Origin of the sequence: uncultured Williamsia sp. (assembly GCF_947494875.1) — a bacterium.
Lineage (GTDB): Bacteria > Actinomycetota > Actinomycetes > Mycobacteriales > Mycobacteriaceae > Williamsia_A.
In genome coordinates this window covers 229,952-272,638 of the sequence record NZ_CANLWM010000009.1, presented here as the reverse complement: position 1 = coordinate 272,638, position 42,687 = coordinate 229,952, and the positions used below count along the sequence as shown (strand labels likewise).

At 70.6% G+C, this 42,687-nt stretch carries 39 protein-coding genes and 1 tRNA gene (1 of these 40 running past the window's edge); 21 read left to right on the top strand and 19 right to left on the bottom strand.

What is annotated here, in order from left to right; all coding sequences use genetic code 11:
* The 5 genes from Q1A98_RS20820 to Q1A98_RS20800 form a co-directional block, all read left to right on the top strand.
* On the top strand, positions 1-106 hold a 106-nt coding region (locus tag Q1A98_RS20820; RefSeq protein ID WP_299577069.1), incomplete at its 5' end, for an integrase core domain-containing protein.
* A 248-nt stretch (positions 107-354) separates the two neighbouring features.
* Positions 355-1,296, top strand: a complete 942-nt coding sequence (locus Q1A98_RS20815; RefSeq protein ID WP_299577034.1) for a hypothetical protein — start codon at positions 355-357, stop codon at positions 1,294-1,296.
* Positions 1,293-2,486 (top strand): lipase family protein, encoded by a 1,194-nt coding sequence (locus Q1A98_RS20810; protein ID WP_299577032.1) that lies wholly within the window; start codon positions 1,293-1,295, stop codon positions 2,484-2,486. Before Q1A98_RS20815 ends, Q1A98_RS20810 begins: the two co-directional genes overlap by 4 nt.
* Positions 2,483-3,076 (top strand): TetR/AcrR family transcriptional regulator, encoded by a 594-nt coding sequence (locus Q1A98_RS20805; protein WP_299577030.1) that lies wholly within the window; start codon positions 2,483-2,485, stop codon positions 3,074-3,076. The genes Q1A98_RS20810 and Q1A98_RS20805 overlap by 4 nt, the downstream gene beginning before the upstream one ends.
* Positions 3,077-3,149: 73 nt before the next feature.
* Positions 3,150-4,676, top strand: a complete 1,527-nt coding sequence (locus Q1A98_RS20800; RefSeq protein WP_299577028.1) for a sugar transferase — start codon at positions 3,150-3,152, stop codon at positions 4,674-4,676.
* A gap of 24 nt (positions 4,677-4,700) precedes the next feature.
* Here Q1A98_RS20800 and Q1A98_RS20795 read toward each other — a convergent pair whose 3' ends face one another.
* Positions 4,701-6,800 carry an Rv1355c family protein gene (locus Q1A98_RS20795; protein WP_299577026.1) on the bottom strand — a complete coding sequence of 700 codons (2,100 nt, stop codon included), beginning with the start codon at positions 6,798-6,800 and terminating at the stop codon, positions 4,701-4,703.
* 181 nt (positions 6,801-6,981) lie between these two features.
* Between Q1A98_RS20795 and Q1A98_RS20790 the strand changes: the two genes are divergently transcribed.
* Complete coding sequence (locus Q1A98_RS20790) at positions 6,982-7,740, top strand: hypothetical protein (protein ID WP_299577024.1); 759 nt, start codon at positions 6,982-6,984, stop codon at positions 7,738-7,740.
* Between the two features lie 7 nt (positions 7,741-7,747).
* Here the strand turns inward: Q1A98_RS20790 and Q1A98_RS20785 are convergent, their stop codons facing one another.
* Positions 7,748-8,980 (bottom strand): diguanylate cyclase, encoded by a 1,233-nt coding sequence (locus Q1A98_RS20785; protein ID WP_299577022.1) that lies wholly within the window; start codon positions 8,978-8,980, stop codon positions 7,748-7,750.
* Between the two features lie 369 nt (positions 8,981-9,349).
* Here Q1A98_RS20785 and Q1A98_RS20780 point away from each other — a divergent pair, with 369 nt between their 5' ends.
* The 3 genes from Q1A98_RS20780 (at position 9,350) to Q1A98_RS20770 (ending at position 12,018) form a co-directional block, all read left to right on the top strand.
* Positions 9,350-10,480: an NDMA-dependent alcohol dehydrogenase gene (locus Q1A98_RS20780; RefSeq protein ID WP_299577020.1), complete on the top strand. Its 1,131-nt coding sequence runs from the start codon at positions 9,350-9,352 to the stop codon at positions 10,478-10,480.
* A 70-nt stretch (positions 10,481-10,550) separates the two neighbouring features.
* Positions 10,551-11,366, top strand: coding sequence for a serine hydrolase (locus Q1A98_RS20775; RefSeq protein ID WP_299577018.1), 816 nt, complete (start codon positions 10,551-10,553; stop codon positions 11,364-11,366).
* Between the two features lie 133 nt (positions 11,367-11,499).
* A complete protein-coding gene (locus Q1A98_RS20770) occupies positions 11,500-12,018 on the top strand; it encodes a DUF3145 domain-containing protein (protein WP_299577016.1) in 519 nt (172 codons plus the stop codon).
* A gap of 76 nt (positions 12,019-12,094) precedes the next feature.
* On the opposite strand, the gene Q1A98_RS20765 is transcribed toward Q1A98_RS20770, so the two are convergent.
* The 6 genes from Q1A98_RS20765 to aceE all read right to left on the bottom strand — a co-directional run bounded on the left by Q1A98_RS20765 (position 12,095) and on the right by aceE (position 20,544).
* Complete coding sequence (locus tag Q1A98_RS20765) at positions 12,095-13,546, bottom strand: carboxyl transferase domain-containing protein (protein WP_299577014.1); 1,452 nt, start codon at positions 13,544-13,546, stop codon at positions 12,095-12,097.
* 49 nt (positions 13,547-13,595) lie between these two features.
* A complete protein-coding gene (locus Q1A98_RS20760; protein ID WP_299577012.1) occupies positions 13,596-14,861 on the bottom strand; it encodes a KasA/KasB family beta-ketoacyl-ACP synthase in 1,266 nt (421 codons plus the stop codon).
* A 5-nt stretch (positions 14,862-14,866) separates the two neighbouring features.
* Complete coding sequence (gene acpM / locus Q1A98_RS20755; protein WP_299577010.1) at positions 14,867-15,172, bottom strand: meromycolate extension acyl carrier protein AcpM; 306 nt, start codon at positions 15,170-15,172, stop codon at positions 14,867-14,869.
* 115 nt (positions 15,173-15,287) lie between these two features.
* On the bottom strand, positions 15,288-16,196 hold the full coding sequence (locus Q1A98_RS20750) for an ACP S-malonyltransferase (RefSeq protein ID WP_299577008.1): 909 nt from the start codon (positions 16,194-16,196) through the stop codon (positions 15,288-15,290).
* 202 nt (positions 16,197-16,398) lie between these two features.
* Positions 16,399-17,664: a helix-turn-helix domain-containing protein gene (locus tag Q1A98_RS20745; RefSeq protein ID WP_299577006.1), complete on the bottom strand. Its 1,266-nt coding sequence runs from the start codon at positions 17,662-17,664 to the stop codon at positions 16,399-16,401.
* Positions 17,665-17,766: 102 nt separating this feature from the next.
* Positions 17,767-20,544: a pyruvate dehydrogenase (acetyl-transferring), homodimeric type gene (aceE, locus tag Q1A98_RS20740; protein ID WP_299577004.1), complete on the bottom strand. Its 2,778-nt coding sequence runs from the start codon at positions 20,542-20,544 to the stop codon at positions 17,767-17,769.
* A gap of 231 nt (positions 20,545-20,775) precedes the next feature.
* Here aceE and Q1A98_RS20735 point away from each other — a divergent pair, with 231 nt between their 5' ends.
* The 4 genes from Q1A98_RS20735 to Q1A98_RS20720 all read left to right on the top strand — a co-directional run bounded on the left by Q1A98_RS20735 (position 20,776) and on the right by Q1A98_RS20720 (position 22,620).
* A complete protein-coding gene (locus Q1A98_RS20735; protein WP_299577002.1) occupies positions 20,776-21,378 on the top strand; it encodes a hypothetical protein in 603 nt (200 codons plus the stop codon).
* A 151-nt stretch (positions 21,379-21,529) separates the two neighbouring features.
* A complete protein-coding gene (locus Q1A98_RS20730) occupies positions 21,530-21,946 on the top strand; it encodes a DUF3052 domain-containing protein (protein WP_299577000.1) in 417 nt (138 codons plus the stop codon).
* On the top strand, positions 21,943-22,464 hold the full coding sequence (locus Q1A98_RS20725) for a peroxiredoxin (protein WP_299576998.1): 522 nt from the start codon (positions 21,943-21,945) through the stop codon (positions 22,462-22,464). The genes Q1A98_RS20730 and Q1A98_RS20725 overlap by 4 nt, the downstream gene beginning before the upstream one ends.
* 83 nt (positions 22,465-22,547) lie before the next feature.
* A tRNA-Val gene (locus tag Q1A98_RS20720) sits at positions 22,548-22,620 on the top strand.
* Positions 22,621-22,622: 2 nt separating this feature from the next.
* On the opposite strand, the gene Q1A98_RS20715 is transcribed toward Q1A98_RS20720, so the two are convergent.
* The gene (locus Q1A98_RS20715; RefSeq protein WP_299576996.1) at positions 22,623-23,612 is read right to left on the bottom strand and encodes a YafY family protein; all 990 of its coding nucleotides are present in this window, start codon (positions 23,610-23,612) and stop codon (positions 22,623-22,625) included.
* A gap of 196 nt (positions 23,613-23,808) precedes the next feature.
* On the opposite strand from Q1A98_RS20715, the gene Q1A98_RS20710 reads away from it, so the two are divergent.
* Positions 23,809-24,699, top strand: coding sequence for a YdcF family protein (locus Q1A98_RS20710; RefSeq protein WP_299576994.1), 891 nt, complete (start codon positions 23,809-23,811; stop codon positions 24,697-24,699).
* 13 nt (positions 24,700-24,712) lie between these two features.
* Here the strand turns inward: Q1A98_RS20710 and Q1A98_RS20705 are convergent, their stop codons facing one another.
* Positions 24,713-25,477, bottom strand: coding sequence for a DUF429 domain-containing protein (locus Q1A98_RS20705; protein WP_299576992.1), 765 nt, complete (start codon positions 25,475-25,477; stop codon positions 24,713-24,715).
* 70 nt (positions 25,478-25,547) lie between these two features.
* Between Q1A98_RS20705 and Q1A98_RS20700 the strand changes: the two genes are divergently transcribed.
* Complete coding sequence (locus tag Q1A98_RS20700; protein WP_299576990.1) at positions 25,548-26,993, top strand: acyl-CoA synthetase; 1,446 nt, start codon at positions 25,548-25,550, stop codon at positions 26,991-26,993.
* A gap of 9 nt (positions 26,994-27,002) precedes the next feature.
* On the opposite strand, the gene Q1A98_RS20695 is transcribed toward Q1A98_RS20700, so the two are convergent.
* Positions 27,003-27,878 carry a spermidine synthase gene (locus Q1A98_RS20695; protein WP_299576989.1) on the bottom strand — a complete coding sequence of 292 codons (876 nt, stop codon included), beginning with the start codon at positions 27,876-27,878 and terminating at the stop codon, positions 27,003-27,005.
* Positions 27,879-27,946: 68 nt separating this feature from the next.
* Here Q1A98_RS20695 and Q1A98_RS20690 point away from each other — a divergent pair, with 68 nt between their 5' ends.
* Positions 27,947-28,873, top strand: a complete 927-nt coding sequence (locus Q1A98_RS20690; RefSeq protein ID WP_299577067.1) for a cobalamin biosynthesis protein — start codon at positions 27,947-27,949, stop codon at positions 28,871-28,873.
* Here the strand turns inward: Q1A98_RS20690 and Q1A98_RS20685 are convergent.
* Positions 28,851-29,810 carry an SURF1 family protein gene (locus tag Q1A98_RS20685; protein ID WP_299576987.1) on the bottom strand — a complete coding sequence of 320 codons (960 nt, stop codon included), beginning with the start codon at positions 29,808-29,810 and terminating at the stop codon, positions 28,851-28,853. The two genes, Q1A98_RS20690 and Q1A98_RS20685, sit on opposite strands and share 23 nt — an antisense overlap.
* 182 nt (positions 29,811-29,992) lie before the next feature.
* Here Q1A98_RS20685 and Q1A98_RS20680 point away from each other — a divergent pair, with 182 nt between their 5' ends.
* Complete coding sequence (locus Q1A98_RS20680) at positions 29,993-31,009, top strand: putative zinc-binding metallopeptidase (RefSeq protein WP_299576985.1); 1,017 nt, start codon at positions 29,993-29,995, stop codon at positions 31,007-31,009.
* Here Q1A98_RS20680 and Q1A98_RS20675 read toward each other — a convergent pair.
* Entirely contained in the window at positions 30,981-31,475 is a 495-nt protein-coding gene (locus Q1A98_RS20675; RefSeq protein ID WP_299576982.1) for a low molecular weight protein-tyrosine-phosphatase, read from the bottom strand. The genes Q1A98_RS20680 and Q1A98_RS20675 overlap by 29 nt on opposite strands.
* On the bottom strand, positions 31,472-32,167 hold the full coding sequence (locus Q1A98_RS20670) for an HAD hydrolase-like protein (RefSeq protein WP_299576980.1): 696 nt from the start codon (positions 32,165-32,167) through the stop codon (positions 31,472-31,474). The genes Q1A98_RS20675 and Q1A98_RS20670 overlap by 4 nt, the downstream gene beginning before the upstream one ends.
* Positions 32,168-32,197: 30 nt before the next feature.
* Here Q1A98_RS20670 and cobC point away from each other — a divergent pair, with 30 nt between their 5' ends.
* From cobC to Q1A98_RS20650, 4 genes are read left to right on the top strand one after another with little or no spacing between them, the layout of a single operon-like run.
* Positions 32,198-33,286 carry an Rv2231c family pyridoxal phosphate-dependent protein CobC gene (gene cobC, locus Q1A98_RS20665; RefSeq protein WP_299576978.1) on the top strand — a complete coding sequence of 363 codons (1,089 nt, stop codon included), beginning with the start codon at positions 32,198-32,200 and terminating at the stop codon, positions 33,284-33,286.
* A 55-nt stretch (positions 33,287-33,341) separates the two neighbouring features.
* Positions 33,342-34,481 carry a Nif3-like dinuclear metal center hexameric protein gene (locus Q1A98_RS20660; RefSeq protein ID WP_299576976.1) on the top strand — a complete coding sequence of 380 codons (1,140 nt, stop codon included), beginning with the start codon at positions 33,342-33,344 and terminating at the stop codon, positions 34,479-34,481.
* Between the two features lie 49 nt (positions 34,482-34,530).
* The gene (locus tag Q1A98_RS20655) at positions 34,531-35,268 is read left to right on the top strand and encodes a C4-type zinc ribbon domain-containing protein (protein ID WP_299576974.1); all 738 of its coding nucleotides are present in this window, start codon (positions 34,531-34,533) and stop codon (positions 35,266-35,268) included.
* Between the two features lie 2 nt (positions 35,269-35,270).
* Positions 35,271-36,425 (top strand): bifunctional RNase H/acid phosphatase, encoded by a 1,155-nt coding sequence (locus Q1A98_RS20650; protein ID WP_299576972.1) that lies wholly within the window; start codon positions 35,271-35,273, stop codon positions 36,423-36,425.
* A gap of 140 nt (positions 36,426-36,565) precedes the next feature.
* Here the strand turns inward: Q1A98_RS20650 and Q1A98_RS20645 are convergent, their stop codons facing one another.
* From Q1A98_RS20645 to Q1A98_RS20625, 5 genes are all read right to left on the bottom strand, one after another.
* A complete protein-coding gene (locus Q1A98_RS20645) occupies positions 36,566-38,884 on the bottom strand; it encodes a pyruvate dehydrogenase (protein WP_299577065.1) in 2,319 nt (772 codons plus the stop codon).
* Positions 38,885-38,886: 2 nt separating this feature from the next.
* The gene (locus Q1A98_RS20640; RefSeq protein WP_299576970.1) at positions 38,887-40,719 is read right to left on the bottom strand and encodes an FAD-dependent monooxygenase; all 1,833 of its coding nucleotides are present in this window, start codon (positions 40,717-40,719) and stop codon (positions 38,887-38,889) included.
* A complete protein-coding gene (locus Q1A98_RS20635) occupies positions 40,719-41,345 on the bottom strand; it encodes a VOC family protein (protein ID WP_299576968.1) in 627 nt (208 codons plus the stop codon). The genes Q1A98_RS20640 and Q1A98_RS20635 overlap by 1 nt, the downstream gene beginning before the upstream one ends.
* The gene (locus Q1A98_RS20630; RefSeq protein ID WP_299576966.1) at positions 41,342-42,319 is read right to left on the bottom strand and encodes a fumarylacetoacetate hydrolase family protein; all 978 of its coding nucleotides are present in this window, start codon (positions 42,317-42,319) and stop codon (positions 41,342-41,344) included. Before Q1A98_RS20630 ends, Q1A98_RS20635 begins: the two co-directional genes overlap by 4 nt.
* A gap of 212 nt (positions 42,320-42,531) precedes the next feature.
* A protein-coding gene (locus Q1A98_RS20625) for a helix-turn-helix domain-containing protein (protein ID WP_299576964.1) crosses the window boundary here: on the bottom strand, positions 42,532-42,687 show its final stretch. Its footprint extends 495 nt past the window's final position; the window shows 156 of its 651 coding nt (coding positions 496-651); its start codon lies beyond the right edge, outside the window; the stop codon is at positions 42,532-42,534.

Below are 42,687 nucleotides of genomic sequence, written 5' to 3'. Positions count from 1 at the left end.
CCGGAACCGAACACGCGGCCTTGACCGCTTCCTCGTCCGCTACAACACTCAACGAGGCCACTCCGCCCTCGGCGGACGCCCACCCATCAGCCGACTCGCTGCCTGACAACAACGTGTCAGGTCACTACAGCTAGCCGACCGGGCCCGATCGCCGAGCGGCCCGCGTCGGCGGCGCGGTTCGGCGAGTTCGCCGCCGACGCCGCACGGCACCTCGCCGGTCGCGTCGACACCTTCGAGATCTGGAACGAGCCCAACGGCGGCTACTACTTCCGGCCCGGGCCCGACCCCCGCGCTTACACGGCGCTGCTGCGGGCCGCCTACCGGGGACTGAAGTCGGTCGACCGGGACATCACCGTGGTCGGCGGGGCGATCGCGACCGCCGTCGACAGCGACACCACCATGAACGGTCTGCGTTTCCTGAAGGGCATGTACGCCGCGGGCGCGCGCGGGTACTTCGACGCGCTGTCGGTGCACCCGTACTCGTATCCCGCGTCCTTCAACTCCGATCCGCACGACCCGGACTCGGCGATGCGCATGGTCGCCGACATGTACGACGTCATGCGGGCGCACGGGGACGGCGCGAAGAAGATGTGGGCCAGCGAGATCGGCTATCCCACGACCGGTGACCTGCCGACCGACCCGCAGGCGCAGGCACAGGTCGTCGTGCAGTCGGTGGCGCAGTGGTCGCAGCTGTCGTACGCCGGACCGGTGATCGTCCACGAACTGCGCGACCGGCGGTCGGGCAGCGCCGACAAGGAGGACACCTTCGGGATCCTGCACACCGACTTCTCCCCGAAGCCCGCCTACGACCGGCTGCAGACCCTGATCCGGGGCGGTGTCGTCGACGACGAGGTCCACCAGCGGGTGGTCGCCGCCGCCGACACCGGCGACGCACGGGTCGGCGGTGCCGTGACGCCCTGGTACCGGGAGATGTCCCCCCGCGGGATCCCCGTGGTGCGGCAGGAGTACGCCGACGGGACGGTGACCTGCGCGCGAGACGACTGCTACGCGTCGCCGGCGCCCGTCGTCGACTACCTCGCCGACCAGCGTGCCGTCCCGGACGGGCCGTTCGTCGACGGTCGACAGGCTGCTCGCGGCATCCGGCCGATGACGGTCTTCTGGTCGCCGGCGACCGGTGTGCACGGTCTGGCCGGTGACATGCTGGAGGCATGGCGACCGGAGTACGGATTCCCCACGACCGACGAGTACGTCGACGGCGACACCCGCGTGGTGCGATGCGCGGACGCCGTGATGCGTAAGCCGTTCGGGGAGTCGGTGCGGGTGCAGGTCTCGTGACCCGCGCGCTCCGATGGGCGCTCGCGGCGGTCGCGGTGCTCGTCGTCGCCGTCGTCGCGGTGGGCGCCGTCGTGCTCTGGCCCGTCTTCTTCCCCGACGAACCCGACCTGAGGGTGCCCGGTGGGTCGACGCCGGGATCGGTGGTCGCGGCCACCGACTACGGCGACCTCACCGTGCCGATGAAGTTGGCGCAGGCCAAGGGCGCCTCCATCACCTACGTCTCGACCGACCCCGACGGCAGGCCGATCCGGGTCACCGGTACCTCGTTCGTGCCCGGCGGCACGCCCCCGGCCAGGGGATGGCCGGTGGTCGCGCTGGCTCACGGCACGACGGGGATCGACGAGGCGTGCGCCCCGTCGCGGTCCCCCGAACTCGGGGGCCTGCTCACCATCGCGCAGTCCCTCGTCGGGGCGGGCTATGCGGTCGCGGTGCCCGACTACCAGGGACTCGGCGCTCCGGGGGTGCATCCCTACCTCGATTCGCCCACCGCGGGACGCGACGTCCTCGACGCCATCCGCGCGACGCGCACCGTCTTCGGGTCGGTCTCACCGCGGTGGGCCGGCTACGGGTCGTCGCAGGGCGGTGGCGCGATCTGGGCCGCGAACGAGGAGAGCTCGTCCTATGCGCCCGACCTGCAACCGCTCGGCGTGGTCGCCGCCGCGCCCGCGGCCGACGTGACCGGTCTCGTCGCCAAGTCCCTGGCCGGCACCCTGACCTCGGACCAGGGGCCGTCGTTGCAGCTGTTCATCGAAGCGGCCGCACGGTCGCATCCCGACATCGTCCGCGACGACTACCGCTCGCCGCGAGCGGCGCAGCTGTGGGACACGCTGTCGTCGTGCAGCGGAGCCGCGGCGGCGCGGCGACCGGCCGCCATCGCCGCGCTGCGCCCGGGCGACATCATGCCCCGGTCGACGGAGGCGGCGACGCGACTGCGCGACCTGTTCGAGTCGTATGCGCTGCCCAAGCGCACCGCCTCGGCGCCGATGCTGGTCCTGTTCGGTGACGCCGACACCTTCATCGACCCCGCCTGGACGCGCGACGCGGTGCGACGCGCCTGCGCACTCGGCGACACGCTCGAGTCGTCGGAACAGCCGGGCAAGGGCCACGGCGACGTCGACATCAGCTCCGCGCTGCCGTGGCTGAGGGACCGCTTCGCCGGCACACCCGCCCCGTCGAACTGCGTCCGGTGACCACCACCTCCGGTCCCGGCGGCACCACCCGCAGTGCGGCGAAGGCCGAGCGTCGCCGGGACCTGCTCACCGCGGCCGCCTCCCTGATGGCGCGGCGGGGATACGCATCGGTCCGGCTCGAGGACATCGGTGCGGCCGTCGGTGTCAGCGGCCCCGCGATGTACCGCCACTTCGCCAACAAGCAGGACCTATTGGCGCAGATGCTCACCGAGATCTCCGAGCGGCTCCTCGACGGCGGGACCGCGGTGGTGGCTCGCACCGGCGACCCCACACGACGCCTCGCCGAGCTCGTCGACGTCCACGTCCGGTTCGCCCTCACCGAACCGGACCTCATCACCGTGCAGTTCCGCGACCTCGCGGCCCTCGACGAGGGGCCGCGTGCGACGGTCCGCCGCCTGCAGCGCCGCTACGTCGACCTGTGGGCCGACACCGTCGTCGACGTGACCGGGGTGGACCGTCGGGTCGGTCTCGCGCGCGCCCATGCCGTGTTCGGTCTCATCAACGCCGCACCCCGGATGCCCGATCTGGGGGCCGAGGTGGCGGCCGTCGAACTCGCCGCCATGGCGCGGGCAGCCCTCACCGCGGGGTAACGCAGTGGCGGGGCGCAACGATCAACACCCCGAGCCGCCTGACGCGGCCACGTCGGCACGGGGGGAGAGTTCGATGACACGGCCCGGCCGCGCGACAACCAGCCGCCGGCTGCGGGGCGTGTCGCGCCGCGAGATGACCGCCGTCGCACGCGCGGAGTTCGTGCAGCCACGTTCGCAGAACTGGATCTACCAGTACGCCGCGCGCGTCCGCATCCTCGACTTCGTCGTCGTGGTCACCGCGGTGATGGTCGCACTGGTCGCACGCTTCGGCTACGACCTCGTCCACACCCTCGGCCGCTACCGCTGGCCCGCCGTCGCCATCGCCCTGCTCATCGCGATCGGCTGGTTCGTGATGCTGCGGGTGACGCAGAGCTCCGATCGCCGCGTCCTGGGCAGCGGGCCCACCGAGTACAGCCGTGTGCTCACCGCGACGCTCACCACCTTCGGTGTCCTCGCCATCGTCGATCAGCTGCTGGTGCTCAGCGTGGCCCGCGGCTTCCTCGCCGTCGCCTTCCCGCTCGGTGCCGTCCTGCTCGTGCTGTCCCGCTGGCTGCTGCGCCGCCATGTCGCACGCATGCGCCGTGCCGGCCGGTACCTCGAGCGGGTCCTGGTGATGGGGGGCATGCGATCAGCGCAACTGCTCATCGAGCGCCTCGACGCCAACCCCGAGCTGGGCTACGAGGTCGTCGGCATGTGCCTGCCGGTCGAGAAGCCGACCGACCCGGAGATCGTGCAGTCGGGTGCCCGGGTCATCCCGGTGTTCGGCGACTTCTCCGACGCCCGGACCGCGGTCGCGCTCTCGGGTGCGACGACGGTCGCCGTGACCTCCGCCGAGGTGCTCGGCCACTCCGCGATGCGGGAACTGTCCTGGGATCTCGAGGGCATGGACGTCGACATGCTGGTGTCGCCGGGCGTCACCGACGTGGCCGGTCCGCGCATGATGGTCCGTCCGGTCGCCGGACTGCCGCTGCTGCACATCGACAAGCCCGCCTACGAAGGCGCCAACCGATTCCTGAAGTCCGCCTTCGACCGCACGGTCACCGCTGTCCTGCTGGTGCTGCTGTCACCGGTCATGCTCGCCTGTGCGATCGCGGTGAAGGTGTCGTCGCCGGGACCGGTGTTCTACCGCGGCGAGCGGATCGGCCTGGGCAACGTTCCGTTCCCGATGTGGAAGTTCCGGTCGATGGTGGTCGGGGCCGATCTGCTGCGCGCCGAGCTGACCGCCGACGACCGCGGCAACGACGTGCTGTTCAAGATGGCCGACGACCCCCGGGTCACCCGGGTCGGGCGGATCCTGCGTCGGTACAGCCTCGACGAGCTCCCGCAGCTCTTCAACGTGATGGGCGGCTCGATGAGCCTCGTCGGGCCGCGACCGCCGTTGCGGGAGGAGGTGGAGACCTACGACCACATCGTCACCCGACGCATGCTGGTCAAGCCCGGCATCACCGGGTTGTGGCAGGTCTCCGGCCGGTCCGACCTCTCGTGGGAGGAGTCGGTCCGTCTCGACCTGACCTACGTCGAGAACTGGTCGATCATGCAGGACATCATCATCCTGTGGCGCACGGCGAAGGCCGTCGTGTCCCGCGACGGCGCCTACTGAGCCGCCGTCGCGTCGTCCGCGTCGTCAGAGCGGGCGCCGGCGGCTGAGCGGCCCGGGGTCGGTGCCCCGCACCACCCGCAGGACGAGCGCGACGGCGTCGTCGTCCACGCCGATCGCCGAGCGGAAGTCGCGGTCCACCGCGGCGAGCTGGTCCTCCCAGCCCGGGGCGATCGCACGCCGCTCCGCGTCGTCACGGGCGTAGACGGCGATCGGCTGGGTGACGCAGGCGCCGTGTCCCGACGCCGTGAGCGCGATCCAGACCGCCTCGGCCACGTCCCCGGCGCGGGCGAGGTCGTCGGCGGACCACCCGGCGGCCGTCACGACGACGAGTGCCGACGCCGATGCGACGGCAGCCGTGGTCGGCATCCCGAGCCCCCGCCCGGCGTCCCAGTCCGTCAGGTGCGCCATCACCTCGGCGCGATGCATCAGGGGGAGCAGTGCGCCGGCGGCCGTCGGCAGTCCGAGCGCCTGCGCGGCGACGCCCGTGGGTGACGGGTCGTCGGCCTGACGTGCGGTCGTGACCATCTCGGTGTGCACGTCCGGGGCGAGGTGACGGATGCGGCTGTCCTCGCCGAGGACGGCCGCGACGCGGTCGATCCGTTCGCGGTCGGCAACCACGCGCACGGCGGCCGATTCGGTCGACATCGACTGCAGCGCATCGACATCGGCCACCGACAGCGGCGTGCCGTCGCCGGGTGCCCGGGTGCTGCGGCGGGCGATCATCGCCGCCGCGGCGTCGATCGCATCGTGCGTCGGATCGCGACGGTCGCGGGGCAGGGTGATCCGTGCGGTCTGCCCGTCGAGCACGACGGTCGACGACCGTCCCCGGGCGGCCGCGGCGACGGCCATGTTGCGGGCGGCGGCCCCCAGCGCGACCGCCGACGCCCGTCCGGCGACGTCGCCTCGGGTGCCCTGTGCAGCGGGCGCGCGAGCGATCTCCACGGTGTCCCCGTCACGCCGGATGGTCCAGGGCTGAAGGTTGTACGGCGACGGCGCGCGACCGGCCGCGTGCGCGACCGCATCCACGTCGGAGAGCGCCCGTGCCTCGACGGCCGGGTCCGGGGCGGCCGGTGCCGCCGGACGGGCGGGGGTCGCCAGCGGGTCGACGATGTCGTCGAGGCGCCGGTCGAGATCGACCCGGATCCGACCGGACGGCAACGGTTCTCGTCGTAGCAGGCGGCGGAGCGCTGCCGCGACGGTGGCGCCGCCGAGGGCGACGTCGCCGCCGAGTTGCGGCCACGTCGAGAGTGTCCGGCCGACCTCGAACACCGACGCCCCCATCCGTGGCGTCACATGTCGCGCATCGAGAAGTGTTGCCGCCGCGGCGATCAGCGTCGGTGGATCCAGAACGCCACCGATGTCGAGGCCGTCGAGGAGTCCGTGGAACAGCGCGCGCCCGGGGTCGTCGTCGAAACGTTCGACGTCGAGGACACCGCCGTCACTGGTCTCGCAGAGCACGGGTACCCGGCGGTCGCGGGCATGCTCGCGGACGAGCACCTTCGCGGCGAACGAGTCGCATTCCTCCACGACGACGTCGAGACCGTCGAGGAACTCCGCCACGGTCGCCGAGTCCACGGCGGCGGTGAGGATCTCGACGCGGACATAGGGGTCGATCTCGGCGATCCGGCGTGCCGCGACCACGGCCTTGTTGACGCCGATGTCGAGCACGGTCGCAGGCACACGGTTCAGGTTGCCCAGGTCCAGCTCGTCGAGATCGGCCAGGCGCAGGGTCCCGGCCAGGCCCTCCAGCGCGATCGTGTGGGCGACGGCGTGGCCGACGCTCAGCCCCACCACGCCGACGGTCGTCGTCGCCGCCCTGTCCTGCTCCTGCAGGGTGATCTTGTTGCGGTTGCGGTCGAGACGGACACGGCGGAACCCGCGCGGTCCCAGGACGTGTACGACCGTTCGCCGCCATGGCATGTGTACCCAGCGGGAGGTCTCCTCCAGGACCGTGTCGTCCGGACGGGGCAGGCACGCGAGCAGTGCCTCCCGCTGGCGCTCCAGGGTGTCGACGACGAGGGTCGTGGGATCCGCACGCAGTGCTGACAACCGCTGCGCATCCGCGGGACCCGACTCGTCGAGGATCTCGGCGACGGGAGAGGTCGAGAAGTCTTCCTGAGTCATGAGATTGCCTCTTCCGTCCACACTTCGTTAAATGGTGGAGGGGGTGTCCGGCAAGCACTTCGCGTTGTCCAATCTCGATCGCGATCGTGAATTCCATTTGCGATCAATGACTTTCAGTATGCGATCGCCGATTCCCGTCCATCTGGCAGCAATTGTGACGATAGACGAACAGAGGTGTGTCATGGCGACGTCCACGGTGCAGTCATCGGCGTCACTCACCGGACTCGATCCTGATCTCGGACCGCGACTCGCGTCCGCCGGGCGCGTGGACATCGACGACCCGATCACCGGGACCCGGGTCGCGATCGCCACGCCCTCGGGGGACGTCGAGCTGTGGCGCCGGTATCTCGACGGGGCGCGATCGGTGTACGACGCCCACGGGGTCGGTGCGGCCCTCGACCACGACGCCGTGATCGACGGTGCGGACACCACGGTGTTCTTCGCGATCGTGGACGAGGCGGGCGTGTGTCGCGGCGGGCTGCGTGTGCAGGGCCCCTACGGCCGCGTCGACGAGACCCACGCCCTGCACGAGTGGGCGGGCTCGCCGGGGTGCACCGATCTCGTCCGGGCCATCGGTCGCCGCCTCGACGACGGCATCGTCGAGACGAAGACGGCATGGGTCGACCCCGCCGTCGACGATCCCGCCGCGATCGCCGACCTGCTCGCCCGGATGGCGCTGCCCATCCTCGCCGTCACCGGCGCGCGGCACCTGATGGCGACCTCCGCCGACCACTCGCTGCGCCGCTGGACCTCCAGTGGCGGCCGGATCGACGAGTCGGTCCCGGCCACGCCGTACCCCGACGAGCGCTACCGCACCCGCCTCATGTGGTGGGACCGCGAGAACCTCGACCGCACCGCGGGACCGCGCGTGGTCGCCGCGATGCGTCGCGGGGTGGAGCAGATGGTTGCGCGCGTCGGGACGGCAGCACTGGCGGCGTGAGCGCCGCTCAGCGGACCGCCGGGGCGAACATGCGCGGCGGCTCGGCATCACCGGCGACGTAATGGATCGGCGACGTCGACAGGCACACGACGCGGTCGCGGCCGGCGCTCTTCGCGACGTAGACCCATCGGTCGGCGAGGTGTGTGAGGTGGTCGACGACGTCGGAGATGTTCGACGTCCCCGTCCGTGACACCGACAGCGGCGCGGCCACGCCGCCCAGGCTGACCGTGACCGCGGTCGTCGCCGACACGGTCGTCCGGATGGTCTCGGCGGCGTGGGACAGCTCGACCTGCCCCGGGATCGAGCACAGCACGACGAACTCCTCGCCGCCGAAGCGGCCGATGAGGCTGTCGCGGGGGGCGGACCGCAGGATGGCGTGCACGGTGTCGACGAGGACGGCGTCACCGGCCGCGTGCCCGAGGCGGTCGTTGATGTCCTTGAAGTGGTCGACGTCGATCAGCAGGAACCCGATCTGCTGTCCGGCCTCGGCGACGTCGCCGAGGAAGTCGCCGCTGCGCGCCAGGAACCCGCGCCGGTTGAGCAGTCCGGTCAGCGGGTCGGTGTCGCCGAGAACGGCGTACCGCTGCATAGACACCTCCAGCGAACTGCGTAGCGCGGAGACGATGAACACGGGGATGACGACGTTCGCGAGCCCGGACCCGCATCGCACCAGCAACCCCACCGTCGTGGACGGCGTCAGGAAGGCGATCACCACCGCGCACGTGATCGCGACCAGCGCGAACACGATGACCACCCGCCGCGACGAGGACATGGCCGCGATGGCGGGGATCGCCCCCAACAGGGTCATGACCACACCGGACGTGGCCGGGTCGACGACGGCCCACGCGCCCACGGCGATACCGACCATGCCGATCAGGCCGAACACCGTGAACAGCCGATCGCCGAGACGGCCGACCACGGCGGTCGTGGTGAAGACCACGACGGTGAAGACCCAGACGGCGACGAGTGCGCCGAGCCCGCCCTCGCGGGTCAGGCTCGGGTCCAGGATGGCGAACAGCGGGAGCGGGAGCGACCCCGCCGTCGAGAGCAGGACCGCGGCGGAACGACCGTCGAACCGCCGCCACAGACGCTGACCGGTCCGGCGGCCACGCCCTAGGCGGGACGGGTCGCCGCCACCCGCGGGTCGCCGGAGGCGGTTGCGCGCCGGGATCAGTACCGGGGGGACGACGTCGGACGACGCGCGCGATGAGCGCGGCGGGTCGGTCCGAGCGGGGTGCACCTCGACATCATGCCCGGTCGGAGGGGTGATCGGTGAGGGGCCACGGGTACTCGCAGTGATGCATCACAATGCTGCACCGCGTACAGATCCAGATCCGCTGCGGTGGATCGCATCGGTTGTCCCATCCGACGAGCATCCGACGCGCCCCGAGACGGTGTCCGCGGGGGCAGTGGGAGGGGAATCGTTCGATCAGCGGACCCATGACACACCTCGCGACTCGGCCCGCGACGAGTGCGTCCGAGTCTACGGATGCGCCCGACACCGACGGACGAAGCCAGGTAGAACACGTTCCATTTTTGGCCGATCGTGACTACTGTCACCCTCAGGCGCAGATGTGGACAGACGCGCGCGAGAGTGATGGAGGAAGCGATGAGGACCAAGGCCGCGCTGCTGCGGGAGTCCAACACCCCGTGGCAGATCGAGGAGGTCGAACTCGGCGATCCGAAGGCGCACGAGATCAAGATCCGGATGGAGGCGGCCGGCATGTGCCACTCCGACCACCACCTGGTGACCGGGGGCATCCCGATGGCCGGCTTCCCGATCCTCGGCGGGCACGAGGGCGCGGGCATCGTCGAGGAGTTGGGCGAGGGGGTCACCGACTTCGAGGTCGGCGACCACGTCGTGCTCTCGTTCATCCCGTCCTGCGGCAAGTGCCCGTCGTGCAAGGCCGGTCTGGCGAACCTGTGCGACTTCGGCGCGATGCTTCTCCAGGGGGAGGCCGTGTCGGACAACACCTTCCGCATCCAGACCCCGGCGGGCGAGAACGTCTACCCGATGACCCTGCTGGGCACCTTCTCGCCGTACATGGTCGTCCACGAGGCGTCGGCGGTGAAGATCGACAAGGACATCCCGTTCGAGGTCGCCGCACTCGTCGGCTGCGGCATCCCCACGGGATACGGCTCGTCGACGCGCAGCGGTGACGTCCGTCCCGGCGAGGACGTGGCGATCGTGGGCGTCGGCGGCGTCGGCACGGCGGCCCTCCAGGGCGCGATCATCGCCGGCGCCCGCAACGTGTTCGCCATCGACCCGGTGGAGTGGAAGCGTGAGCAGGCCATGAAGTTCGGCGCCACGCACACCTTCGCCTCCGTCGAGGAGGCGGCGATGACGATCGCCGAGGTGACCGAGGGCCACATGGCGCACAAGGTGATCGTGACCGTCGGCGAGGTGCAGGGCAAGGACGTCGATCTCTGGATGGGCATCACCGCCAAGGCCGGCACCTGTGTCCTCACCGGCATGGGGAACATGATGGAAACCGAGGTGACGCTCAACCTCGCGATGCTCACCCTGCTGCAGAAGAGGTTGCAGGGCACCATCTTCGGCGGCGCGAACCCCAAGCTCGACATCCCGCAGCTGCTGTCGATGTACAAGATGGGCAAGCTCAACATCGATGACATGATCACCCGGCAGTACCGCCTCGACCAGATCAACGAGGGCTACCAGGACATGCTCGAGGGCCGCAACATCCGCGGCGTCATCCGCTTCACGGACGAGGACCACTGATCCGCCTCCGGCGAAGGACCACTGATCCACCTCCGGCGAAGGACCACTGGGCTCGTGATCTGATGGGGGCGTGAGCGCCCTCGACTCCCTGGACGACTGGCCCGTCGACTCCGTCGCAGCGGCGGTGGTGACCGGCGACGGGTCGGTCGTGTCCACACACGGCGACCTCGACGCCCGCTTCGGCCTCGCGTCGGTGACGAAGCTCCTGTCGGCATACGCCGTCGCGGTGGCGGTGGAGGAGGAGGCCGTCGCGCTGTCGGACCCGGCCGGACCAGCGGGTGCCACGGTGGAACACCTGCTCGCGCACGCCTCGGGTCTGGCGTTCGACGACGAGACGGTCGAGGCCGGGGTGGGGGAGAAGCGCATCTACTCCAACGCCGGGTACGCCGTGCTCGCACGCCATCTCGAGGACGCGACGGGGATCCCGTTCCCGGACTACCTGCGTGACGCCGTCTGTGCGCCGCTGTCGATGGCGGCGACCTCGCTGGACGGCCCCGCCGGACACGGCGCCACCTCGACGGTCGCGGATCTCGCGCGGCTCGCGGCGGAGTTGCTCGCGCCGCGTCTCGTCGCACCGTCGACGCACGAGGCGATGACCACGGTGCACTTCCCCGGGCTCGACGGCTTCGTCCCGGGGTACGGACGTCATCGTCCCAACGACTGGGGGCTCGGGCCCGAGATCCGGGGCGAGAAGAGCCCGCACTGGACGGGGTCGCAGAACTCGCCGCGCACGGTGGGCCACTTCGGCCAGTCGGGGACGTTCCTGTGGGTCGACCCCGACCTCGACGCGGGATGCGTCGTGCTGACCGACCGCGCGTTCGGCGCGTGGGCCAAGCCGCTGTGGTCGGAGTTCGCCGACGCGGTGGTCGGTGAACTGCGCGCATAGCACATCGGACCCACAGACCACTGGCGCAACACCCGCCCCCTGAGGCACAATGACATCGCACGGGTGACGCCGCGTGGGACGCCAGGACGTTGGGGAAGACGATCCTCGTCGAATCCACGGAGGGTGGGAACCGGTGCGCAGACTCGAACAGTTCGCGGACGTGACGACGGGCGTGGTGTACATCCACTCGTCGCCCACCGCACTCTGCCCGCATGTCGAATGGGCGTTGTCGTCCACCCTCGACGCCCGGGCGAATCTGAAGTGGTCGGCCCAGGAGGCCGGTCGCGGGCTCCAGCGCGCCACGGTCGACTGGACCGGACCCGTCGGCACGGGCGCGCGCCTGGCCTCGGCCCTGCGCGAGTGGCCGGTGCTGCGCTTCGAGGTGACCGAGAACCCCAGCGAGGGCGTGGACGGCGAACGCTTCTGCCATGTGCCCGGTCTCGGCCTGTGGCGTGGGTCCATGAGCGCCAACGGTGACGTCGTCGTCGGCGAGATGCAGCTGCGCTCCATGATCGACGCCGCGCCCGACGCGATCGGTCTCGCCGGCCGGCTCGACGCCGCCCTGGGCACCGCCTGGGACGAGGCCCTGGAGTCCTACCGCCTGGGCGGTGCCGGCGCCGAGGTCACCTGGTTGCACCAGCGCGTCGGCTGACCCACACCCGAGAACCTGCCCCACGAAGAAGGGCCCCGGACCAGCGGTCCGGGGCCCTTCTCACGTGCTCATGCGGTCACAGCGGGATGTTCTTGTGCCGTCCACGCCGTGCCGGGGCCGAGGCGAGTGCCTCGGCGATGATGCTGCGGGTCTTCGCCGGGTCGATGATCTCGTCGACCACGCCGATCGACTGCGCGCGCCCCACGCCACCGGCGATGGCCTCGTGCTCGACCGCGAGACGCTCGTGCAGGGCCTCCCGCTCGTCGTCGGCCGCGGCGGCCAGCGCCTTCTTGTGGAGGATGCCGACGGCCGCCTTCGCGCCCATCACCGCGACCTCCGACCCGGGCCACGCGAACACCGCCGTCGCGCCCAGTGCGCGCGAGTTCATGGCGATGTAGGCGCCGCCGTAGATCTTGCGGGTCACCAGCGTCACCCGCGGGACGGTGCACTCGGCGAACGCGTGGAGCAGCTTCGCGCCACGGCGGACGACGCCTCCCCACTCCTGGCCGACACCCGGCAGGTAGCCCGGGACGTCGGTCAGGACGATCAGCGGGATCCCGAACGCGTCGCAGAGACGCACGAAGCGCGACGCCTTCTCGGCGCTCTCGGAGTTGAGGCATCCGCCCATGCGCAGCGGGTTGTTGGCGATCACGCCGACGCTGCGACCGGACAGCCGGCCGAACCCGACGACGATGTTCGGCGCCCACTTCGCCTGCAGTTCCTCGAAGGAGGAGATCTCCGTCTCCCCGTCGGCCGCCATCTCGGTGTCGAGGAGGGCGGCGACGACCGGGTGCACGTCGTAGGCACGACGGTTCGACTCCGGCAGCAGCGCCTTGAGGTCGGTGTCACCGGCCTCGGCGCGCTGACGGCTGAAATGGCCCTGCTGGCTGAACGTCGCGACGAGGCGACGGGCACGCCACAGGGCGTCGGGTTCGGAGTCGGCGGTGATGTGGCTGACGCCCGACTTCTTGCCGTGCGTCAGCGGACCGCCGAGCGACTCCATGTCGACCTGCTCACCGGTGACGCTCTTGACGACGTCGGGACCGGTCACGAACACGCGGCCCGCCGGCGCCATGATGACGACGTCGGTGAGGGCCGGCCCGTAGGCGGCGCCGCCGGCGGCGAAGCCGACGACGACGGAGATCTGCGGGACGTAGCCCGACGCGCGGACCATCGCCTCGAAGACCTGGCCGACGGCGTGGAGTGCCTCCACGCCCTCGGCGAGGCGCGCTCCGCCGGAATGCCAGATGCCGACGACCGGTGCCTGCTCGGCGATGGCGGTGTCGATCGCGTTGACGATGTGCGCACACCCGACCACACCCATGGCGCCGCCCATGACGGTGCCGTCGGTGCAGTACGAGATGGTGCGGACGCCGTTGACGCGCCCGACGGCCGCCTGCACACCCGACTTGTCGCGGGGGTGCAGCAACGACATCGAGCCCTCGTCGAAGAAGTTGGTCAGGCGCAGGATGGGATCACGAGGATCCACGGTCTCCTCCGTCGAGGTGATCGGTGCCATTGTGGTCATCAGGTCTCCTAGCAGTTCCGGCGGAGTCGCCCCCGCACCCAGGTCGTGGTCAGTACCGACCGAAGGCGAGCGCGACGTTGTGCCCACCGAATCCGAACGAGTTGTTGATGGCGTGCTCGATGTGCCCGTACCGCGGCTCACCGGCGACGATGTCGATGTTGCACTCGGGGTCCTGGTTGTCGAGGTTCAGCGTGGGCGGGATGACGCCCTCCTCGACGGACTTGACGGTCAGGACCGATTCCAACGCGCCCACCGCACCGATGGAGTGCCCGAGCGCCGACTTCGGCGCGTACACGGAGACGTGGTCCCCGAGCGCCGAGTTGATCGCCAGCGCCTCGGCGGTGTCACCGATGGACGTCGACGTCGCGTGTGCGTTGACATGCGTGACGTCCGACTTCGAGATGCCGGCCGTCTCCATCGCACGTGTCATCGCACGTGCCGCGCCGGTCCCCTCGGGGTGCGGTGCGACCAGGTGATACCCGTCGGACGTGATGCCCGCGCCGAGCAGACGCGCGTGGATGTGCGCGCCCCGGGCACGTGCATGGTCCTCGCGCTCGATGACGAGAAGCGCTGCGGCCTCTCCGAACACGAAGCCGTCCCGGTCCTTGTCGAACGGACGCGACGCGGCCGCCGGATCGTCGTTGCGTGTGCTCATCGCCCGCATCATCGCGAAGCTGGCGATCGGCACCGCGTCGATGAAGCCCTCGACACCACCGGTGACGACCATGTCCGCGTCACCGAGGACGATGTGTCGCCACGCGTGGGCGATGGCCTCCGAGCCGGACGAACACGCCGAGACCGGCGTCATGACGCCCGCCTGGGCACCCACGTTGAGACCGATGACCGCGGCGGGTCCGTTCGGCATCGTCATGGGCACGGCGAGCGGCGAGACCTTGCGGTAGTTCTTCGTGCCGGTCATGGCGTCATGCGCCGCGATGAGGGCGTCGCCACCGCCGAGACCGGTGCCGAGGACGACCGCGAGGCGGTCCTTCTCGACATCGGGCTCGCCGGCCTGCTCCCACAGTCGCTTGCTCATGACGTGCGCCATGCGCTCGACGTAGCTCATGCGCCGGGCCTCGACGCGCGACACCTCTTCGGTCGGATCCTTCACCAGCTTCCCGCCGATACGGACCGGGAGGTCGTACTCGGTGATGAAGTCGTCGGTCAGGGCCTTGATGCCGGTCTCACCGGCGAGCAGACCCTTCCAGGTGGAGTCGAGGTCCTCGCCGACGGACGTCGTGGCGACCATGGAGGTCACCACGACGTTGGGGAAGTTCCCCGCCGCGGTCGAGTATTCGCGAAGAGAGGTGGTCAATTACGTCACTCAGCCTTCTTGCTGGCGTCGACCTGTGCCTTGATGGCCGCGGCTGCCTCGGGGTTCTCGGCCTCGAGCTTCTGGATGTAGGCCACCGCGTCGCCGACCGTGCGGAGTCCGGCCAGGTCTTCGTCGGGGATCTTCACGCCGTACTTGTCCTCGGTCTGGACCGCGATCTCGACCATCGACAGCGAGTCGATGTCGAGGTCGTCCACGAAGGACTTGTCGATCGTGACCTCAGAGGGCTCAATACCGGTGACCTCTTCGATGATCTCCGCGATCCCGGCGATGAGTTCTTCCTGAGTCGCCACTGCGTGGCTCCCTTCATTGTTCGTCGTCTTCGAGCTGTGAGTTCCGGAGCGATGCGCTGCATCGTTTGGACGGGCGTGTCACGCCTCCCGGGGGTCCCCGCAGGTGCGGGGACCGCTATCCAAGTCCTGTGGCCCCGTCCAGATCGTCGGGGGTCTTGCAGGCCCGCGTGGGCACACCCTTGAGCTCACGCTTGGCGATGCCGACAAGCGTCCCGGCCGGCGGGAGTTCCACCACGGCGGTGACGCCCATCTCGCGCATGGTCGCCGAGCACAGGTCCCATCGGACCGGGTTGGTCACCTGCGCGACGATGCGATCGAGCGCCTCACGGCCGGACGACACCGGCCGACCGTCGTAGTTGGAGAGGAGCACGGCGGTGGGCTCCTGCGGGCTGATCGTCGCAGCGGCGGCCGCCACGGCATCCTGTGCCGGCGACATGAAGTGCGTGTGGAAGGCCCCCGCCACGGACAGTTTACGGGTACGGGCCTTCTCCGGCGGGTCGGCCAGCAGTGCGTCGATCGCGTCCACCCGACCGGCGGCGACGATCTGGCCGACGGCGTTGCGGTTGGCCGGGACGAGATCGAGTTCGGCCAGACGCGCGAGCACCTGCTCCTCGTCGCCGCCGAGTACCGCGGCCATGGTGGTCGGCTCGAGCGCGCAGGCCTTCGCCATCTCCCGCCCGCGGATCGCGGCGAGCGAGACGGCCTCGTCGCGGGTGATCACACCGGCGATGGCCGCGGCGGCGAGTTCACCCACCGAGTGGCCGGCGACGACCATGTCCGAGGGGAGCGTGGACCGCTTCGCGAGTTCGTCGTGGGCGAGAAGTGCGGACACGACGACGAGCGGCTGGGTGACCGCGGTGTCGGTGATCTCGTCGGCGGTCGCAGTGGTGCCGAGACGGGTCAGGTCCAGTCCGGTCGTCTTGGACCACGTGGCGAGCTGGTCGGCCGCACCGGGCAGGTCGAGCCAGGGCTCGAGCATTCCCGGGGTCTGCGAGCCCTGTCCGGGCGCGAGCAACGTGAGCACGTGACAACAGAACACCCTGAACCCGTGTCATGTGGGTGTCGAAGCGAATGAACCTTCGTGCCCCAATTTGTGGGGATCTGACAAACGACTGTCGGCGCGTGTCTGGTTCGTCATCGACTTGCAACTCGTGATAAAGAACAGTCCCGATCTCGGATGCGTATGAAAAACTCCACCAAATTGTGACTCATGTTACTCGTGGTGTTCAAGTCAACGTTCTGTGTCGGTCCCGTGCTAGCCGACCGACCGTCGCGGCCACTCGGAGGACGTACGCGTCGCGGGGGTTGGTCGGGTCCCGACCGGTCACCTCGGCGATGCGTTTTAGTCGATATCTGACAGTATTCGGGTGAACGAACAGTTCCCGCGCGCACGACTCCACGGACCCCCCGGAGTCCAGGTAGGCGTCCAGGGTGCTGGTGAGTGTGTCGCCCCCCTTGCCCAGTGGTGTTACCAGGAAATCGTTCAGGGTCCGGACTGCGGCCGCGTCCCCGAGAAGCGCCCGCTCGGGGAGCAGTTCCCAGCTGTGCACCGGCCGGGGCGCCCCGGGCCATCCCGCGACCGCCTCCATCCCGGCGAGGGCCTCCGCCGCCGAGCCGTGCGCGGTTCCCAGGTTCGGGGTCGTGTGACCGATGACGACGGGACCCTCGGCGAAGTGCGTCAGCAGATCCTGGACGAAGGCGTCACCCGATGACATGTCCCCGCTCAGGATCGCGACCAGCAGCGTCCCCTGCACCACCGAGAGCGCGGCCCGGTCGTGTCTACGGGCAGTCGTGTGGATCGCCAGCGGCACCGACACGTTCTGTTCGGGGGGCGGGTAGCCGACGACGACGGTCGCGGTCGCGTCGGCGTCCCAGTTGAGGGCGGCCGCGCGGGACAGCAGCGTCGGGCCGGTGTCGCCACGGACGACAGCGTCGACGACGAGTGCCTCGAGCCGCGAGTCCCACGCACCGCGCGACTCGGCGGCCGAGGCATAGATGGCGGCGGCGGCGAAACCGATCTCGCGGCCGTACCGGAGCACCGCCTCGGTCAGCGCCCGCAGTTGCGCGTCGTTGCGGGCGAGCAGCGGCAGCCACTTCTCGAAGAACTCCATCGCGACGCGCACCATCTCGACCGACTGGAGCAGGGTGATCCGGCGGGCGAGGTCCTGCGGTACCGCCTGGAACGCCTGGACGGTGAACTTGAGGTTGCCCTCCGGGTCCTGCAGCCACTCGACGAAGTTGACCACCGCGGTCTGCACGACCAGCTGCACCGACGCCCGCTGCTGCGCCTCGAGATCCCCGAAGTACGGCAGCTGGTCGGTCATCGAGTGCACGGCCTCGGTGGCCAGCCGACCGCTGTACTGCTTCACCCGCTTGAGCAGCGTGTCCGGCAGCGCCGCGTGCACGTCCGCCGGTGCCGGGACCCGGGCGCCCTGGGCGCTGAGCGGATCGCCCGGTGGATGATCGGTCGACGCCGACGAGGTCTCGCTCACCAGGACACACTAGATGCCGGTCCCGGTGGCGAGACGTTGTTCACGCTGGACACGACGAGGTTCGTGATCACGAACCAGGTGCGTGCTCGGTGCGAGCGGTCCTCACGCCACGCCGGGATCGCTCGTCTGCTCCGGCGCCGCGAGAACGTCGGTGATGGCGTACTTCTCGGCCGCCTTCGCCGCGACGGAGTGGTCGATGTGTCCCTCGCGGGCCAGCGCCAACAGCGTCGCGACGACGATCGACTCGCCGTCGACGTTGAAGAACCGTCGCGCCGCCGGTCGGGTGTCGGAGAACCCGAAGCCGTCCGTGCCCAGGGTCAGGTAGGTGCCCGGCACCCACGCGCGGATCTGCTCGGGCACCGCGCGCATGAAGTCGCTGACGGCGACGAACGGCCCCAGCGACTGCGCGAGCGCCTGCGTCACGTACGGGTCGCCGTGCTCCCCGTCGGGATCACGCAGCACCGCGCGCTCGTGGTCGACACCCTCACGCGCGAGCTCGTTCCACGACGTCACCGACCACACGTCGGCCGCGACGTCCCACTCGTCGGCCAGCATCTCCTGCGCCCTCACGGCGTCGGACATCGTGACGCCCGAGACCAGGATGTTGGCGGGGTACTGCTTCTCACCGGCAGCCGGATGGCAGCGGTAGATGCCCTTGAGCACACCCTCGACGTCGAGGTCGTCGGGCTGCGGCGGCTGCACGATCGGCTCGTTGTAGACGGTGATGTAGTAGTAGACGTTCTCCGGGTCCTCGCCGTACATCCGACGCAGTCCGTCGACGACGATGTGGGCCATCTCGTAGGCGTAGGCCGGGTCGTACGCCACCACGGCGGGGTTGGACGCCGCGAGCAGCAGCGAGTGCCCGTCGGCGTGCTGGAGACCCTCACCGGTCAGGGTGGTGCGCCCGGCGGTCGCGCCGAGCACGAAGCCGCGGGCCATCTGGTCGGCGGCGGCCCACAGGCCGTCACCGGTCCGCTGGAACCCGAACATCGAGTAGAAGATGTAGAGCGGGATCATCGGCTCGTCGTGGGTCGCATAGGACGTGCCCACCGCGGTGAACGATGCCGTCGAGCCCGCCTCGTTGATGCCCTCGTGCAGGATCTGACCGCTCTCGCTCTCCTTGTAGGCGAGCATCAGGTCGGCGTCGACGGAGGTGTAGAGCTGCCCGTTGCGGTTGTAGATCTTCAGCGACGGGAACCACGAGTCCATGCCGAACGTGCGTGCCTCGTCGGGGATGATCGGCACCACGCGCTTCCCGATCTCCTTGTCGCGCATCAGCTCCTTGAAGATGCGGACCAGCGCCATCGTCGTCGCGACCTGCTGCTTGCCGGAGCCCTTCGCCGCGGTCTTGATGATCGGCTTGGGGTCCACCGTGAGCGTCTTGCTGGTGGTGCGGCGACGGGGGAGGAACCCGCCGAGCGTCTTGCGCCGGTCGAGCATGTACTGGATCTCCGGCGCGTCCATCCCGGGGTGGTAGTACGGCGGGAGGTACGGGTCCTTCTCCAGCTCCTTGTCGCTGATGGGGATACGGGTCGAGTCGCGGAAGTCCTTGAGGTCCTCCAGCGTCAGCTTCTTCATCTGGTGCGTGGCGTTGCGGCCCTCGAAGTGCTTGCCCAGCGTGTAGCCCTTGATGGTGTGGGCCAGGATCACCGTCGGCTGGCCCTTGTGCGACATCGCCGACGCGTACGCCGCGTGCACCTTGCGGTAGTCGTGCCCGCCCCGCTTGAGGTTCCAGATCTGCGCGTCGTCGAGGTTCTTGACCAGCTCCTTGGTCCGCGGATCGCGACCGAAGAAGTGCTCGCGGACGAACGCGCCGTCGTTGGCCTTGTAGGTCTGGAAGTCGCCGTCGGGGGTGGTGTTCATCAGGTTGACCAGCGCGCCGTCACGGTCGGCGTGCAGCAGGGCGTCCCATTCGCGGCCCCACACCACCTTGATGACGTTCCAGCCCGCGCCCCGGAAGAACGACTCGAGCTCCTGGATGATCTTGCCGTTGCCCCGCACCGGCCCGTCGAGACGCTGCAGGTTGCAGTTGATGACGAAGGTGAGGTTGTCGAGACCTTCCGTCGCGGCCACGTGCGCGAGACCGCGCGATTCCGGCTCGTCCATCTCGCCGTCGCCGAGGAACGCCCACACGTGCTGCTCGGAGGTGTCCTTGATGCCGCGGTCGTGCAGGTAGTGGTTGAAGCGCGCCTGGTAGATCGCGTTCATCGGGCCGAGGCCCATCGAGACGGTCGGGAACTGCCAGAAGTCGGGCATCAGGCGGGGGTGCGGGTAGGACGGCAGACCGCCGCCCTCGCCGGCGTGGCTGTGCTCCTGGCGGAACCCGTCCATCCGGGCCTCGTCGATCCGGCCCTCGAGGAACGCGCGCGCGTAGATGCCGGGAGAGGCGTGGCCCTGGATGTAGATCTGGTCGCCGCCACCGGAGTGGTCCTGGCCGCGGAAGAAGTGGTTGAAGCCGACCTCGTACAACGCGGCCGAGGACGCATAGGTGGAGATGTGCCCGCCGACGCCCACACCGGGGCGCTGCGCGCGGTGGACCATGATCGCGGCGTTCCACCGGATGAACGCGCGGAACCGGCGTTCGACCTCCTCGTCACCGGGGAACCAGGGCTCGCTCTCGGTGGGGATGGTGTTGACGTAGTCGGTCGAGGTGAGCGCCGGGATGGACACGCGGCGCTCGCTCGCGCGCTCGAGCATCCGCAGCAGCAGGTAGCGCGCGCGGCCCGGGCCGGCGTTCTCCAGCAACCCGTCGAACGAGGCGAGCCACTCGTCGGTCTCCTGCGGGTCGATGTCCGGGAGGTAGGACGCGACCCCCTCCCGGATGACCCGGACCCGGTCGCTGCCGGAGGTCGACGATGCCGGGCTGATCTGCTGTGTCACTGGTGGTGGGCTCCTCGTGTCCTCACGGCGGTGGTGTGCCGGTCGTGGTGCGTGTGGGCCGGCAGGGGTGTGCCGACCTCCGTCGACCCCGCGCTCGACCGGTGGGTCGGAGCGAGGTACGTCACCAATCGTGCCGCATGTGACGCGGCCCGGCACACATTCCCCCCGGTCCGCGGACGTGGCATCCGCCATGTTGTCGCGTGCCGCGGCGCTGCGGCAGGATGCGCACCTGTGTCGACAGCCGCCCATCGCCGCACCACCGCGCGACTCGCCGCGGTGTCGGTGCTCGCGATGGTGACCGTCGCCGTCGTGGGGTGCTCTGATGCGGTGACCGGTTCCGCACGGGTGGACCCGTCCGACGTCGGGGCCTACCGGGCCGCCGAGTCGTCGTCGGCCGCGGCGTCGGCGGAGAAGGAACGGACCGACGCCGACTACGCGGTGTGCTCGACGTCGACCACCGCGGCCGGGCAGATGCTGTCGGCCTACAACGTGTTCGTCACCGCGCTGAACGCCACCCAGAACTATGGCGCGCTGCAGGGCAAGGACCTGGTGGCCGTGGCCGCACTCGACCGTGGCGTCGCGGAGATCCGCAGGGCGCTCAGCCCGGCGACGAGCGACGCGGTCCGCGCGGCCGCGACGACGCTCGCCGACCGATCCGGGGCGCTGGCCGGCGTGGTCCGCGCGAAGGGCCGTGGCGAGCTGAACGCCGCGTCGGGTGGTTTCCTGCAGGCCCGCGACGGGCTGCTGGGCACGTGCAGGCCGTTCTCGGCCGGTGCCGCGGCGGGCTCGTCCGGATCCGCGACGCCCACCCCGTCGGGCGCCGCGCCGCGCTGAACCCCCGACCCGGCGAGAAACGTCGCAGCACACGCCCACGTCGGCACCGTGCCCCGGCTTGCATGTTGGCCGGACACACTGTTGTCTGGTCACAACCGTCGGACCTGTCCGGCGGCCGCACGACGTGTGCCGACAGAGGAGGTCTCCCGCGGTGGTTGCCGCGCACGACAATCGGGCCGAGGCGCTCGGGTTCAGCTCGGGCATGGTGGTTCAGGAACTCGGGTGGGACGAGGACACCGACGACGACCTGCGCGCGGACATCGAGGAGCTCATCGGCGGCGATCTGCTCGACGAGGACTCCGACGAGGTGATGGACGTCGTCATCCTCTGGTGGCGCGAGTCCGACGGCGACCTGGTCGACGCTCTGATGGACGCGATCGGTCCGCTGGCCGACGACGGGTACGTCTGGGTGTTCTCGCCGAAGACCGGTACCGACGGATACGTCGATCCCGCGGAGATCGCCGAGGCCGCACCGACGGCCGGCCTCACCCAGACCTCGGCGATGAACCTCGGGGACTGGTCGGGTTCCCGGCTGGTGCAGCCCAAGGCTCGCGCGCCGCGTAAATGACGCTCGACTCTCCCTTGCCGGCGTCGACCGAACAGACCAATCCGTCCCCGGCGGGTCCCCTCGAGCCGGGCACTCTCGCCCCCGACTTCGCGTTGCGGGACCAGAACAACCAGCGTGTCTGCCTCAGTTCGTTCCGAGGCGAGAAGCGCGCGGTCCTCGTGTTCTTCCCGCTCGCCTTCACCGGGACCTGCGAAGGCGAACTCGGTTATCTCCGCGACCATCTGCCCGAGTTCGAGAACGACCGGTCGGTGCTGCTGGCGGTGTCCGTCGGACCGCCGCCCACGCACAAGGTGTGGTCGTCGCTGCAGGGGTTCCTGTTCCCGATCCTGTCCGACTTCTGGCCGCACGGTGCGACGGCCATGGAGTACGGGGTGTTCAACCCCCGTAGCGGCTACGCCAACCGCGGCACCTTCGTGGTCGACCTCGAGGGCACCATCACGTACTCGCAGATGGTGGGTCCGGGCGAGATGCGCGACGACACCGTGTGGACGCGCGTGCTCGCCGAGCTGAGCGACTGAGTCCTCCTCGGCGAGGATTTCCCGTCACGACGCCCACGGCACTACATTCGTTCCTCGGCGTGCGGTCGCGACCCACGCCGCCTGCGCGTATAGCTCAGCGGTCAGAGCTCTGGTCTTACACACCAGCGGTCGGGGGTTCAAATCCCTCTGCGCGCACCTCAGGCGTCGAGTGGTCTGCTCGCGGTGCGATAGCGCTCGGCGATGTGGTCGTGTGCGCGGGCCTGGTCGAGACACAACGCGCGCAGGGGTTCGGGTGCCAGGACGGTGAAGTCGGCGTCGAACCGGTGCAACCACCACGCGATGGAATCCAGTGACGAGCCGAACAACGCGATCTCGCAACTGTTCTCGTCGCCGGCCTCGATGACGCCCCATTCCGGGTAGACCATCGACTCGACGTCCTGCACGGGTGCGTGGATGCGCACCCGCGCGGTGACCGACCGCATCGCCGACCCGATGCTCGCCGCGACGAACGCCGCGGCGCCGCCATCGGGAAGTTCTCGCGCCGCGAAGCGCGGGCCGGTCGGCGTCTTCGGGGTCATGCGGTCGACGCGGAAGGTGCGCCAGTCGTCGCGGCCGATGTCCCAGGCGAGCAGGTACCAGCGGGTCCCGTTGCGTACGAGCCGGTAGGGCTCGCACTCACGCCGGGACTCCTCGCCGGTGCGGCTGCTGTAGTCGAAGCGCAGTCGCTCGGTGCGATGGCACGCGAGGGCGATGTCGGACAGAGTGGCCGCGTCCACCGACGACCGGGGGACGGGGCCCTCGACGGTCTCGACGGTCAACGCGTCCAGGCGGTGTCGAAGCCGGGACGGCATCACCTGGCGCAGCTTCGACAACGCACCCGTTGCGGCGTCGTCGAGCCCGGTCACCGATCGCGTCGCCCCGGACTGGAGAGCGACCGCGACGGCGAGGACCTCGGCGTCGTCGAGGAGCAGCGGCGGCATCTCCGCGCCCGCGCCGAGCCGGTAGCCACCCCCGACGCCGACTGTCGCATCGACGGGGTAGCCGAGCGTCCGCAACCGGTCCACGTCACGGCGGACGGTGCGGGGCGTCACCGCCAGTCGGTGGGCGAGATCGGCGCCCGACCACTCCTGGCGCATCTGCAGCAGCGACAGCAGCGAGAGGAGTCGTGCGGACGATTCGATCGGCATGCGGTCATCCTGGCATCCAACGCGGTCAGTTCCGGTCCGCAATGCCGCGGAGGTGCAGACGATGGCCGGTGTGTGCAGATGGCGCGACACGCCGTGGGGTGATCGTGCTGAGACGGTCTCGTGTCCCATCTGTGCTCATCGGCCGCACGAGCATCGTTAGTCTCGCTGTGTCTCATGAGTCTCACGAGGGGTCGGCATGGTGTTCCTGCGGTTTCGACGGGCCATCGCGGCGGCGACCACTGTCGTCGCCCTCGGCGCCGGTGTGGGCGCCCTTCAGGCGACGGTGGCCGCGCCGGCGAGCGCAGCGCCACCGACCACGACGCTGTTCAACTCGGCGCAGGGAAAGTTCACCGCTGGGGACGTGCCGGGCGGTCTGGGCGACCTCGCGGCGCTCCTGCGGGTGGCCCCGAACGACGCGCAGGCCCTCGCCTTGCAGGCGGTGTGGTCGGACTTCACCCTCGACCTGATCACCCGACAGAACGCCCTCAACCGTCTCGGCGCGGTGTCCCCGGCGATGGCGGGGACCGTCGGGCGCATGTTCGGTGCGATCGGCGCCGGCATCGGCACGATCCCGAACCCGTTGCCGGGCATCATCGGACCGCAGACGGCGATCGTCGTGCTCGGCTACGGACTGATGCCCGACGGGTCGCTGCGCGACGAGCTGGTGTCGCGGCTGGGTGCTGCGTGGCTGCAGGCCGTCGCGGCGCCGTGGTCGACGATCATCGTCAGCGGTGGCGCGCCACACGCGGGCACCACCGAGGCCGCCGCGATGCGGGACTGGTTGGTGGGGCGCGGGATCCCCGCGTCGCGGATCGTCGTCGAGGACCGCTCGGGGTCGACGGTGCAGAACGCGCTGAACTCCGCCGCGATCGCCCGCTCCCGGGGGCTCGGCAACGCGGTACTGGTGTCCAGCGCCGACCACGTGCGTCGCGCCGCGGCCGACTTCACGATGGCGGGCCTGCCGGTCGTGGGGGCCACCACGCAGCTCGACGGCTGGCTGCCGCAGCTCATCCCGCCGCTGCGTCCGGCGCAGCGGGGCATCTACCTCGACGTCACACGGACGGCGGGCATCCCGGCGCGTCGCTGACGCGTCGCGGCCGTCACCCGACCACGAGTCCCTCCAGATCCGCCGAGGGCAGGTGGATCCAGCCCTCGCGCCGCGCGAGCACGGCGTCGTCGCCCTCGGGCAGGTGGGTTCGCCCCAGCGCCGCGGCGCGCGCGATGCAGGCCGCGACGACCGCGTCGAAGACGTCGTCGCTGGCGCGGATCGCGGCCTCCGAGACTCCGAGGTCCAACCACGGGGCCCGCACGCGCACCTCGTCGACCAGTGCGTCGAGGACCGCGGCCTTGGCCGGACCCTTGTACCCGCGGTGGTCGAGTCCCCAGACGCGCAGTGCGGCCGCGGGATAGGCCTCGACCACAGGCCCGTCGACCCGGTCCATCACGTCCAGGGCCCGCAGCAGTCCGACGCACCGCATCGCCACGTGCGCGATGAGATCGGCCGAGACGCTCAGCGGGATCAGGCGCGTCCGCTCCCGGACCCTGTCGTCGGTCATGCGACGGACGAGACCCGCCCGGGCGTCCCGGGTGTCCGAGGCCGCGGGCGGGACGCGGTCGGCACCGGTGACCGCCGTGTCCGGGTCGCCCAGGGCGTGGTGTGCCGTCACGAACCGGACGAACTGGTCGGGCCAGCCGAACGGCGCGTCGATCCCGACCCGATCGCACCCCGCGGCGGCCGCGACGATGTCGGAGTCCGTGGCGCCGAGCGTGATCCGCTCCACCTCCGCGCGCCCCGACCGCCACCGCAGCACCGCGAGCGCGGACTTGGTCGGCTCGGCCGCGAGGTCGACTCCCAGGGTGCGCACGTCCACGACCGTAGCGCCGCCCACATCTGTGCCCCGCGGTGACCGCCGCCGTCTGTGCGACAGTGGGCGGGTGCTGTTCCCGCTGCTGACACCGTCCGCGGTCGCCGCGGCGTCCGACGTCCCCGACACGGTCGCCGTCGACGGTCTGTCCTTCTCACGAGCCGACGTGGCGGGCGCGGCGATCGCGGCCGCCGAACGTCTCGGGGGCGTCCGCGTGGTCGCGGTGGAGGCGACGCCGTCGATGGCCACGGTGATCGCCGTGGTGGGAGCGTTGATGGCGGGCGTGGTCGTCGTCCCCGTCCCACCGGACTCCGGCATCGCCGAACGCCGCCACGTCCTCGACGACTCCGGCGCGCAGGGCTGGCTGGGTCCTGAACCGGCCGAGGCGTGTGGTCTCCCGCATCTGCCGGTGCGTCTCTACGCCCGGTCGTGGCACTCGCATCCGCGCCCGCCGGCGGACCATCCGGCGATGATCCTCTACACCTCGGGCACCACGGGCGCGCCGAAAGGTGTTGTCAGCACGCACGGCTCGATCGCGGCGGGTCTCGACGCGCTCGCCGCGGCCTGGCGGTGGACTGCGTCCGACGTCCTGGTGCACGGCCTGCCGCTGTTCCACGTGCACGGACTCGTGCTCGGTGTGCTCGGGCCGCTGCGACTCGGGGGTCGGCTGGTCCACACCGGGCGCCCGACGCCGGAGGCGTACGCCCGGACGGACGGGACGATGTACTTCGGCGTCCCCACGGTGTGGTCGCGGATCGCCGCCGACGAGGACAGTGCGCGCAGCCTCGCCGGTGCGCGCCTGCTGGTCTCCGGCAGTGCGCCGCTGCCGGAGTCGGTGTTCCGGCGCATCGCCGATCTGACCGGCCACGAGATCGTGGAACGGTACGGCAGCACCGAGACCCTCATCACCCTCAGTGCGCGTGTCGACGGTGAACGCCGCGCCGGCTGGGTCGGCCTGCCGCTCGACGGGGTCGAGACGATGCTCCGTCCGGACCCGGAGTCCGGGGGCACCGGCGGTGACGATCTGCCGCACGACGGCGAGACGATCGGGGAGTTGCTGGTCCGGGGTCCGATGCTGGGCGTCGGCTACCACGGGAGGCCGGAGGCGACGGCCGAGTCATGGCTTCCCGGTGGGTGGTTCGCGACCGGTGACGCCGCCGTGATCGACGCCGACGGGATGCACCGGATCGTCGGTCGTCTGTCGACCGACCTCATCAAGACGGGCGGTTTCCGCGTCGGTGCCGGCGAGATCGAGAGCTGTCTGCTCGACCACGACGCCGTCGCCGAGGTCGCCGTGGTCGGTGTGCCCGACGACGATCTCGGACAGCGCATCGTCGCGGCGGTCGTCACCGCATCGGGGTACGACGCCGGCGACGACCTCGCCGAGTCGCTCATCGGTCATGTGGCCGAACAGCTCTCCGACCACAAGCGTCCGCGGGTGGTCCGCTTCGTCGACGACCTGCCCCGCAACGCGATGGGCAAGGTCACCAAGAAGGCGCTGCTCGACGAGTCGTGACGGGTGACGTCACACGGGGATCAGGGGCGTGCCCCGGTCGGTCGGCGGATCGGCGTCGGTGTACGGCCGGGCGCCCGCGATGAAGGCGTGCACGGCCGCGCCCTCCCGGACCGACGCCGGTACGGCGTCGACGAGCAGGTCTCGCACCAACGCGGGCGAGGCGGGCAGGGGCTCGTCCGAGGCGGCGACGACGACGTTGCCGTAGCGGCGGCCCTTGAGCATCGCCGGGTCGGCGACGAGCATCAGGTGCTCGAAACGGTCGGCGACCGTGGCGATCTGACGTCGTGCGTAGGCGAGGTCGCGGGTGTCGGCGATGTTCATCACGACCAGCCCGCCGGGTCGTAGCACGCGGTGGACCGCGTCGACGAACTCGACCGTCGTCAGGTGGGCCGGTGTCCGGGCACCGGCGAAGACGTCGACGACGACGAGGTCGCGGCTGTCCGGGGTGAGACCCTCGGTGACCGTCCGGGCGTCGCCCACACGCAGGCGCACGATCGGCGCCCGCGGGATGTCGAACCGGGCCCGCACGAGGTCGGCCAGAGCAGCGTCGATCTCCACCGCGACATGCCGCGACGCCGGCGCGACCGCGGCGAGGTGGCGGGGGAGTGCGCACCCGGCCGCGCCGAGGTGCAGGGCCCGCAGGGGCTCGTCGAGATCGAGTCGGTCGGCGACGACCGCTGCGATCCACCGCATGTACTCGAAGTCCAGGCGTGTCGGATCGGCGGCGACGTGCGAGCTCTGCACTCCGTTCACCTCGAGCAGCCAGCCCTGCCCGTCGATGTCGGTGGTGATGACCGCGGTGCCCGTGTCTATCGGGTACGTCCCGGCGATGTCGTCGGGGGCGCCACCCACCGCGGGTCGGCGCCGCGATCGCTGTCGGGCCACGTCCCGACCCTGTCACGGTGCGCGCGCCGGCGCCGTGCGCGGCCCCGCCTGGCAGGGTGGTCGACGTGATCCGACGACCCGCCGCACGCGCCGTGGGCATCGCGCTCGGTGTCGTCGCCGACCGGGCCCTCGGCGACCCGCGTCGACTGCACCCCGTCGCCGGGATGGGCACCGTAGCGGCGGCGCTGGAACGACGCATCTACGCCGACAGCCGCGCCGCCGGTGTGGTGCACGCCGCGGTCCTCGTCGGTGGTGCCGTGGCCGCGGGCGCGCTCGTCGACCGCGGTGGCCCACGGCTGACCATCGTGACCACCGCTGCGGCGACGTGGGCGACCCTCGGCGGGACCACGCTCACCCGGGTGGTCGCCGATCTCGGGACACTCGTCGACGCCGACGACCTGGACGGCGCGCGCGACCTGATCCCCAGCCTGTGCGGCCGGGACCCGCGCTCACTCGACGCGGACGGGATGGTGCGCGCGGCGGTGGAGTCGTTGGCGGAGAACACCTCCGACGCGGCGGTGGGCCCGCTGGTGTGGGCGGCGGTCGCCGGTGCCCCCGGCGCGCTCGGCTACCGGATGGCCAACACCCTCGACGCGATGGTCGGCTATCGGTCCGAACGCCACCAGCGGTTCGGGTGGGCATCGGCCCGTCTCGACGACCTCGTCAACATCGTCCCGGCACGGGTGACGGGACTCGCCGTCGTCGCGCTCGGTCCGGACCGGAGGGGAGCGGTCGCCGCGTGGCGTCGGGACGCCGGCCGTCACCCGAGTCCGAATGCGGGTGTCGTCGAGGCCGCTTTCGCCGGCGCACTGGGTACGGGGCTCGGCGGGCTCACGGTCTATCCGCACGGGGTGGAGGACAGGCCGCGTCTGGGTGACGGACCACCGCCGACGGTGCAGGACCTGCATCGGTCGGTGGTGTTGTCGCGCAGAGTGCAGACCCTCGTGGCCGTGGTCGCGTGCGGTGTGGCGGTCAGTCGCCGTAGCGGTCGGTGAGCTTCTCGCGAGCCGACGCGGAGGTCTCCTCGCGGCGCGGCCCGAACCCGATGCCACTGCGGACACGCGTGCTGCCGAGACCCGACGACGAGGCCGACACGAGGTCCTCACGACGCTGCCGGGCACGGGCGGCGACACCGCCCGCGGGTGTCGGCGGTGCGGCGCCCGTCTCGGTGCCACCGCCCTTGGTGGCCGCGGCCGCGGCACGGCGATGACGGACCTCGGCCACGATGAAGTACCCGAGTCCCAGTGGGGCCATGACGCCGAACGCGATCCACTGCAGCCCGTAGGACAGGTACGGCCCGGAGTCGAGCTGGGGTATGGGGAGTTCGCCGAGACTGCCCGGCTGATCGGGTGAGAGCTGCAGGTAGGCGGGCATGGTGTCGAGCCCGACCGTCCGCCCGAGCACGGCGGGATCGATCGTGTAGACCTGTAGCGCCCCGCCCTCGACGCGCGGCCCGCGACCCGGTGCGGTCCCCTCACCGACACGCAGACGGGCAGTGACGGTCGTCGAACCGGCGGGGGCCGGGGACACCGACGGCAGCGCGGTGCCCTGCTCCGGCCGGACGTACCCGCGGTTCACCACGAAGACGCGACCGTCGTCGAGCCGGAACGGTGTGAGCACCTCGTAGGCAGGAGCGTCGGAGACCGACCGCAGCCGCACGACGGCCTGGTCGTCGGGGAGGTATCGACCCGTGGCGGTCACCTCGCGCCACTCGGAGTCCTTCGGCAGCGGACCGCGACCGGGCCACACCGAGTCGATCGGGGCGGCGGACCGCGACACAGCGCTCTTGATCAGCGAGTTCTGGTGCTCGGTGCGGGAGTTCTTGCCGAGCTGCCATGGGGCCAGCACGTAGAAGCACGCCGCGGCGAACGCGACCACCACGATGGCGAGCGCCACCCACCCCGGGCGAGCGAAGGTGCGCAGGATCCGCATGTCACAACGGTACTAGGGCCGGGGTGGTGGGTGCCGTGGCCTGCCGCGACGACGACCCATCAGGACCGACGCATGGGTCGACTACGCTCATCGCGACACCCGTCGCACCTCGACGGCGGACGCCCGCTCGAGACGACGGCGGCGTTCCGGGTCCCGCGACCACCCCGAAACGGAGCGTCACCGTGCGTGATTTCACCTGCCGCAACTGCGGCCAGCAACTCTCCTTCGAGAACACCCTCTGCCTGAAGTGCGACCACGCGCTCGGTTTCCACCTGCCGACGCGGATCATCCACATCGTCGGCGAGGACGGCGTCGGCGACGTCGACGGCACCGCGGTGCAGCGCTGCGCCAACAACGTCGTCGCCAAGTGCAACTGGCTCGTCGACGACACCGCCCCGAACGGACTGTGCGAGTCGTGCCGTCTGACGCGCACCCGCCCCGCCGACGACGACGCCGTGGCGCTGCCCGAGTTCGCCGAGGCCGAGAAGGCCAAGCGTCGGGTGATCCTCGAACTCGACGAGCTGGGCCTGCCGATCCGGGGGCGTGACGAGGACCCCCAGACCGGCCTCGCCTTCGACCTGCTCTCCAGCGAGGCGCAGAACGTGATCACCGGGCACGCGAACGGCGTGATCACCCTCGACCTCGCCGAGGGCGACGACGTCCACCGCGAGCAGCTGCGCGTGTCGATGGACGAGCCCTACCGCACGCTGATCGGTCACTTCCGTCACGAGATCGGGCACTACTACCAGATGGTCCTGGTCGGCGACGGCGAGCACCGACCGCGCTTCGAGGAACTGTTCGGAAACCCCGACGACGACTACCAGGCCGCACTCGACCGCCACTACAACCAGGGTCCGCCGGACGACTGGAAGTCCGACTTCGTGTCGTCGTACGCGACCATGCACCCCGCGGAGGACTGGGCCGAGACGTTCGCCCACTACCTGCACATCCGCGACACCCTCGACACCGCGGCCGCGTTCGCGATGGCGCCGTCGGGGGCGACCCTGGAATCAGACCTGCCGGGCGAGGTGGGTTTCGAGAAGATCATCGAGCTCTGGCTGCCGCTGTCGTGGTCGCTGAACCAGATCAACCGCTCGATGGGCCACCAGGACCTCTACCCGTTCGTGCTGCCCCCGAAGGTGCTCGAGAAGATGTCGTTCCTGCACCAGCTCATCGCTCCGGGTTTCGACGGCGTCTGACCTCGTCGCGGATCCAGTCGACGATCCCGGGCGTCGCCGCCTCCACCTGCTCGCGGACGGTGACGAAGTCGTCGGCGTCGCCGTAGTACGGGTCGGCGACGTCGAGGTCGGCGGGATCGGCCGACGGGTCGAACTCACGCAGCAGCCGGGTACGGTCGCCGTCGCCCCGGCGGGCCAGCGCCCGGCGGTGACCGTCGTCGAGCGCGACGAAGAGGTCGGCGTCGTCGTGCTCGGGGCCGAGGACCGCCGCGGTGTGGGTGTCGTCGTATCCGGCCCGACGCAGTTCGGCCCGTGCGCGGTCGTCGGCGGGTTCCCCGACGTGCCAGGCGCCGGTGCCGGCGCTGTCGATCCGCACGGCGTCGGACAGTCCGGCGCGGTCCACCGCGGCGGCCACGATCCGCTCGGCCATGGGGGACCGGCAGATGTTGCCGCTGCAGACGAAGGTCACGTGCACGGGGTCGCTCATGCCGACGCTCCCGCCGTCGCGAGACCGAGCAGCGACCGCAGGTCGTCGACGGTGCGCACAGACCACGCCGCGTCGTCGACCTCGCCGGGCAGCGAATAGCCCCACTCGACGAACACGGCCGGGATCCCGAACTCACCCGCACCGTGTACGTCGTGCGAGCGATCGCCCACGATGACGACGTCGGTGATCTCGCCCGCCGTGTCGATGCCGAGCGCTGTCAGCGCGTGGGCGACCACGTCGCTCTTGCTGCGGCGTGTGCCGTCGTCGCTGGCCCCGGCGATCACGTCGAAGCAGTCGGCGAGCCCGAAGTGCTCGAGGATGCGCTGCGCGGTCGTCTCGTTCTTCGACGTCGACACGGCCATGCGCCGGCCCGAGGCGCGCAGGTCGCGGACCACCGTCTCCATCCCGGGGAAGACGGCGTTCTCGCGCCACCCGACGGTCGTGTACCGATCCCGGTAGGCCGACATGGCGGCCTCGACGGCGGTGTCGTCGAGGCCGAGGGTGCGGAACGTGTCGACCATCGGTGGTCCGGCGATCCCCGCCACCACGGCGGCGTCGGGGTCGGGCGCGCCGATCTCGGTCAGCGCGTGACGGAAACTCGCTGCGATGCCGTCGAAGGAGTCGGTGATGGTGCCGTCGAGGTCGAACAGCACGACGGTGGACGGGGCGGCCGGGTCGGCGGGTGCGGGCACGGTCCCATTGTCCCCGTAGGCTGATCGGTCGTGACGCCCGGAGTGACGCGCATCGGCGATCCCGGGTACCCGTGCGCCACGACACCGCCGGATCCGCTGTCGCATCACGGTGATCGCGACGTGGTCCCCGGCATGCTCGACTTCGCCGTCAACGTCCGCGGTACGACCCCCGAGTGGCTGCGCGACGTGCTGCGTGCTCGTGTCGACGACCTCTCGACCTACCCGTCACCCGCCGACGAACAGGCCGCCGTCGCCGCGATCGCGGGCGCCCACGGTCGTGACGAGTCGGAGATCGCGGTGTTGTCGGGTGCGGCAGAGGGATTCGCTCTCGCCGCCGCGCTGCGGCCCCGTCACGCCGTCGTGATCGCGCCGTCGTTCACCGAACCCGAGCGGGTGCTGCGTGCCGCCGGGGTGCGGGTCACCCGCGTCGTCCTGCCCCCACCCTGGCACCTCGCCGGCGCCGCGATCCCCGACGACGCCGATCTGCTGGTCGTCGGAAACCCCACCAACCCGACCTCGGTGCTGCACCCGGCCGACGCGCTCGTCGCGCTGTGCCGACCCGGCCGCGTGGTCCTCGTCGACGAGGCGTTCGCCGACGTCACCCTGGCCGAGGTCGGCGGGGAACTCGTCGACGAGCCGCAGTCGGTGGCCGGGCGTCGGCTGCCGGGGCTCGTGGTGCTGCGGTCGGTGACGAAGACGTTCGCGGTGCCGGGCCTGCGCGCGGGGTATCTCGTCGGTGACCCCGACGTGGTCGCGCGCATGGTCGTCGCTCGGCCGCACTGGCCGGTGGGGACTCTGCAACTCGCGGCGGTTCAGGCGGCTCTCGGCCCGACCGGTCGCGACCACGCACGCACCCAGGCACGTGCGGTGCGCGACGAACGAACGGCGATGTGTCGCATGCTCACCGACGCCGGAGTCACCGTGTGCGGTGATCCGCAGGCGTCGTTCGTCCTCGTCCACGACGCGGAGGCGATGTGGCGACGCGAGCACCTGGCCGACGCGGGGGTGGCGGTCCGACGGTGTGACACGTTCCCGGGCCTCGACGCCGAGCATCTGCGCCTCGCCGTGCGCGGCAGCGAGGACGTCGCGATGCTGCTGCGGGCGTGGCCGACGGTCTGACACCTGCCGCACGACACGCACCCACGACGGACGACAGCACAGAAGGGCGGATCCCATGGCCGCGGTCGCAGACATCGTCGACCTGATCGAGGAGCACTACCCGCCACACCTCGCCGAGAGCTGGGACAGCGTCGGGCTGGTGTGCGGTGACCCCCTCGACACGGTCACCGCCGTGCTCGTCTGCATCGACGTGACGGACGCCGTCGTCGACCACGCCATCGCGCACGGCGTGGAGCTCATCGTCGCGCACCACCCGTTGCTGCTGCGCGGGGTCGACACCGTCGGTGCGCACACGCCGAAGGGCCGGATCGTGCACCGACTCGTCCGGGCCGGATGTGCGCTGGTCACCGCCCACACCAACGCCGACATCGCCCGTCCCGGGGTGTCCGACGCCCTGGCCGACGCCCTCGGTGTGCTCGACACCCGCCCGCTGCAGCCGACCACCGCACCCGCGCTCGACAAGTGGGTGGTGTTCGTCCCCGTCGAGAACACCGACGACGTCGCCGACGCGATGTTCCGCGCCGGGGCGGGCGCGATCGGCGACTACAGCCGGTGCCGCTGGCAGGTGACCGGGACCGGGCAGTTCCTGCCCGGCGACGGCGCGACGCCGCACATCGGGACGCTCGGCGAGATCGAGTCGGTCACCGAGGACCGTCTCGAGATGGTCGCCCCCCGCAGTCGCCGCAGCGCCGTCCTCACGGCGGTGCGCGAGGCGCACCCCTACGAGGAACCCGCGTTCGACGTGCTCGCGCAGGCCTCGCTCGACGAGGACCGCGGCCTGGGCCGGGTGGGTCGACTGGCCGACCCCATGACGCTGTCCGGCTTCGCCGAGCACGTCGCCTCCGCGTTGCGCCTCGCCCCGTGGGGTCTCCGCGTCGCCGGCGATCCTGATGCCGAGGTCACCACCGTCGCCGTCTGCGGCGGGGCGGGCGACTCGTTGCTCGACGCCGCGACCGCCGCCGGCGCGCACGTCTACGTCACCGCCGACCTGCGTCACCACCCCGCCGACGAGCACCTGCGCACCGGCGGACCCGCCCTCGTCGACGCGGGCCACTGGGCCACCGAGTTCCCTTGGTGCGCGCAGGTGGCCGGCATCGTGTCGACGTGGGACCCCGCGCTCGTCGTCGATGTCTTCGACACCCCGACCGACCCGTTCACCGTCCACGCCGCCGGTGACCGCGGCTCCGGCGAGTAGGGTCGCGAGTCTGCCGTGACGCCGAACACCGAGAGGACCACTGCCGTCGATGAGGGCTGATCCCGCCGCCCAGCGCCTGCTCCTGGAGTTGGCCGACGCCGACGCCGAGGTGGCACGCGCCGCCCACCGCCGCTCGCACGCGCCGGAGGTCGCCGCGGTCGACGAACTCACCGAGGCGCTGCGTCACCACCGCGACGCCGCGGTCGCCGCGCAGATCGCGGCCGAGGACCAGGAGCGCGAGGTACGCCGGCTGGAGAACGAGATCGCGGTGCTCACCACCCGCGAGCAGAAGGACACCGCCCTGCGCGACGGCGGCACCCTCGTCGGCAAGGGGCTCGTCGAGATCGACCACGAGTTGCGCGGCCTTGCCCGCCGACGGGGTCTCCTCGAGGAGGAACTGCTCGAGGTCATGGAGCAGCAGGAGGCGACCGCCGCCGAGGAGCTGCGCTGCGGTGCGCTGGTGAGCCACACCGAGGAGCAGCTCGCGCAGGCGACGGAGAAGGCCGACGGAGCCGTCGGGGACATCGACGTGCAGGCGACGTCGGCCGCGCGGCACCGCGACGAGATCCGCGGCCGCGTCGATCCGGCCCTGCTGGCCGTCTACGACCAGCAGGTCGCCCGTGGCCGTGTCGGTGCAGGCCTGCTCCGCCAGGCGCGGTGCGGCGCATGCCGGATGGAGATCGACCGCGGCACCCTCGCCCGCTATGGCAAGGCCGACCCCGATGAGGTCCTGCGGTGTGAGGAGTGCGGCGCGGTGATCGTCCGGACCCACGAGTCCGGGGTCTGAGCGTGCTGGTCATCGTCGAGGCCGACGGGGGATCGCGCGGCAATCCCGGTGTCGCCGGGTACGGCTCTGTCGTGTTCGACGCAGACCACGACGCGGTGCTCGCCGAGCGCAAGGAGTACATCGGCCGCGCGACCAACAACGTCGCCGAATACCGCGGCCTCATAGCGGGACTGAAGGCCGCGCGGGAACTGGGTGCCGACGAGGTGTCCGTCCGGATGGACTCCAAACTCGTCGTCGAGCAGATGTCGGGACGGTGGAAGGTCAAGCACCCGGACATGATCCCGCTCGCCCAGCAGGCCAGGGATCTCGTCGCCGGATTCTCCCGCGTCGACTTCGCCTGGATCCCACGCAAGCAGAACTCCCACGCCGACCGCCTCGCCAACGAGGCGATGGACGCACAGGCCGAGGGTCAGGTCGCCACCACCCCTGAGGCCGCGCCCCCGGCCGAGAAGCCTTTTGACACAGCACCTTCCGACACAGCGCCTTCTGCCCCTGCGTTGTCGAAGAAGGACGAGACCGGGCCCGGGTGGACCGGCGCGATGGGTAAACCGACCCGCCTGCTGCTGGTGCGCCACGGCCAGACCGCACTGTCGGTGGATCGCCGCTACAGCGGGCGTGGCAACCCGGAACTCACCGCGCTCGGCGTACAGCAGGCCGATCGAGTCGCGCACCGCATCGCCTCGAGGGGTGGCATCGCAGCAATCGTGTCGAGTCCGCTGTCGCGGGCCCGCGCAACCGCCGGTGCCATCGCCCGACGCGTCGGACTGCCGGTGCACGAGGTGGAGGGCTTCACCGAGACCGACTTCGGCGAGTGGGAGGGCCTGACGTTTTCCGAGGCCTCACAACGGTATCCGGAACTGCACCGCGCCTGGATGTCCGACACGTCGGTCGCGCCCCCCGGTGGTGAGAGTTTCGACGCGGTCACCGAGCGCGTCCGCGCCGCCACCGACCAGGTGGTGTCGGAGTACGGTCCCGGCAACGTCGTGGTGGTCAGCCACGTGACGCCGATCAAAACCGTTCTGCGCCACGCCCTCGACGTCGGGCCGTCGATCCTCTTCAAGCTCCACCTCGACCTGGCGTCCCTGTCGATGGCCGAGTTCTACGCCGACGGCGGCTCGTCGGTTCGCCTCGTCAACGACACGAATCACCTGTCGTAGATGCCGAGTGTGACGAAGGTCGAGCCGAGTGTGCTGATCGATCGTCGCGAGACGACGACGGATCGTCGCACACTCGGCGACGAGTTTCGGCACACTCGGCGGCCGTGGAAGTCGGCCCGCCCACCGACCGCCGCGGTCGGTCAGGCGAGGACGTCCAGCGTCGCGCGGACGATGCTGTCGGCGTCGATCTCGTGGTGTCGGTAGGTGTCTTCGAGCGATCCGGCCTGACCGAACGACGTGACGCCCAGGGCGCGTGACGGAACCGCGTTGATCGTCGCGAGGAACGCCAGCGTGTGGGGGTGCCCGTCCAGGACTGTCACCATCGGGGCTGCGCGGTCGGACGGGAACACGCTGTCGAGGATCCAGCTCGGCGCGTCCTGTCGACCGGCGCGGGCCTGCGTGGCGTGGAAGAGCAGTCCCGGGCTGGTGACGCAGACGACGTCGGCGTCGATGTCCATGTCCCGCAGGCGTTCCGCGGCCCGAATCGCCTCGGTCGCCATCGCGCCCATCGTGACGATGGTCGCGGCCGGTGTCTCCGCGGTGCGGAGTCGGTACGCGCCGGCGACGACCTGTCGTCGTCGGCGTTCCCTCGCCGCAGGGTCGGCGGGGACGTCGGCGAGACCCTGCTCGACGGGTCGCGTGGACAGACGCAGGTAGGCGGAGCGCCCGTCGGGTCGCCCGAGGTGAGCCAGGCAGTCGAGCAGGATCCACTGCACCTCGATCGCGAACGCGGGCTCGTAGGTGACACATCCGGGCTGTTCCAGACCGACCGAGGGTGTCGTGATCGATTGGTGCGCACCGCCTTCGGAGGCGAGGCTGACGCCCGACGGGGTGCCCACGAGGATGGACTGGCCGCCGGCGTAGATGCCGAACGACCACGGTTCGAGTGCACGTTCGACGAAGGGGTCGTAGAGGACGCCGATCGGCAGCAGCGGTTGTCCCCACCGGCTCCACGTGGCGCCGAGTTCGCCGAGCAGGCCGACGAGGTTCGTCTCGGCGATGCCGAGTTCCATGTGCTGGCCGGTGGGTCGTTCGCGCCAGTGCATGATCGTCTCGGCGTCGTCGGCGAACCAGTTGTGCCGTTCGGCCGGCGACCAGACGCCGACCTTGTTCAGCCATCCGGCCAGGTTCGTCGTCGAGCTGACGTCAGGGCTGACAGTGACCACTCGGTCGGCGATCTCGGGTGCCTCACGGGAGAGGTCGAGCAGGACCCGGCCGAGCGCGGCCTGGGTGGTGGACGTCGCGGAGGGTGTGCGGTCGACGTCGCGGGGCACCGACAGTCGGGGCAGCGCGGGAACCGGGTCGCGGTGAAGCCGAGCCGAGACCTGATCGCACAGTCGTCCTTCTGATGACTCCGATGGGAACCGTCGCCAGGGGTTCTCGGCGTCCTCGCCGAGTGTGTCGGCGAGGGCGGCGAACTGCTCGACGGTGAGCAGCGACGAGTGGTTCTGCGGGTGGCCCTGGATGGGCAGGCCGAACCCCTTCACGGTGTAGGCGATGACGACCGTGGGCCGCGTGTCGTCGATCTGCGCGTACGCGGCCTGCAGCGCGTCGATGTCGTGCCCGCCGAGGTTCGCCACGGCGGCGAGCAGGGTCGCGTCGTCGAGATCGCCGATGACGCCGGTGATGGCCTCGGCGTCGGGGCCGGCGCCGGGCAGCCGGGTGCGGACCTCGTCGGCCGAGCATCGCAGAAGTCGTTGGTATTCGGGGTTGGGCATCTCGACGATGCGACGGCGCAATGCGTCCCCTCCGGCACGGGCGAACAGGCTCTCCAGGATGTGCCCGAAGGAGACGGTGATGACCTGCCACCCCGCGGCGGTGAACATCTGCTCCAGCCGGCGGGCGGCGATGTTCGGGACCACCCGGTCGAGTGACTGGCGGTTCAGATCGACGATCCAGACGATCTCCCCGAGGTCGGCGACGCTGGGATCGAGCACGGCCTCCCAGATCGCGCCCTCGTCGAGTTCGGCGTCGCCGACAAGCGAGTACTGCCGACCCGTGCCCGTGCTGCCGAAGGTCGTGTCGACGTAGCGGCGCGCGATCGCCCCCCAGATCGGAGCGGTCGCACCGATGCCCACCGATCCGGTGGAGTAGTCGACGGGGTCGGGATCCTTCGACCTGCTCGGATACGACTGCAGTCCACCGTATTCCCGCAGCGTCGTGAGCCATCGCTCGTCGAGTTCCCCGAGGAGGTGGTTGATGGCGTGCAGGACCGGTGAGGCATGAGGTTTCACCGAGACCCGGTCACCGGCACGCAGCTGACCGAACCACAGCGACGTCATGATGTGGACCATCGACGCACTCGATGCCTGATGGCCACCGACCTTCAGCCCGCTCGGGTTGGGGCGAACCCGGTTGGCGTGGTGGATGATCGCGGTCGAGGTCCACAGGACACGTCGGGCGATCGCGTCGAGCGTCCGGGTCTCCGGTGAGGCCGGGGTGATCTCGGGTACGTCGATGCTCACTCGGTGCTCCTGGAGGTGCGGGCGTCTGCGGTCGAGGCGCGGGCGGGGACGAGCTGCGCCCACCCCTGCGCGAGGAATGCGTGCAGGGCGTCGGCGGACTGATCGGCGGGGCGGTCGTCGTGCCACACGATGTGCCCGTCGCAGCGGACGACCACGGCGCCGCCGCGGGTCAGGCGGTACAGCTCGGCGGCCGACTCGGGCGCCACGCACACCGCTCCGATGTCCACCGTCGTGGCCTCGAGTGGACTGATCAGATCGGCCTCGAGCCGGTCCTGCCAGGCAGCGGGATCGGAGGTCACGACGGTCAGCACGACCGGTGATCGGTCGACCAGTTCGAGGATCGACCGGCGGTCGTCGCCGACGTCGACGGGGACGTGCGGCAGCCGCCCTCCGGCGACGACGGACGGGAGGTACTCGATCACCTCCTCCGGGTCCGTCGATCCCGGCGGCGTGCCGTCGTCGGCGATCAGCGGCCCGGAGTAGCGGTAGCCGAACTCCAGTCCGGTGGAGACGAAGTGGGGCGCCTGGTCGGGGATGGCGAGGGCGGCACGGTCGCGCACGCGTCGGGCGCGAGCGGAGTCGCGGCCCAGGATGGCCGTGCGGGCCAGGCCGGCACGGATCAGGTGGTCTGACGCCCGCGCCGCGAGAGCGTCGGGAACCCAGGTCAGCGGAGCGCGTCCCATCAGGGACGTGACGGTCTGCAGTGCCCGGTTGGTCGCCCCGAAGTGCTTGGTGACGGCGTCGAGGTTGAAGTGGTTGCGCACGCTGTGGTCGGCGAAGAGTTCCACCACCGGCCGACGTTCGATCTCGTAGGTGTCGAGCAGTGCGTCGTCGGCGCGGTGGTTCAGCACCGCGTCGAGCTTCCAGGCCAGGTTGTGTGCGTCCTGCACGCCGCTGTTGAGTCCGTACCCCCCGGTGTGTGGGAAGCGGTGAGCGGCGTCGCCGACGAGCAGTACCGGTCCGCTGCGGAAGGCGGACGCTGTCTGTGACGTCATCGTCCACGTGCCGGTCGACCTGATGTCGTAGGTCTTGTCGGCGCCCAGGACCCGAGGCAGTGCGTCGCGCCAGTACCGCTCGGGGTCGGACGCGATCGGTTGGCCCGGGTGCACGTACGTGCCCATGAGGATGTAGTGGTCGTCGGCGTGGGCGATCAGGACGCCGGCGAAGTCGGGTTGATAGATCCACGTCAACAGCGGGCGTTCGTGGGGATGCAGGTCGGGGGAGCGGAAGAACGCACTCGCCATCCGTGCCAGCACCGGTCCCTGCATGGTGATGCCGAGCAGGTCCCGGACGACGCTGTTCGCCCCGTCGGCCGCGACGACGAACGGTGCTGTGCCCGAGCCTGATCCGGTGCGGACGGTCATACCCGACCGGTCGGTGACCAGATCGGTGACGGCGACGTCGCGGTGGAACGAGACCAGCGGCTCGTCGTCGAGGTGTCGCCACAGCAGCGGCATCAGCAGGTGTTGGCCGACGTGGGAGATGAGGTAGTCGCTGTGCGAGCGCACCCTCTCGAGCTGCTCGGGTTCGGACAACAGGTCGATCTCGCCGAGCGGGGTCGCGCCGATCGTCGAACACCACCGGATGAGGTTGATCTCGGAGATCGGTGGGGACAGCGCGGCAACGTGCGCGGCGAGATCGGGGTCGATCTCACGCCAGATCTCCAGCGACCGTGCGTTGATCACGTGCGCTGCAGGATGTCCCAGCGGGTCACGACGCCGATCCAGCACGGTCGACGGGATCCCGCGGGATGCGAGCAGGAGGGCCAGGGTCGACCCCGCAGCACCCGCCCCGCAGATCACCACCGGGGTGTGCGGTGGCGTGATCATCACAGCGTACGGAAGGTGATGGCGCGCTTGTTGACACGCGGACGAGTGCCGGGCCGGACCCCGGCGTAGCGGCCGGTGAGTGCGTGCGGCGGATCGCCCGCGCGCAAGCGTTCGAGGAGATAGGTCGGGTCGATCGTCACACCGATCGGGTTCTCGGCGAACTCGTCGCTGTCGAAGAACGCGGCGGTCTCCTCCGGGGTGTCGAAGTTCTCGACCTGGAACTCCAGACGCGTGCCGTCGGGATCCTCGTAGTACAGCGATGTGGTGGGGCCGTGGTTGATCGACCACACCGGGTCGATGCCGAGCGCGGTCAGACGCTCATGGTTGAGCAGCAGCCGCTCCAGGGAGCTGTAGGTGAACGCGAGGTGGTCGACGCCCATCACCTTGCGACGGAAGCGCGCGAGCGGGAAGAGCCGCCCGACGAGCCCGGGGATCTTCACCAGTGCGAGCCGGTGACTCTCCTCGTCCCAGGTCAGGAAGGCGATCTGCGAGTCCTCGTGGACGACGCGTGCGCCGAGCACTTCTCCGTACCAATCGATCATCTCGGCCGCGCGCGGGGTCTTGATGACGTAGTGCGCGAGGATCTCGGGCGCCAGTGCGATGGTGCTCGGGCCCGGTGTGGTCATGCGAGAACGCCTTCCGGTGTGGTCGCGGCGACGATGGGTGTCCTCTGGGTGCCCAGGTCGAGTGCTCCATCGGGTGTGCGGATGGACGCGGTCACGGTGTCACCGGGCCGGAGGAACGGTCCGGACTCGTTCCGGCGGATGAACGCCTTCCACATGACGTGCTCGGGGAGGAGGGCGGCGGCGAGGCGGCGCACGATGGCCGGGGGCGCTGTGGCGGCGGTGCCATGGGGTGTCCCCGTGAGGACGACGTCCCCGGGTGACAGGTTGGAGAACGTGCTCAGTTCGGTCAACGACTCGGCGGGTCGGTAGACGACGTTCGAGGTGTTGTCGGTCTGTCGCAGCTCGCCGTTGACACGCAGCTCGAGATCGAGGTTGTCCAGCAGCGGGTAGTCGGCCGGCTCCAACAGGACGAGCTCGGGTCCCAGTGGGCAGAAACCGCGATAGCTCTTGCCTTTCAGGTACTGGCCCTGGGGCAACTGCACATCGCGCGCGGACAGGTCGTTGCCGATGGTCACCGCCGCGACATACCGCGGCAGGTCGGCGTCGGTGATGGTCACCGGCCCGTCGACAGTCGCGCCGATGACCAGCGCGAGTTCGATCTCGTGGTCGAGCAGGCGCACGTGCCGGGGACGCTCGACGGGGTCGTACGGACCCGTGACCGACGCGTCGGTCTTGTCGAAGAACAGGTTGAAGGCGCGGTTGTCGGGGTCCATTCCGGACTCGATGGCGTGCTGTCGATAGTTCGCGCCCTGACACAGCACTCGACAGGGAACGGTGATCGGTGACTGCACGTCGACATCGGCCAGGGTGTGGCTCGGAGCCCGGCGGCGTGCATCGTCGATGTCGGCTCGCCCGCTCTCGAGCAGCGCTCCGGTCGTCGGATAGTCGTCGGACAACGCGGTGACGTCCTGGCCGTCGACGACCCCCCAGTGCGTCGCCCCGTCGTCGGTGTACCGGATGACCCGGATCGCCATGCGCCCTCCTCGATCGGCTGTCGGTGGCGACGTTACAAAGCAGTTGACTTGAAGTCAACGAATCGCGGTCGACCTCCGGCCCCGAAGAGCTGTGTATCCACCGGGCGGTGCTCGACGAGGCGTCGGTGCGATGGGTGCGCGGTGGGCAGTCGGCGTTCTCGTGCTGCTCCACTCCCGACACCGAGATCCGTGTCAGACGAGGGTGTTTCGACTCAACCGTCGAGCGCGCGGATCGCACGGTCGAGGTCGAACGTCTCGTCGAGGACCGGCGCGGTGCCCAGGCACGCGACGATCAGGGCCTCCATCCACGCCACGAGCCGTTGCGCGTCGATCACGTCGGTGTCGTCGAGCCACTGCACCACGGCCTC

Excerpts from the sequence above, each read along its gene's own strand:
- Q1A98_RS20800 (WP_299577028.1), top strand. The coding sequence starts at position 3,150 with ATGACACGGCCCGGCCGCGCGACAACCAGCCGCCGGCTGCGGGGCGTG.
- Q1A98_RS20795 (WP_299577026.1), bottom strand. The coding sequence starts at position 6,800 with ATGACTCAGGAAGACTTCTCGACCTCTCCCGTCGCCGAGATCCTCGAC.
- Q1A98_RS20790 (WP_299577024.1), top strand. The coding sequence starts at position 6,982 with ATGGCGACGTCCACGGTGCAGTCATCGGCGTCACTCACCGGACTCGAT.
- Q1A98_RS20780 (WP_299577020.1), top strand. The coding sequence starts at position 9,350 with ATGAGGACCAAGGCCGCGCTGCTGCGGGAGTCCAACACCCCGTGGCAG.
- Q1A98_RS20765 (WP_299577014.1), bottom strand. The coding sequence starts at position 13,546 with ATGACCACAATGGCACCGATCACCTCGACGGAGGAGACCGTGGATCCT.
- Q1A98_RS20725 (WP_299576998.1), top strand. The coding sequence starts at position 21,943 with ATGACGCTCGACTCTCCCTTGCCGGCGTCGACCGAACAGACCAATCCG.
- Q1A98_RS20715 (WP_299576996.1), bottom strand. The coding sequence starts at position 23,612 with ATGCCGATCGAATCGTCCGCACGACTCCTCTCGCTGCTGTCGCTGCTG.
- Q1A98_RS20710 (WP_299576994.1), top strand. The coding sequence starts at position 23,809 with ATGGTGTTCCTGCGGTTTCGACGGGCCATCGCGGCGGCGACCACTGTC.
- Q1A98_RS20685 (WP_299576987.1), bottom strand. The coding sequence starts at position 29,810 with ATGCGGATCCTGCGCACCTTCGCTCGCCCGGGGTGGGTGGCGCTCGCC.
- Q1A98_RS20675 (WP_299576982.1), bottom strand. The coding sequence starts at position 31,475 with ATGAGCGACCCCGTGCACGTGACCTTCGTCTGCAGCGGCAACATCTGC.
- Q1A98_RS20660 (WP_299576976.1), top strand. The coding sequence starts at position 33,342 with ATGGCCGCGGTCGCAGACATCGTCGACCTGATCGAGGAGCACTACCCG.
- Q1A98_RS20655 (WP_299576974.1), top strand. The coding sequence starts at position 34,531 with ATGAGGGCTGATCCCGCCGCCCAGCGCCTGCTCCTGGAGTTGGCCGAC.
- Q1A98_RS20640 (WP_299576970.1), bottom strand. The coding sequence starts at position 40,719 with ATGATCACGCCACCGCACACCCCGGTGGTGATCTGCGGGGCGGGTGCT.
- Q1A98_RS20635 (WP_299576968.1), bottom strand. The coding sequence starts at position 41,345 with ATGACCACACCGGGCCCGAGCACCATCGCACTGGCGCCCGAGATCCTC.
- Q1A98_RS20630 (WP_299576966.1), bottom strand. The coding sequence starts at position 42,319 with ATGGCGATCCGGGTCATCCGGTACACCGACGACGGGGCGACGCACTGG.